The organism is Amycolatopsis lexingtonensis (genome assembly GCF_014873755.1).
Taxonomy (GTDB): Bacteria; Actinomycetota; Actinomycetes; order Mycobacteriales; family Pseudonocardiaceae; genus Amycolatopsis; species Amycolatopsis lexingtonensis.
Genome location: NZ_JADBEG010000001.1, coordinates 8,682,810 through 8,737,861 on the forward strand (window position 1 = coordinate 8,682,810; position 55,052 = coordinate 8,737,861).

At 71.6% G+C, this 55,052-nt stretch carries 58 protein-coding genes and 1 riboswitch (2 of these 59 cut by a window edge); of the genes, 28 read left to right on the top strand and 30 right to left on the bottom strand.

Annotated features, from left to right (window positions below):
• Together H4696_RS40500 and H4696_RS40505 are read right to left on the bottom strand one after the other, a co-directional pair.
• Positions 1-265 carry the start of a polynucleotide kinase-phosphatase gene (locus H4696_RS40500; RefSeq protein ID WP_086857438.1) on the bottom strand. Its footprint begins 2,225 nt before the window's first position, so 265 of the gene's 2,490 nt are visible here — the first part of the coding sequence; it begins with the start codon at positions 263-265; its stop codon lies off the left edge, out of view.
• A complete protein-coding gene (locus tag H4696_RS40505; protein WP_086857437.1) occupies positions 262-1,629 on the bottom strand; it encodes a 3' terminal RNA ribose 2'-O-methyltransferase Hen1 in 1,368 nt (455 codons plus the stop codon). The genes H4696_RS40500 and H4696_RS40505 overlap by 4 nt, the downstream gene beginning before the upstream one ends.
• Before the next feature lie 65 nt (positions 1,630-1,694).
• On the opposite strand from H4696_RS40505, the gene H4696_RS40510 reads away from it, so the two are divergent.
• The 4 genes from H4696_RS40510 to H4696_RS40525 all read left to right on the top strand — a co-directional run bounded on the left by H4696_RS40510 (position 1,695) and on the right by H4696_RS40525 (position 6,879).
• A complete protein-coding gene (locus H4696_RS40510) occupies positions 1,695-3,668 on the top strand; it encodes a thioredoxin domain-containing protein (protein WP_086857436.1) in 1,974 nt (657 codons plus the stop codon).
• Between the two features lie 87 nt (positions 3,669-3,755).
• Positions 3,756-4,313, top strand: coding sequence for a hypothetical protein (locus H4696_RS40515; protein WP_086857435.1), 558 nt, complete (start codon positions 3,756-3,758; stop codon positions 4,311-4,313).
• Positions 4,314-4,428: 115 nt separating this feature from the next.
• Positions 4,429-6,318: an acyl-CoA dehydrogenase family protein gene (locus tag H4696_RS40520; RefSeq protein ID WP_086857434.1), complete on the top strand. Its 1,890-nt coding sequence runs from the start codon at positions 4,429-4,431 to the stop codon at positions 6,316-6,318.
• Between the two features lie 102 nt (positions 6,319-6,420).
• Complete coding sequence (locus H4696_RS40525) at positions 6,421-6,879, top strand: hypothetical protein (protein WP_086857433.1); 459 nt, start codon at positions 6,421-6,423, stop codon at positions 6,877-6,879.
• A 48-nt stretch (positions 6,880-6,927) separates the two neighbouring features.
• Here H4696_RS40525 and H4696_RS40530 read toward each other — a convergent pair whose 3' ends face one another.
• Positions 6,928-7,731: a DUF2382 domain-containing protein gene (locus tag H4696_RS40530; RefSeq protein ID WP_086857432.1), complete on the bottom strand. Its 804-nt coding sequence runs from the start codon at positions 7,729-7,731 to the stop codon at positions 6,928-6,930.
• Between the two features lie 289 nt (positions 7,732-8,020).
• Between H4696_RS40530 and H4696_RS40535 the strand changes: the two genes are divergently transcribed.
• Positions 8,021-8,494, top strand: coding sequence for a carboxymuconolactone decarboxylase family protein (locus H4696_RS40535; protein ID WP_086857431.1), 474 nt, complete (start codon positions 8,021-8,023; stop codon positions 8,492-8,494).
• Between the two features lie 66 nt (positions 8,495-8,560).
• Here the strand turns inward: H4696_RS40535 and trhA are convergent, their stop codons facing one another.
• Entirely contained in the window at positions 8,561-9,202 is a 642-nt protein-coding gene (trhA, locus tag H4696_RS40540) for a PAQR family membrane homeostasis protein TrhA (RefSeq protein WP_086857456.1), read from the bottom strand.
• 112 nt (positions 9,203-9,314) lie between these two features.
• On the opposite strand from trhA, the gene H4696_RS40545 reads away from it, so the two are divergent.
• Complete coding sequence (locus H4696_RS40545; protein WP_169734878.1) at positions 9,315-10,091, top strand: isoprenyl transferase; 777 nt, start codon at positions 9,315-9,317, stop codon at positions 10,089-10,091.
• Between the two features lie 50 nt (positions 10,092-10,141).
• Here the strand turns inward: H4696_RS40545 and H4696_RS40550 are convergent, their stop codons facing one another.
• On the bottom strand, positions 10,142-10,390 hold the full coding sequence (locus H4696_RS40550) for a hypothetical protein (RefSeq protein ID WP_086857455.1): 249 nt from the start codon (positions 10,388-10,390) through the stop codon (positions 10,142-10,144).
• A gap of 724 nt (positions 10,391-11,114) precedes the next feature.
• Between H4696_RS40550 and H4696_RS40555 the strand changes: the two genes are divergently transcribed.
• Positions 11,115-12,407, top strand: a complete 1,293-nt coding sequence (locus H4696_RS40555; protein ID WP_086857429.1) for a PhoH family protein — start codon at positions 11,115-11,117, stop codon at positions 12,405-12,407.
• Between the two features lie 62 nt (positions 12,408-12,469).
• Here H4696_RS40555 and guaB1 read toward each other — a convergent pair whose 3' ends face one another.
• A complete protein-coding gene (guaB1, locus tag H4696_RS40560; protein ID WP_086857428.1) occupies positions 12,470-13,909 on the bottom strand; it encodes a GMP reductase in 1,440 nt (479 codons plus the stop codon).
• Positions 13,910-13,952: 43 nt separating this feature from the next.
• On the opposite strand from guaB1, the gene H4696_RS40565 reads away from it, so the two are divergent.
• Both H4696_RS40565 and H4696_RS40570 read left to right on the top strand, forming a co-directional pair.
• Entirely contained in the window at positions 13,953-14,420 is a 468-nt protein-coding gene (locus tag H4696_RS40565; RefSeq protein WP_086857427.1) for a DUF309 domain-containing protein, read from the top strand.
• Complete coding sequence (locus H4696_RS40570) at positions 14,414-14,929, top strand: hypothetical protein (protein WP_086857426.1); 516 nt, start codon at positions 14,414-14,416, stop codon at positions 14,927-14,929. The genes H4696_RS40565 and H4696_RS40570 overlap by 7 nt, the downstream gene beginning before the upstream one ends.
• A gap of 28 nt (positions 14,930-14,957) precedes the next feature.
• On the opposite strand, the gene H4696_RS40575 is transcribed toward H4696_RS40570, so the two are convergent.
• Complete coding sequence (locus tag H4696_RS40575) at positions 14,958-15,581, bottom strand: MBL fold metallo-hydrolase (protein ID WP_086857425.1); 624 nt, start codon at positions 15,579-15,581, stop codon at positions 14,958-14,960.
• Between the two features lie 97 nt (positions 15,582-15,678).
• Between H4696_RS40575 and H4696_RS40580 the strand changes: the two genes are divergently transcribed.
• Positions 15,679-16,887 (top strand): NADH:flavin oxidoreductase/NADH oxidase family protein, encoded by a 1,209-nt coding sequence (locus H4696_RS40580; protein ID WP_086857424.1) that lies wholly within the window; start codon positions 15,679-15,681, stop codon positions 16,885-16,887.
• Here the strand turns inward: H4696_RS40580 and H4696_RS40585 are convergent.
• Complete coding sequence (locus H4696_RS40585) at positions 16,859-17,461, bottom strand: Pr6Pr family membrane protein (RefSeq protein ID WP_086857423.1); 603 nt, start codon at positions 17,459-17,461, stop codon at positions 16,859-16,861. The genes H4696_RS40580 and H4696_RS40585 overlap by 29 nt on opposite strands.
• Positions 17,462-17,553: 92 nt before the next feature.
• Here H4696_RS40585 and H4696_RS40590 point away from each other — a divergent pair, with 92 nt between their 5' ends.
• The 3 genes from H4696_RS40590 to H4696_RS40600 all read left to right on the top strand — a co-directional run bounded on the left by H4696_RS40590 (position 17,554) and on the right by H4696_RS40600 (position 19,283).
• The gene (locus tag H4696_RS40590) at positions 17,554-18,375 is read left to right on the top strand and encodes an NBR1-Ig-like domain-containing protein (RefSeq protein ID WP_086857454.1); all 822 of its coding nucleotides are present in this window, start codon (positions 17,554-17,556) and stop codon (positions 18,373-18,375) included.
• 180 nt (positions 18,376-18,555) lie between these two features.
• Complete coding sequence (locus tag H4696_RS40595) at positions 18,556-18,903, top strand: hypothetical protein (RefSeq protein ID WP_086857422.1); 348 nt, start codon at positions 18,556-18,558, stop codon at positions 18,901-18,903.
• Entirely contained in the window at positions 18,900-19,283 is a 384-nt protein-coding gene (locus H4696_RS40600) for a hypothetical protein (protein WP_086857421.1), read from the top strand. Before H4696_RS40595 ends, H4696_RS40600 begins: the two co-directional genes overlap by 4 nt.
• A gap of 42 nt (positions 19,284-19,325) precedes the next feature.
• Here the strand turns inward: H4696_RS40600 and H4696_RS40605 are convergent, their stop codons facing one another.
• The 5 genes from H4696_RS40605 to H4696_RS40625 all read right to left on the bottom strand — a co-directional run bounded on the left by H4696_RS40605 (position 19,326) and on the right by H4696_RS40625 (position 25,509).
• Positions 19,326-19,766 (bottom strand): hypothetical protein, encoded by a 441-nt coding sequence (locus H4696_RS40605; protein ID WP_086857420.1) that lies wholly within the window; start codon positions 19,764-19,766, stop codon positions 19,326-19,328.
• A gap of 145 nt (positions 19,767-19,911) precedes the next feature.
• Positions 19,912-21,204 (bottom strand): S53 family peptidase, encoded by a 1,293-nt coding sequence (locus H4696_RS40610; protein WP_225955947.1) that lies wholly within the window; start codon positions 21,202-21,204, stop codon positions 19,912-19,914.
• 137 nt (positions 21,205-21,341) lie between these two features.
• Positions 21,342-22,874 carry an ATP-dependent DNA ligase gene (locus H4696_RS40615; RefSeq protein ID WP_086857418.1) on the bottom strand — a complete coding sequence of 511 codons (1,533 nt, stop codon included), beginning with the start codon at positions 22,872-22,874 and terminating at the stop codon, positions 21,342-21,344.
• A gap of 40 nt (positions 22,875-22,914) precedes the next feature.
• On the bottom strand, positions 22,915-24,594 hold the full coding sequence (locus tag H4696_RS40620) for a PstS family phosphate ABC transporter substrate-binding protein (RefSeq protein WP_086857417.1): 1,680 nt from the start codon (positions 24,592-24,594) through the stop codon (positions 22,915-22,917).
• A gap of 51 nt (positions 24,595-24,645) precedes the next feature.
• The gene (locus H4696_RS40625; protein ID WP_086857416.1) at positions 24,646-25,509 is read right to left on the bottom strand and encodes a helix-turn-helix domain-containing protein; all 864 of its coding nucleotides are present in this window, start codon (positions 25,507-25,509) and stop codon (positions 24,646-24,648) included.
• A 100-nt stretch (positions 25,510-25,609) separates the two neighbouring features.
• On the opposite strand from H4696_RS40625, the gene H4696_RS40630 reads away from it, so the two are divergent.
• Positions 25,610-26,635 carry an aldo/keto reductase gene (locus H4696_RS40630; protein ID WP_086857415.1) on the top strand — a complete coding sequence of 342 codons (1,026 nt, stop codon included), beginning with the start codon at positions 25,610-25,612 and terminating at the stop codon, positions 26,633-26,635.
• Positions 26,636-26,692: 57 nt separating this feature from the next.
• Here H4696_RS40630 and H4696_RS40635 read toward each other — a convergent pair whose 3' ends face one another.
• From H4696_RS40635 to H4696_RS40645, 3 genes are read right to left on the bottom strand one after another with little or no spacing between them, the layout of a single operon-like run.
• A complete protein-coding gene (locus H4696_RS40635) occupies positions 26,693-28,090 on the bottom strand; it encodes a class II fumarate hydratase (protein WP_086857414.1) in 1,398 nt (465 codons plus the stop codon).
• A gap of 27 nt (positions 28,091-28,117) precedes the next feature.
• A complete protein-coding gene (locus H4696_RS40640) occupies positions 28,118-28,255 on the bottom strand; it encodes a hypothetical protein (RefSeq protein WP_158104271.1) in 138 nt (45 codons plus the stop codon).
• A gap of 14 nt (positions 28,256-28,269) precedes the next feature.
• Positions 28,270-28,638 (bottom strand): hypothetical protein, encoded by a 369-nt coding sequence (locus tag H4696_RS40645; protein WP_143264974.1) that lies wholly within the window; start codon positions 28,636-28,638, stop codon positions 28,270-28,272.
• A 77-nt stretch (positions 28,639-28,715) separates the two neighbouring features.
• Here H4696_RS40645 and H4696_RS40650 point away from each other — a divergent pair, with 77 nt between their 5' ends.
• Positions 28,716-29,705, top strand: coding sequence for an NAD(P)/FAD-dependent oxidoreductase (locus H4696_RS40650; RefSeq protein ID WP_169734876.1), 990 nt, complete (start codon positions 28,716-28,718; stop codon positions 29,703-29,705).
• Between the two features lies 1 nt (position 29,706).
• Here the strand turns inward: H4696_RS40650 and H4696_RS40655 are convergent, their stop codons facing one another.
• The 6 genes from H4696_RS40655 to H4696_RS40680 all read right to left on the bottom strand — a co-directional run bounded on the left by H4696_RS40655 (position 29,707) and on the right by H4696_RS40680 (position 34,187).
• Positions 29,707-30,456 carry a S1 family peptidase gene (locus H4696_RS40655; protein WP_169734875.1) on the bottom strand — a complete coding sequence of 250 codons (750 nt, stop codon included), beginning with the start codon at positions 30,454-30,456 and terminating at the stop codon, positions 29,707-29,709.
• An 8-nt stretch (positions 30,457-30,464) separates the two neighbouring features.
• Positions 30,465-31,514: a class II fructose-bisphosphatase gene (gene glpX / locus H4696_RS40660; RefSeq protein WP_169734874.1), complete on the bottom strand. Its 1,050-nt coding sequence runs from the start codon at positions 31,512-31,514 to the stop codon at positions 30,465-30,467.
• Positions 31,515-31,598: 84 nt separating this feature from the next.
• Positions 31,599-31,826, bottom strand: coding sequence for an exodeoxyribonuclease VII small subunit (locus tag H4696_RS40665; protein WP_086857412.1), 228 nt, complete (start codon positions 31,824-31,826; stop codon positions 31,599-31,601).
• Positions 31,823-32,221 carry a hypothetical protein gene (locus H4696_RS40670; protein ID WP_086857411.1) on the bottom strand — a complete coding sequence of 133 codons (399 nt, stop codon included), beginning with the start codon at positions 32,219-32,221 and terminating at the stop codon, positions 31,823-31,825. The genes H4696_RS40665 and H4696_RS40670 overlap by 4 nt, the downstream gene beginning before the upstream one ends.
• Complete coding sequence (xseA, locus tag H4696_RS40675; RefSeq protein ID WP_086857410.1) at positions 32,218-33,453, bottom strand: exodeoxyribonuclease VII large subunit; 1,236 nt, start codon at positions 33,451-33,453, stop codon at positions 32,218-32,220. The genes H4696_RS40670 and xseA overlap by 4 nt, the downstream gene beginning before the upstream one ends.
• The gene (locus tag H4696_RS40680) at positions 33,450-34,187 is read right to left on the bottom strand and encodes a lipid droplet-associated protein (RefSeq protein WP_086857409.1); all 738 of its coding nucleotides are present in this window, start codon (positions 34,185-34,187) and stop codon (positions 33,450-33,452) included. Before H4696_RS40680 ends, xseA begins: the two co-directional genes overlap by 4 nt.
• Positions 34,188-34,338: 151 nt before the next feature.
• On the opposite strand from H4696_RS40680, the gene H4696_RS40685 reads away from it, so the two are divergent.
• The gene (locus H4696_RS40685) at positions 34,339-35,334 is read left to right on the top strand and encodes a 4-hydroxy-3-methylbut-2-enyl diphosphate reductase (RefSeq protein WP_169734873.1); all 996 of its coding nucleotides are present in this window, start codon (positions 34,339-34,341) and stop codon (positions 35,332-35,334) included.
• Between the two features lie 57 nt (positions 35,335-35,391).
• Here the strand turns inward: H4696_RS40685 and H4696_RS40690 are convergent, their stop codons facing one another.
• On the bottom strand, positions 35,392-36,267 hold the full coding sequence (locus H4696_RS40690; protein ID WP_169734872.1) for a DUF6542 domain-containing protein: 876 nt from the start codon (positions 36,265-36,267) through the stop codon (positions 35,392-35,394).
• A gap of 686 nt (positions 36,268-36,953) precedes the next feature.
• Complete coding sequence (locus H4696_RS40695; protein ID WP_086857408.1) at positions 36,954-37,868, bottom strand: DNA recombination protein RmuC; 915 nt, start codon at positions 37,866-37,868, stop codon at positions 36,954-36,956.
• A 222-nt stretch (positions 37,869-38,090) separates the two neighbouring features.
• On the opposite strand from H4696_RS40695, the gene H4696_RS40700 reads away from it, so the two are divergent.
• From H4696_RS40700 to H4696_RS40710, 3 genes are read left to right on the top strand one after another with little or no spacing between them, the layout of a single operon-like run.
• The gene (locus tag H4696_RS40700; protein WP_169734871.1) at positions 38,091-39,242 is read left to right on the top strand and encodes an exonuclease SbcCD subunit D; all 1,152 of its coding nucleotides are present in this window, start codon (positions 38,091-38,093) and stop codon (positions 39,240-39,242) included.
• Positions 39,239-42,190 carry an AAA family ATPase gene (locus H4696_RS40705; protein ID WP_086857406.1) on the top strand — a complete coding sequence of 984 codons (2,952 nt, stop codon included), beginning with the start codon at positions 39,239-39,241 and terminating at the stop codon, positions 42,188-42,190. Before H4696_RS40700 ends, H4696_RS40705 begins: the two co-directional genes overlap by 4 nt.
• 21 nt (positions 42,191-42,211) lie before the next feature.
• The gene (locus tag H4696_RS40710; protein WP_086857405.1) at positions 42,212-42,403 is read left to right on the top strand and encodes a DUF1737 domain-containing protein; all 192 of its coding nucleotides are present in this window, start codon (positions 42,212-42,214) and stop codon (positions 42,401-42,403) included.
• A gap of 6 nt (positions 42,404-42,409) precedes the next feature.
• On the opposite strand, the gene H4696_RS40715 is transcribed toward H4696_RS40710, so the two are convergent.
• Positions 42,410-43,822, bottom strand: a complete 1,413-nt coding sequence (locus H4696_RS40715) for an AlkA N-terminal domain-containing protein (RefSeq protein WP_086857449.1) — start codon at positions 43,820-43,822, stop codon at positions 42,410-42,412.
• 102 nt (positions 43,823-43,924) lie between these two features.
• Between H4696_RS40715 and ychF the strand changes: the two genes are divergently transcribed.
• From ychF to H4696_RS40735, 4 genes are all read left to right on the top strand, one after another.
• Positions 43,925-45,007: a redox-regulated ATPase YchF gene (ychF, locus tag H4696_RS40720; protein WP_013229781.1), complete on the top strand. Its 1,083-nt coding sequence runs from the start codon at positions 43,925-43,927 to the stop codon at positions 45,005-45,007.
• A gap of 65 nt (positions 45,008-45,072) precedes the next feature.
• Positions 45,073-45,666 (top strand): ArsR family transcriptional regulator, encoded by a 594-nt coding sequence (locus H4696_RS40725; protein ID WP_086857404.1) that lies wholly within the window; start codon positions 45,073-45,075, stop codon positions 45,664-45,666.
• Entirely contained in the window at positions 45,663-46,130 is a 468-nt protein-coding gene (locus H4696_RS40730; protein ID WP_086857403.1) for a hypothetical protein, read from the top strand. The genes H4696_RS40725 and H4696_RS40730 overlap by 4 nt, the downstream gene beginning before the upstream one ends.
• Complete coding sequence (locus H4696_RS40735; RefSeq protein WP_086857402.1) at positions 46,130-46,456, top strand: hypothetical protein; 327 nt, start codon at positions 46,130-46,132, stop codon at positions 46,454-46,456. The genes H4696_RS40730 and H4696_RS40735 overlap by 1 nt, the downstream gene beginning before the upstream one ends.
• A 211-nt stretch (positions 46,457-46,667) precedes the next feature.
• Here H4696_RS40735 and H4696_RS50960 read toward each other — a convergent pair whose 3' ends face one another.
• Both H4696_RS50960 and H4696_RS40740 read right to left on the bottom strand, forming a co-directional pair.
• Positions 46,668-46,796, bottom strand: coding sequence for a hypothetical protein (locus tag H4696_RS50960; protein ID WP_264086333.1), 129 nt, complete (start codon positions 46,794-46,796; stop codon positions 46,668-46,670).
• A gap of 74 nt (positions 46,797-46,870) precedes the next feature.
• Positions 46,871-47,155: a 4a-hydroxytetrahydrobiopterin dehydratase gene (locus tag H4696_RS40740; protein ID WP_086857401.1), complete on the bottom strand. Its 285-nt coding sequence runs from the start codon at positions 47,153-47,155 to the stop codon at positions 46,871-46,873.
• Between the two features lie 32 nt (positions 47,156-47,187).
• Positions 47,188-47,295: riboswitch (TPP riboswitch) on the top strand.
• Between the two features lie 21 nt (positions 47,296-47,316).
• On the opposite strand from H4696_RS40740, the gene H4696_RS40745 reads away from it, so the two are divergent.
• From H4696_RS40745 to H4696_RS40755, 3 genes are read left to right on the top strand one after another with little or no spacing between them, the layout of a single operon-like run.
• Complete coding sequence (locus H4696_RS40745) at positions 47,317-48,366, top strand: thiamine ABC transporter substrate-binding protein (protein ID WP_086857400.1); 1,050 nt, start codon at positions 47,317-47,319, stop codon at positions 48,364-48,366.
• Entirely contained in the window at positions 48,345-49,967 is a 1,623-nt protein-coding gene (locus H4696_RS40750; RefSeq protein ID WP_225955948.1) for an ABC transporter permease, read from the top strand. Before H4696_RS40745 ends, H4696_RS40750 begins: the two co-directional genes overlap by 22 nt.
• Positions 49,967-50,974 (top strand): ABC transporter ATP-binding protein, encoded by a 1,008-nt coding sequence (locus tag H4696_RS40755; protein WP_086857399.1) that lies wholly within the window; start codon positions 49,967-49,969, stop codon positions 50,972-50,974. Before H4696_RS40750 ends, H4696_RS40755 begins: the two co-directional genes overlap by 1 nt.
• Before the next feature lie 19 nt (positions 50,975-50,993).
• Here the strand turns inward: H4696_RS40755 and H4696_RS40760 are convergent, their stop codons facing one another.
• Genes H4696_RS40760 through H4696_RS40770 form a run of 3 tightly spaced genes read right to left on the bottom strand, consistent with a single transcriptional unit; the run spans position 50,994 to position 53,931 of the window.
• Positions 50,994-51,872, bottom strand: a complete 879-nt coding sequence (locus tag H4696_RS40760) for an ABC transporter permease (protein WP_086859240.1) — start codon at positions 51,870-51,872, stop codon at positions 50,994-50,996.
• Positions 51,869-52,843 carry an ABC transporter ATP-binding protein gene (locus H4696_RS40765; RefSeq protein WP_086859238.1) on the bottom strand — a complete coding sequence of 325 codons (975 nt, stop codon included), beginning with the start codon at positions 52,841-52,843 and terminating at the stop codon, positions 51,869-51,871. The genes H4696_RS40760 and H4696_RS40765 overlap by 4 nt, the downstream gene beginning before the upstream one ends.
• A complete protein-coding gene (locus tag H4696_RS40770) occupies positions 52,840-53,931 on the bottom strand; it encodes a LolA family protein (protein ID WP_086859235.1) in 1,092 nt (363 codons plus the stop codon). The genes H4696_RS40765 and H4696_RS40770 overlap by 4 nt, the downstream gene beginning before the upstream one ends.
• A gap of 147 nt (positions 53,932-54,078) precedes the next feature.
• Between H4696_RS40770 and H4696_RS40775 the strand changes: the two genes are divergently transcribed.
• Together H4696_RS40775 and H4696_RS40780 are read left to right on the top strand one after the other, a co-directional pair.
• Positions 54,079-54,795, top strand: a complete 717-nt coding sequence (locus tag H4696_RS40775) for a response regulator transcription factor (protein ID WP_169734963.1) — start codon at positions 54,079-54,081, stop codon at positions 54,793-54,795.
• Positions 54,792-55,052, top strand: the beginning of a protein-coding gene (locus tag H4696_RS40780) for a sensor histidine kinase (RefSeq protein ID WP_086859233.1). Its footprint extends 1,062 nt past the window's final position; only the first 261 of its 1,323 coding nucleotides appear in the window; its start codon is at positions 54,792-54,794; the stop codon falls past the right edge of the window. Before H4696_RS40775 ends, H4696_RS40780 begins: the two co-directional genes overlap by 4 nt.

Sequence of the window (55,052 nt, forward strand, 5' to 3'; positions counted from 1 at the left end):
TCGCCCGCGAAGCGCGCTGGACGTTCGTGGCGTCGATGACGGTCGTCCGCCCGGCCGCGAGCCGCTTCCCCGCGACGTAGTGCAGCGCGTCGAAGGCGTCGGGGGACGCGGACTGGTCGTTCTCGTCGTCGGCGACGAGCCCGCGGAAGAAGTCGCTGGAGAGCACCTGCGTCGGGGCGAAGTGCGTGCGCGCGAACGTCGACTTGCCGGAACCGGAAGCGCCGACGAGCACGACGAGCGCCATGTCGGGGACGGTCAGCTTCACGCGGCCACCTCCTCACTGGTCGAAAAGACCGCCATCTGGGTCGGCGGTCCCGATTCCTGGTCCACCGGTCCGATCGGCAGGTACCGGACGTCGTAGCCGCGCCGGGTCGCGACGCCGTCCGCCCAGGCGCGGAACTCGGCTCGCGTCCATTCGAACCGGTGGTCGGCGTGCCGGAAATGCCCCATCGGCAGGAACTCGAACAGCCGGTTGTACTCCGCGTTGGGCGTCGTGACGACCACCGTGCGCGGGGCCGCGACCCCGAACACCGCGTGCTCCAGGGCCGGCAGCCGGTCCGCGTCGACGTGTTCGACGACCTCCATCAGCACGGCGGCGTCGTACCCGGCCAGCGCCGGGTCGGCGTAGGTCAGCGCGGACTGCCGCAGCGTGACCCGGGTGTAGCCGCCCAGCCGCTTCTCCGCGATGGCGAGCGCGCTCGCGGAGACGTCGACGCCGACGATGTCGACGAAGGACCGCTCCTTCTCGAGCACGCGCAGCAGCGCGCCGGAGCCGCAGCCGAGGTCCAGCACGCGCCGGGCGCCCGCGGCCCGCAGCACGGCGAGCACGCTGCCGTGGCGCTGCGACGCGAGGCTCTCCGGCTTGTCCGGCAGCTCGGTGACCAGTGCCTCGGCCTCCGCGGGGACGTCGTCGGACTCGGCCAGCCGGGAAAGCGCGTAGTTCACGACCGGGCGGCGCCGCTCCAGGTAGCGGTTCGCGATGAGCTCCCGCTCGGGGTGCCCGGCCAGCCAGCCCTCGCCGGCGCGCAGCAGCTTGTCGGCCTCGTCTTGGCCGACCCAGTAGTGCTTGTCGCCGTCGAGCGCGGGCAGCAGCACGTAGAGGTGCCGCAGCGCGTCGGCGACGAGCTGGGTGCCGGTCAGCGTCAGGTCGACATAGCGGCTTTCGCCCCACTGCGGGAACTGCGGGTCGAGCGGGATCGGCGTGGCCGAAACACGCCAGCCGAGCGGCTCGAACAGCTTGTGCACGGCCTCGGGGCCGCCGCGCGCGGACAGCGACGGCACGCGGACCTCGAGGTCGAAGAGCTCGTCGACGAGCTCCGGGCGCGCGGCGCAGCGCCCCGCGAGCGCCGTCGTGAACGCGGCCCGCAGCGCGACCGCGAGGTACGAGCCGCCGGCGTAGGGCCGGTCGTTGACGTACTGGGTCAGCGACGTGCCGCCGCCGCGCACGAGCCCGACCGGGTCGATTTCCACGAACAGCGCGGCGGTGCACCGCTCCGGCCCGGCTTCCGGGTAGAAGACGTGCGCGGTGCCGGCCGAGAGCGCGACCGACTGCGCTTTCTCCGGGTGCTTGTGGAGGAGAAAGCCCAAGTCGGTGGCGGGGTTCCGGGTCGTGGTGATGGTCAGCAGCACCCGCACAGTGTGGCCGAGCCGCCGGTGCGTGCGCGCCCGCTTTTCCGGGGTGCGACCCTGAAGGCATGAACCGCCTCGCCAGCGCGACCAGCCCGTACCTGCTCCAGCACGCGGACAACCCGGTCGAGTGGTGGCAGTGGGGTCCGGACGCGCTGGCCGAGGCGCGGCGGCGGAACGTGCCGATCCTGCTTTCCGTCGGCTACGCCGCGTGCCACTGGTGCCACGTCATGGCGCACGAGTCGTTCGAGGACGCCGAAACCGCCGCGGTGATGAACGCGCACTTCGTCAACATCAAGGTCGACCGCGAGGAGCGGCCGGACATCGACGCGGTGTACATGGCCGCGACGCAGGCGATGACCGGGCAGGGCGGCTGGCCGATGACCTGCTTCCTGACCCCGGACGGCGAGCCGTTCCACTGCGGCACCTACTACCCGCCGTCGCCGCGGCCGGGCATGCCGTCGTTCCGGCAGCTGCTGGCCGCCGTCGCCGAGGCGTGGGGCGAGCGGCCGGACGAGCTGCTCGAGGGCGCGAAGCAGATCGTCGCGCACCTCGCCGAGCAGACCGGGCCGCTGCAGGAGTCCGTTGTGGACGAAGCGGTGCTCGACGCCGCGGTGACGAAGCTGGCGCAGGAGGCGGACCCGGTCAACGGCGGGTTCGGCCGCGCGCCGAAGTTCCCGCCGTCGATGGTGCTGGAGTTCCTGCTGCGCCACCACGAACGCACCGGGTCGACGGCCGCGCTGTCCCTTGTGGACAAAACGGCCGAGGCGATGGCCCGCGGTGGCCTGTACGACCAGCTTGCCGGCGGGTTCGCGCGCTACTCCGTGGACGCCGAATGGCTCGTGCCGCACTTCGAAAAGATGTTGTACGACAACGCGTTGCTGCTCGGCTTCTACGCGCACCTCTGGCGCCGGACCGGCTCGGCCACGGCGTCGCGGGTGACCACCGGGACCGCGGAGTTCCTCTTCGCCGGCCTGCGGACGCCGGAGGGCGGCTTCGCGTCGTCGCTGGACGCGGACACCGACGGCGTCGAAGGCCTGACCTACGTCTGGACGCCGTCGCAGCTGCGCGAGGTGCTCGGCGACGACGCCGAGGCGGCCGCCGAGCTGTTCGGCGTCACCGCCGAGGGGACCTTCGAGCACGGGACGTCCACGCTCCGGCTGTTCGGTGACCTCCCCGAGTCGATCCGGGTGCCCCTGCTGGCGGCGCGGGACCGGCGGCCGCAGCCGGGCCGCGACGACAAGGTGATCGCGTCCTGGAACGGCCTGGCGATCAAGGCCTTGGCCGAAGCGGGCGTGGCGCTGGATCGTCCACAGTGGATCGACGGCGCGGTCGAGGCGGCCGAGCTGCTGTTGCGGGTGCACGTCGTCGACGGGCGGTTGCGGCGCAGTTCGCGCGACGGCGTCGTCGGGGAGTCCGCCGGCGTGCTCGAGGACTACGCCTGCGTCGCCGACGGGTTCCTCGCCCTGCACCAGGCGACCGGCGCGGCGAAGTGGCTCACCGAGGCGACGCGGCTGCTCGACCTGGCGCTGGCGCACTTCGCGTCCCCGGACGTCCCCGGCGCGTACTTCGACACCGCCGACGACGCCGAGACGCTGGTCCAGCGCCCGGCCGACCCGGGCGACAACGCGAGCCCGGCCGGGGCGTCGGCGCTGGCCGGCGCGCTGCTGACGGCGTCCGCGCTGGCCGGGCACGCCGATTCGTCGCGGTACCGCGAGGCCGCGGAGCGGGCGCTTCGCCGCGTCGGCGTGCTGGCCGCGCGGGTGCCGCGGTTCGCCGGGCACTGGCTGTCGGTCGCCGAAGCGCTGCAGGCCGGCCCGGTGCAGGTCGCGGTGGTCGGCGCGGACCCGGCGTTGCGCCTGGCCGCGGCGCAGGGCGTGCACGGCGGCGGCATCGTGCTGGCCGGCGAGCCGGACGCGCCCGGCGTCCCCCTGCTGGCGGACCGTCCGCTGGTCGACGGCGGCGCGGCGGCCTACGTCTGCCGCGGGTACGTCTGCGACCGGCCGGTCACGTCGGCGGAGGCGTTGACGGCCCAGCTCTGATCGCCCTGGGTGAACGCGTCCCTGTTGCTCTTGTAGTCGGCGTAGCGTCAGTAGCGTTGTAATCATGTAATCGCGGAGGTGGCGAACATGGGACGAGGCTGGCGAGGGAGCCGGGGCTGGCAGCAGGCCGAGGTGCCGTCGGCGGACGACGCGGCGGCCTGGTTCGGCGGGCGCCTGCCCGACGGCTGGTTCACCGGCGCCCCGGAGGTGACGGTCGACCGCGAGGAGATCATCGTGGTCGGCGAGCTGCCGGCGCTGAGCGGAGAACACGCCGATGACGCGGCCCGCGCGGCGGCGGAGGAGGGCCGGATCAGCCGGTTCCGCGAGGAGACGCGCGACGAGCGCATCGAGATCGCGCGCCAGGCGGAGCACCGCTACCAGCGCAAGGTGGCGTGGGGCGCCCGCCTCGGCGGGACGAAGGCGCTGTTCACGACGCATTCGGCCCCGGTGATGACCCGCTTGCGGCAGCCGGAGCGCCTGGTGCTGGACACGCTGGTGGACGCGGGTGTCGCGCGGTCGCGGTCGGACGCGCTGGCGTGGGCGGTCCGCCTGGTGGGCGAGCACGCCGACGCCTGGCTGGGCGAGCTGCGCGAGGCGATGAGCAAGGTCGACGACCTGCGCTCGAAGGGCCCTGACCTGGCGTGAAGAAGTCCACGTTTAGGGGTCTCCCGCCGTTCTGAACCTGCGGCGCGGACGGGGCTGCGGCAGGCTTACTACCAACGAGTAGGAAGCCTGCCGTCAGCCCTTTCCGGAGGTAGCCGTGGACGTCCCCGAAGTGCCGTCGAAAGTGGACCCGGACTCGCTGACCGCCGTTCTCGACGGTCGCTGGGCCGAGCTGCGCCGCGGGGTGCGGGCGCAGATGGCCGGCACGGAATTCCGGGACCCCGTCGACCTCGGCACCGAGCCGCACCGCGCGCAGGTCCTCGACCAGCTGCGCGCGCTCGCCGCGACCGACCGGCCCGGCCTGGGCTTCGACCCCGCGTACGGCGGCGGTGGCGACGTAGGCGGTTCGGTGACGTCGTTCGAGATGCTCGGCTACGGAGACCTGTCCCTGATGGTCAAGGCCGGTGTCCAATGGGGACTGTTCGGCGGCGCCGTCCAGCTGCTCGGCACCGAGCGGCACCACGAGCGGTACCTGCGCTCGATCATGAACCTCGACCTGCTCGGCTGCTTCGCGATGACCGAGCACGGGCACGGTTCCGACGTCCAGCACCTGCGCACGACGGCGACCTACGAGGACGGCGAGTTCGTCGTCCGCACGCCGGATCACATGGCGCAGAAGGAATACATCGGCAACGCGGCCCGCGACGGCCGGATGGCGGTGGTGTTCGCGCAGCTGATCACCGGCGGCGAGTCGCGGGGCGTGCACGCGTTCATGGTGCCGATCCGGGACACCGTAGGGAAACCGCTGCCCGGAGTGTCCATCGAGGACTGCGGCCCGAAGGCCGGGCTCAACGGCGTCGACAATGGACGGCTGAGCTTCGACGACGTCCGCGTTCCGCGTGAGGCTTTGCTGAACCGCTTCGGCGACGTCGACGAGAACGGGACGTACTCGAGCCCGATCGAGAGCGACAGCCGCCGGTTCTTCACCATGCTGGGCACGCTGATCCGCGGCCGGGTGAGCGTCGGCGGCAGCGCGGGCAGCGCGACGAAACGCGCGCTGGCACTCGCGATCCGCTACGGCGAGCACCGCCGCCAGTTCGCGACCCCGGACGGCGACGAGGTCGTCATCCTCGACTACCTCGCGCACCAGCGGAAGCTGCTGCCGGCGCTGGCGAAGACGTACGCCCTGCACTTCGCGCAGGAAGAGCTGGTGTCGAAGCTGCACGACATCGACTCGTCGGCGCCCGAGGAGGAGCAGCGTGAGCTGGAGTCGCGCGCGGCCGGCATGAAGGCCCTCAACACCTGGCACGCGACCGCGACGATCCAGGCGGCGCGCGAGGCCTGCGGCGGCTCGGGCTACCTGGCGGAGAACCTGCTGCCCGGGCTGAAGGCCGACACCGACGTCTTCACGACGTTCGAGGGCGACAACACGGTGCTGCTGCAGCTGGTCGCGAAGGGGCTCTTGACCAGCTACAAGCAGGATTTCCAAGACCTCTCCCCGCTGGCGACCGCGCGGTTCTTCGCCGAGCAGGTGGTGAGCGCGGTCCTGGAACGCACGTCGGCGCGCAAGGCCGTCGAGGCGCTGACCGAGGGCTCCGACGCGGAGGTCTTCTTCCGCCGCGAGTGGCAGCTCCGGCTGTTCGAGGACCGCGAGGAACACGTCGTGGAAGGCGTGGCGAAACGCCTGCGCAAGGCGGCTTCGGACCCGTTCGGCGTGTTCAACTCGGCGCAGGACCACGTGCTGCGCGCCGGCCGCGTCCACGTCGAGCGCCTGGTTCTCTCGGCGTTCGTGGCGGCGATCGAGCGCTGCGAAGACCCGGACGCCCGCACGCTCCTGGAGCGCGTCTGCGACCTGTACGCGCTGTCGGCGATCGAAGAGGACCTGGCCTGGTTCCTGGGCCACGGCCGCCTGACGGCGTCGCGCGGGAAGGCCGTCACCGCGGCGGTGAACGGCCTGTGCGCCCAGCTGCGCCCGCACGCGCGGACCCTGGTGGACGCGTTCGCGATCCCGGAGCAGTTCCTGGCGGCGCCGATGCTCAAGTCCTGATCGGACGTTTTGGGCGGATCCTTCGGTGGGGTGGCGGAAACGGGGCCGTAGCGGCGATCTAGCCTTGCGCGTCCGCTTCCCGAACTCCCCGAAGGACCCGCGATGGGCGCACGCCGCGAAAGACGTCTGCTGGAAACCGCCGCACCGATGATGCAACCGGGCGAAACGCCCGAAGTGATCGCCATGGCCAAGGTCGGCTCGCTGCGGAAGGTGCTGGGTGAGCACTTCGCGCTCGGCATCGCGACCGCGGTCCTGAGCGGCGGGACGATGTTCTCGATCACGTCCCAGCGCGAGCTCTACCTGCTGCTGACCGACCGCCAGCTGCTGTTCTTCGAGGCCGACGTGCACACCGGCGGCCCCGGCAAGGCGCTCTTCGGCGTGCCGCGCACGCACGTCGCGATCACCGAGCCGAAGGGCGGCTTCCTGGTGAAGTTCGAGCTCCGCATCCACGGCTGGGACCAGGTCCTGACCCTGTCGATGCCGCCGTTCCCGCCGTCGATGCGGAAGAAGGGGCTGCGGCTGATCGCGGGCCTGCCCCGCCTCGAGCACGCGAATTCGTGACCGCGGCGGGTGGCCGGTATCGGGGACCGGCCACCCGCCGCGGGGTTTTCAGCGGCGGCGCTTGCCGTCGTCGTCGGTGACTTCGAACTGCTCCTTGCGGACCTTGCCGGAGACGGTCTCCTCGTCGGTGACCGACTCGGTCCGCAGCCGCACCCGTTCGACCGGCACGGCTTCCTTGCGCACCACGGGTTTCTCGGCGTGGAGGACGACGTCCTGCTCGTCCTCGCCGATCTCGACCTTCCCGTCGGCCTTCGTGATCGGCTCGCGTTCGATGCGCACTTCCTCGTGCCGCACCGGAACGGTGACCTGCTGCTCCTCGGTGACGACGTACTTGCGCAACCGGACGTGACCGGTCTCGACCTCTTCGGTCCCGACGTTCAGCCGTTCCTCGGACCGGATCATGCCCTCGTCGGCCTTGCCACGGCCGGCGTCCATACCCGGCTTGCCGCGGCCGCCGGCGTCCATGCCGTGCTTGCCCCGGCCGGTGCCGCCCATGGCCGGATCGCGGCCCTGCGACCGGTCGCCCATCCGGCCATCGGGTGAGGTCCGCGGCACGGGCAGGCCGTAGTGCTGGTAGAGCTGCGTGCTTTCCTCGGGCGAGAGGTGCCCGTCGGCGTCGATGCGCGGCGCGTCGGAGACGGCGTCCTTGTCGACCCGGACGTGCACGCCGTCCTTGTCGGTGTGCGCGCCGGAGAGCGGCACGAAGCTTTCCTTCGTGCCGAACAGACCGGTCTTGACGGTGATCCACTCCGGCTGGTGGGTGGCGTCGGCGAGGTAGACGTTGCCGACCTTGCCGAGCTTGTTGCCCGCCGGGTCGACCACGGCACTGTCGATGAGCTCTTGCGGCTGCATGGTCGTGGCTGCTCCTTTCGCGCGTTGGGTCCGTGGGCCAACGGTCTGCCCGCCCGGTGATCACGGCAACCGTCGTGATGTCCCCGTGGGTGACCCCCGAACGTGCTGGTTTGAAGCGCCGCCGGCGGGCCAGTCCGTGGTGCCGACCGAGGCTGAACCCGGCATTCCGCGCGTGATCGAAGCGGGCCGCGTGACGCAAAGGTGTGGATGTGACCGGCGCCACTCCGGTCGCTGTCACAACGCCGGGAGCCGGGTCGTCATGTCTGTGAACCGAACGAAGGGAACAACGATGGAAGCGCGGCTCAACATGTTCGAGAACCCGGTCACGGCGAAGTTCGTCAAGCGCCTGATCGCGGCGTCCCACCCGGTCGAGGAGTCCTCGCTGCCGAAGGCCACGCAGGAACTGGTGAAGATCCGGGCGAGCCAGATCAACGGCTGCGGCATGTGCCTCGACATGCACACGAAGGACGCGGCGGCCGCGGGCGAAACGGCGGTCCGCCTGGCAATGGTGGCGGCGTGGCGCGAAGCGGTGGTGTTCACCGAAGCCGAGCGCGCGGCCCTGGCCCTGACGGAGGAGGCCACCCGCCTGGCGGATGCGCACACCGGCGTCAGCGACGCGACGTGGTCGGAGGTCCGCAAGCACTTCGACGACGAGCAGATCGGCGCCCTGATTTCGCTGGTGGCGATGATCAACGCGTGGAACCGGCTGAACGTGATCGTCCAGAACCCGGCGGGCGAGTACCAGCCGGGAATGTTCGGCTGAAGGTGGTGGCCGAGGGGCTTCGTTCGCTGGGGGAGTGCGAGCGAGGCCCCTTTTGTCGGGGCGAGCCTAGGCGTACATGGCCAGCCAGATCGCGATGTAGTGCGAAATCGCCGCCAGCACCGTGCAAGCGTGGAAGTACTCGTGGTACCCGAACGTCTCCGGCCAGTGGTTCGGCCACTTGAACCCGTAGAACGCCGCCCCGAGCGTATAAAACAGCCCACCCACGCACAGCAGCACCAAAGCCGCCACCCCGGCGTGCGTCAACAGCTCCGGGAACACGAACACCGCGACCCACCCCAGCGCGATGTAGATCGGCACCCCGAGCCACCGCGGCGCGTGCGGCCACAGCATCTTCAGCGCCACACCGGCGATCGCGCCGCCCCACACGATCGACAGGATTACGTACCCCGTCGGCTTGGACATCGCCAGCAGCGTGAACGGTGTGTATGTGCCCGCGATGAACAGGAAGATCATCGAGTGGTCCGCGCGCTTCATCCACTTGTACGCGCGGGGGCTCCAAAAACGACGGTGGTACAGCGCGCTCACGCCGAACAGGCCGAGCACCGTCAATCCGTATACCGACGTCGCCAGTGCCGCCACCGGGGACACCGTGGACGCCGCCAGGCTGATCAGCGCCGCCGCCGCGGCGAGGGCGCCGAAGAAGGTCCAGAAGTGGATGTGGCCGCGCAGGCGCGGGCGGAGGTCCACGGCCGGCTCGGGCGGTTCGGTCGTCAGGCTCACCCTCCCAGGTTACGGGAGCGTAGGTTCTCCAGCAGTGCTCAGTCACGCGCCTCACACCGAGTGCGTAGGCTGCCTCGACGTGAGTGTTCGCTCGTTCTTGTCCGACGTCGTGTACAGCGCCTACGGCAGGCGCCTCATCCAGCAGGCCGCCGGGCGGCATCCCCGGCACATCGCCATCATGCTCGACGGCAACCGCCGTTGGGCCCGTGAAGCGGGCTTCACGGACGTCGCGGACGGCCACCGGGCCGGCGCGAAGAAGATCGCGGACTTCCTGAGCTGGTGCCAGGAGGCCGACGTCGAGGTCGTCACCATGTGGCTGCTCTCGACCGACAACCTCAACCGCGATCCGGACGAGCTCACGCCGCTGCTGAAGATCATCACCGACGTCACCGACGAGCTCGCCGCGCCCGGGACGCCGTGGCGGCTGCGGATCGTCGGGGCGCTCGACCTGCTACCCAGTGAAGTCGCCAAGCGACTCAGCGAAGCCGCCGCGCGGACCGAAGGCCGGACCGGGATCGAGGTCAACGTCGCGGTCGGTTACGGCGGGCGCCAGGAAATCGCGGACGCCGTGCGCAAGCTGCTGCTCCAGCACGCCGACGAAGGCACGTCGATCCACGAGCTGGCGAAAATCCTCGACGTCGACCACATCTCCGAGCACCTCTACACCTCGGGGCAGCCGGATCCGGACCTCATCATCCGCACTTCGGGAGAGCAGCGGCTTTCCGGATTCCTGCTCTGGCAATCCGCGCATTCGGAATTCTGGTTCACCGAAGCTTATTGGCCGGCATTTCGCCGGGTCGACTTCCTGCGTGCCATCCGCGACTACGCCTGGCGGCACCGGCGGTTCGGTTCCTGAGCACGCCGAAGGGCCCCGGAGCGGACTCCGGGGCCCTTCGAAAGCCTGACTCAGCCGTGGTGGTGCTCCAGCGAGTGCAGGATCAGCGCCGGGGTGGTGGCGATGCCCGTGTAGGCACCGGCGACCAGGGAGGCCGCACCGTAGCCCAGGGCGCCGCCGCCCTCGATGAACGTGGCGTAGGCGTCGCCGAACGTCGGGTCCGGCGTGCCCGTCGTGTCGCCCGTCGCGGCGAACGCGGTGCTGCCGATCATCATGAGACCCGCAGCCGTGGCGGCGACGAAACCAGCCTTCTTCAGCACTTCGCACACTCCTAGGTAGAACTGTTGGGATCCGGGGCACCGGGGGTCCGGTGGTGTGTCCCGCAGCCAGAAAATTACTCGCTTAACAGGCGTCTCGTACGGCTTGTACGCCCATTGTGTGAGCCTGTAGCAGGCGCTTTCACTCGGACCGGTTCTCTCTTGGTGGCGGGAAATGCGCGCCGCAACCGAACGTGGTAGAAGCCGGGAAAACGCTCTTGTGAATACAACGGGTCAGCAATTCCGCCAAGATCATTCCGACGTGGGTGTATCGATCGAGACGCCGGTGACTCACGGTAGCGGTCACTGGACGTCGATGTCGGACGACCGACAGTGAGGTGACGATCTGGCGAATCACCGTGTTGGCTCCCTGCGCGATCCGGCATTCGTGGGTACCTTCCGAAGAGAGGACACGCGTTCCGTGCGGGTCCTCGCGGGAGGCCCTGGTCGTGACGGTGATCGAGGGGGCGGCGCAGCCGCCCACGAGACGCACGAGGGGGCCGGCACCCGGCCCTCGTGGCCGCGCCACCTGACCCACCGGTCAGGAGGAGTGGTCCAGCCAGGGAGGTGCCCGGCCCAGCGAGTGCGGGCGTGAGGTGCACACGCCCTCGAGGGAGATGCCGTCGTGACTGCGCAGCGTTTGCCCCGTAAGGCCTCTGGCCACTCTTCGACCGGTGCCGTTCCTGGCCCGGAGAAAGCCTCGACCTCGCCCGAATCCCAGCAGCACATGTACGTGCTCGACACGTCGGTCCTCCTTTCGGACCCGTGGGCGGTCACCCGCTTCGCCGAGCATGCCGTCGTGCTTCCGCTGGTCGTGATCAGTGAACTGGAGGCCAAGCGCCACCACCCGGAGCTGGGCTGGTTCGCCAGGGAATCCCTGCGCATGCTCGACGACCTGCGCCGCCAGTACGGCCGGCTCGACGCGCCGCTCCCCATCGGGGACCACGGCGGCACGTTGCAGGTGGAGCTGAACCACTCGGACCCGTCGGTGCTCCCGTCCGGGTTCCGGACCGACTCCAACGACCACCGCATCCTCGCCTGCGCGCTCAACCTCGCGGCGGAGAACCAGGCGGTCACGCTGGTCACGAAGGACATCCCGCTGCGGGTCAAGGCCGGGGCCGTCGGTCTCGAGGCGGACGAGTACCGCGCGCAGGAAGTGACGCCGTCCGGCTGGACGGGCATGGCGGACGTCGACGTCGAACAGGACGTGCTGGACACGCTGTTCGGCGGCAGCACCGTCGACCCGGTCGAATACGGCATGGACGAGCTCGCCGAGCTGCCCTGCCACACCGGGCTGCGGCTGCTCGCGGGCACGTCCAGCGCGCTGGGGCGGATCACGGCGGACAAGCGCATCCGGCTGGTCCGCGGCGACCGCGAGGCGTTCGGCCTGCACGGCCGCAGCGCCGAGCAGCGCGTCGCGCTCGACCTGCTGCTCGACTCCGACGTCGGGATCGTGTCGCTGGGCGGCCGGGCCGGCACCGGCAAGTCGGCGCTCGCCCTCTGCGCCGGCCTCGAGGCGGTGATGGAACGCCGCCAGCACCGCAAGGTCGTGGTGTTCCGGCCGGTCTACGCGGTCGGCGGCCAGGACCTCGGCTACCTGCCCGGGTCCGAGAGCGAGAAGATGCAGCCGTGGGCGCAGGCGGTGTTCGACACCCTCGGCGCGCTGGTCAGCCAGGAGGTCCTCGACGAGGTCTTCGACCGCGGCATGCTCGAGGTGCTCCCGCTGACCCACATCCGCGGCCGCTCGCTGCACGACGCGTTCGTCATCGTCGACGAGGCGCAGTCACTGGAACGGAACGTCCTGCTGACGGTGCTCTCGCGGCTCGGCACGGCGTCCCGGGTGGTGCTCACGCACGACGTCGCCCAGCGCGACAACCTGCGCGTCGGCCGCCACGACGGCGTCTCGGCGGTGATCGAGAAGCTGAAGGGCCACCCGCTCTTCGCGCACGTCACGCTGACGCGCTCGGAGCGTTCACCCATCGCCGCCCTGGTCACCGAGATGCTGGAGGACCACGGCTGATCCCCAGTCCGTGAAGGCCTCCTTACCGGCATTTATGACCGGTAAGGAGGCCTTCACGGCTTTTACCAGCCCGAGGGGAGGGGGCGGCCTTCGGCGAAGCCGGCCGCCGACTGGACGCCCAGCAGTGCGCGCTCGTGGAACTCCTCCAAGGTGCGCGCGCCCGCGTAAGTGCACGAAGAGCGGACGCCGGAGCCGATCGAGTCCAGTAGGTCCTCGACGCCCGGGCGCTGCGGGTCGAGGGACATCCGCGACGACGAGATGCCCTCCTCGAACAGCGCCTTCCGCGCGCGGTCGAACGAGTTGTCCGTGCGCGTCCGCGCGCCCACCGCGCGCTTCGACGCCATGCCGAACGACTCCTTGTAAGGCCGGCCCTGCTCGTCGAACCGCAGGTCGCCGGGGGATTCGTAGGTTCCGGCGAACCACGAGCCGACCATCGCCGCGGACGCGCCCGCGGCCAGCGCCAGCGCGACGTCGCGGGGGTGGCGGACCCCGCCGTCGGCCCAGACGTGCTTGCCCAGCTCGCGCGCGGCGGCCGCGCAGTCGGCGACCGCGGAGAACTGCGGGCGGCCCACGCCGGTCATCATCCGGGTCGTGCACATCGCGCCCGGCCCGACGCCGACCTTGACGACGTCGGCGCCGGCCTGGATCAGGTCGCGCGTGCCCTCGGCGGTGACGACGTTCCCGGCGACCACCGGGACCTTCGGCGACACCGACCGGACGGCCTTCAGCGCGGCGATCATCTTCTCCTGGTGCCCGTGCGCGGTGTCGACGACCAGCACGTCGACGCCGGCGCCGAGCACTGCTTCGGCCTTCGCCGCGACGTCGCCGTTGACGCCGATCGCGGCGGCGACGCGCAGCTTGCCCGCGCTGTCGACCGCCGGGGTGTAGATGTCCGCGCGCAGCGCCCCGACGGCGGTCAGCACGCCCGCGAGGCGGCCTTCGGCGTCCAGGCCCAGCGCCAGGTGCGCGCCGTGGCTGTGCAGCTGCTCGAAGACCTCGCGCGCCGGCGTGGTCACCGGGACCGCGACGTGCGCGGGCTGCGCGACGTCGGCGAGCCGCGCGAAGCGGTCGACGCCCGCGCAGGCGGCTTCGTCGACGATGCCGACCGGGCGGCCTTCGCCGTCGACGACCACGACGGCGCCGTGGGCGCGCTTGTGGACCAGGTTGAGGGCGTCGGCGACCGCGTCACCGCCGGTGAGCACCAGCGGGGTGTCCCACACCGTGTGGCGGCTCTTGACCCAGCCGACGATCTCGGTGACGGCGTCGGTGTCGACGTCCTGGGGCAGCACCACCAGCCCACCGCGCCGGGCGACGGTCTCGGCCATCCGGCGGCCGGCGACCGCGGTCATGTTGGCGACGACGATCGGGATGGTCGCGCCGGTGCCGTCCGCGGTGGAGAGGTCGACGTCGAAGCGGGACTCCACGTCCGAACGGTTCGGCAGCAGGAACACGTCGTCGTAGGTCAGGTCGTGGGCGGGCCGGTGGCCGTCGAGGAAACGCACGAGTCACCAGACTACCTGCCGGGCCCGTGGCAGGATCGACGGCATGAGCCGCCGCGACCGGGACACCGAGGGACGGGCACGCAACGCACGGCCGCGCGACGGTCTCGGCCGGCCGCTGCCGTACGGCGCCGACGGCGTCGAGCGCCAGCCCGAAGGCATCGAGAGAACCCCGGCGCAAACGCTTGCGGAGGCGCAGCGGCTGCTCGACGACGGCAAGCCGTTCCACGCGCACGAGGTCTTCGAGGACGCGTGGAAGACGACCGACGGACCCGACCGTGAACTGTGGCGCGGCCTGGCCCAGCTCGCGGTGGGGCTGACGCACGCGGCCCGCGGCAACAACGTCGGCGCGGTGTCGCTCCTGGAGCGCGGGGCGGCCAACATCGAGCCGTTCCGGAGCGAGCCGCCGCACGGGATCGACGTCGCCGGGCTCCAGCAGTGGGCGCTCAAGCTGGCCGAAGAGGCGAAGCAGCGCGTCCGGGTGTCGCCGGGCGCGCCGAGGCTGACGTGCTGACGGCGGTCGGGGCCGCGGCCATCGCGGCCGTCGCGTCGCTGATCGGCGTGACGCTGGGGGCACTCGTCGAACCGGTGAAGCTCAACGCCGCCAGGCGCGCGAAGCTGCGGCAGGATCGCGCCGACCGCTGCGCCGGACTGATCGAGGCCGCGACCCGGGCGCGCAAGCACATCGTCGACATCAACGTGATCCACCGCCGCCGGGAACTGGACGAGGAGCTCGAAACCGACGCACAGCGCGAGATCGAGTTCGAAGACGCGTACTACACGGTTCGTACCGAAATGCGCTCGTTCTACGGGCTGCTCGTGATGAGCGGCCCGGACGAGCTGGTCGAGCAGGCGGACGAGCTCCGCCGGAAGGAGATGGAACTCCACCAGACCCGGTGGGAGCTCGACACCGACGGGAAGTTCGACCAGAGGTTCCTGCCGCCGCCGGTTCGGCAAGCCAGCTCCGCCTTCGACCGGGCGATCGAGGAGTTCGCCCTCGTCGCCCGGAAGCACACCTCCTGAGCCGCACTTTCACGTGAAAGTGCGGCTTTTAAGCCGCGTCCCAGCCGCTCGAGGCGGCCTTCTCCGCGCCGATCGTCGTGCCTTCGCCGTGGCCCGTGTGCACCTTCGTCGCCTCCGGGAGCGTGAACAGCTTCTCCCGGATGGACTTCACGATGGTCGGGTAGTCCGAATAGGACCGTCCGGTGGCGCCGGGGCCGCCGTGGAACAGGGTGTCGCCGGTGAACAGCACGCCCAGCTCTTCGGCGTACAGGCACACGGCGCCGGGCGCGTGTCCCGGCGTGTGGATGACCCGCAGCGCCGTGCCCGCGATCGTGATCGTCTGGCCGTCCTTCAGCTCGCCGTCGGGCGCGCGGTCCGGGTGCGTCTGGTCCCAGAGGACACGGTCGTCCGGGTGCAGCAGGATCGGCGCGCCGGTGGCCGCGGCGAGCTCCGGGGCCGCGTTGACGTGGTCGTTGTGCGCGTGGGTGCAGACGATCGCGGCCAGTTTCCGGTCACCGACGACGTTTTCGATCGCCTTGGCGTCGTGCGCCGCGTCGATGACGATCACCGTCGTGTCGTCGCCCACGATCCAGACGTTGTTGTCGACGTCCCAGCTGCCTCCGTCGAGCTGGAAGGTTCCGGACGTCACCAAGTTCTGCACGATCGCCGTCATGCGCCCGACCCTAACGGTCATTCGACGGGTAGATGACATACCGACGGTATGCTACTCTCGCGTCACCTTACTTCGAGTAAGTTCGAGAGGTGAAGCGATGACGCTCCTGGCCGAGCCGCTGAAACTGCGCTGCGGCGCCGTGCTGCCGAACCGCCTGGCCAAGTCGGCTCTGAGCGAGCAGCTCGGCGACCGGCGCAACGCGCCGACGCGGGAGCTGCACGAGCTGTATCGCACCTGGGCCCGCGGCGGCGCCGGGACGTTGATCACGGGCAACGTCATGGTCGACCCGGCCGCGCTCGGCGAGCCGCGCAACGTCACGGCGACCGCGGACCCGGCCGGCTTCCGCGCGTGGGCCCGCGCGGTCGAGGGCACCGACACGCGGTTGTGGGTGCAGCTCAACCACCCGGGACGGCAGAGCCCGCGGTACCTCTCGCGCGAGCCCGTGGCGCCGTCCGCCGTGCCCTTCGGCACCCGCGGCATCCGTACCGCCTTCGCCGCTCCGCGCGCGTTGACCGGCGAAGAGATCGAAGCGATCATCGAACGCTTCGCCGTCGCGGCGCGGACGTTCGCCGACGCGGGCTTCCACGGCGTCCAGATCCACGGCGCCCACGGCTACCTCGTGTCCCAGTTCCTTTCGCCGCTGACGAACCTGCGCACGGACGAGTGGGGCGGCGACGCGGTGCGCCGGCGCCGATTCCTGCTGGAAGTCGTGCGGCGCGTGCGGTCGGCGGTAGGGGACGACGTCCCGGTGGCGGTGAAGCTCAACAGCGCGGACTTCCAGCGCGGCGGCTTCACCGAGGAGGAGTCCCTGGAAGTCGTGCGCGATCTCGGCGAGACCGGCGTCGACCTGCTGGAAGTCTCCGGTGGGACGTACGAGAAGGCCGCGATGATGGGCTCCGGCCGAGCGAGCACGCAGGCGCGCGAAGCGTACTTCCTGGACTACGCGGCGAAGGCGCGTTCGGTGTCCGACGTGGCGTTGATGGTCACCGGCGGCTTCGCGACGCGGGACGGGATGGAAGAGGCGCTGCGCTCCGGCGCGCTGGACGTCATCGGGCTTGGCCGGCCGCTGATCGTCGACCCCGGGCTGCCCGCGCGGCTGCTCGACGGCGAGGACGCCCGCGCGGAGCGGCGCTGCCCGAAGACCGGCGTCCGGCTCGCCGACAGCCTCCTCGAGATCCAGTGGCACACCCGGCAGATGCACCGGATCGCGGCGGGCAAGCCGGTCGACCGCCGCGGCGCGCTGCCGACGCTGGTCCAGGCCGGGCTGACCGACGGGCTCAACGCATTCCGTCGGGTGCGGGGCTGAGCCGGCGGTCGTAGAAGCGCGCGCCCGCGGCGAGCGCGGTGAAGAACAGGCCGATGAAGACGCAGTTGAGCGTCACCTGGCCGTAGCCGAGCGCGCCGGCGTCGACGAACGGGTACGGGTAGAAGCCGGTGACCGCGCCGCGCGGCAGGGTGAACGCTAGCCAGGCCAGCGGGTAGAGCAGCGACCACCAGACCGTGCGCCAGGTCAGGACGCCGCGCGGAGCGGCGAGCAGCCAGCCGAGCACGAACAGGATCGGCGTCACCTTGTGCAGCATGGTGTCGGCGAAGAACGCCAAGCCGTGCAGCTCGTACAGGCCGGCGAGCGCGACCTGGTAGACGATGCCGGTCACGATGATGCCGACCAGCGCGTCGAGCAGGAGGACGGTGAACACGCGCCCGCGCGCCCGGTCCAGTGCGATCAGCGCCGAGGTGAGCGCGACCAGCAGGTTCGAGTCGATGGTGAAGAAGCAGAGCAGGTTCGCGGTGGGGGTGGCCACCACCTGGCTGACGAGCCCGGTCAGCGCGACCACGGCGGTGACCGCGAACCAGGCGCGGGTGAGCTTCTCGCTGCGCATTTCCGGAGCTTAGCTCCACAGTGGACGTCTCGATCGGGATCACTCGATCGAGGAGCGCCGGTCACCCGGTCCGCGTCCTATTGTCGGCGGCGATGGACGTCGAACGCACCCCCGGACGCCGCGGGCGGGTCGCGCAGGGACCCGTGGAGGACACCGGCCCGGTCGCGGAATTCGCGCGCCGGCTGTGGGAGCTGAAGCGCGCGGCGGGCGACCCGTCTTACGACCGGATGCGCGACGAGCTGGGCGCACTGGCCTCGAAGTCGGCGCTGTCGGCCGCGGCCCGCGGGAAGCACCTGCCCAGCTGGGAAACGACGTGGGAGTTCGTGCGCGTGCTCGCGGTAGGCGTGCTCGGGCAGGACGAGACGGCGGCCCGGCTCGACTGGCGCGGGTGCTGGGAGCGGGCTCGCGAGCCGGCGGAAGCCGTCGCGAAGGCGGCCGAGCCCGGTCCGTCCCGTGGCCGGTGGGCGGCCTACGGCCTCGCCGCGGCCGTCGCGATCGTGCTCGTCGTCGCGCTGGCGCTCCTGTTCGGTGGCGCGTTCTCGACCGAAGAGCCGGCCGCTGCCGGCGACGTGTCCGAGTTCGTCGCCGACGTGACCGTGCCCGACGGCACGCCGATCCCGGCGGGTAGCCGGTTCGTCAAGACGTGGGAGCTGCGCAACGCCGGATCGGTCGGATGGATCGGGCGGTACCTCGTCCGCTCGGGTTCGTTCGGCAGCCCCGGCGAGTGCCGGACGCCCTCGCGCGTCCCGATCCCGTACACCGCGCCCGGCGAGCACGTGCGGATCTCCGTCGACGTGCAGGCGCCGTCCGAGGCCGGGCACTGCCAGGTGTACTGGAAGATGGCCGACTCCGAAGGGCACCTGCTGCTGCCGGACGCCCGCGCGGTCTTCTTCTCGGTCCGGATCGTGCCCTGAATTTGGCTTTCCCGCCCCGCTGGCCAAATCGCTGACCTGCGAAGACGATCTTCGTTTGGCTCGCGCGCGGAGCTGGCCGGCCGATGTCTTCCCCGCCACCGCCGAGGGTCCCTAACGTCGTCGGTGTCCGGATCTCCTGGGCGAATCCATTTCATCTTTTCTTGCAGGGGAAGGAAATCCATGCGTCCGTATCTGAGGGTCGCGGCCGTCACGGGGGCCGCGCTCGTCGCGGGTCTGCTGCCGGCCGGCACGGCGTCGGCCTCCGCGCCGGCGGCAGGGACCGTGGCGAGTGATCCGATCATCACGTGCGAGTCCGGGTACCACGGCTGGATGCGCCGCGCCGGCAAGGACGCCATCTGCCTGTGGCCGGGGGAGCGCACCTGGAACATCCGCGTCTTCGAGTGCGCGGGTGACCTGACGCTCTACTTCGAGAACGGCAAGCACACCTACTGCGGCGGCTCGATGAAGTTCGGCATCGACATCGCCGAGACGTCGAACGTGGTCAAGACGAAGGTGGGGAACCGATGACGCGCACACTGGTGGTCCCGGTCGTGGCGCTGGCCGCGACACTGCTGGCGGCGCCCGCCGCGTCCGCCGCCTCCGCCGCGACGAAGGTGTGCGCCGGCGGTCAGCTGATGGGCGGGGCGACGAAGGTCGTCGAGGTGAGCGCCGGGCAGAAGATCGACATCACGGTGCACAACAGCGACTACCGCGGGATGCTCGTCCAGATCATCGAGGACGTCTTCGACAAGGGCCTGTGGAGCGGTGCGATCGCCCCGGGCAAGGAGCACACGGTGTCCCACGGCGTGCTCGGCGACCCGCCCGTCTACCACAAGATCCGCTTCGAGGTGACGTCCAACCTGTCCAACAACTACACCTACGCGATCAAGTCGGATCGCTGCTACTGACGCCGGACGCGCCCCGGTGCCGGGCACCGGGGCGCGCGTTCGTCAGGCGGCGGTGAGGGCGTCCCGGAGGGTGGTGAACGCCTCGTACTCGGCCTTCTGGTCGACGGGCAGCTGGTAGGCGGCGGCGAGGACCTTCGGCACGGACGGCAGGATGCTCAGCCGGAACGACCGGCCGTCCGTCGTCTTGATCACGAACCGGCCCTGCAGGTCGCGCTTCTTGACCGCGGCCCGGTTCGCGTCGGTGATCGTCAGCGGGGTGCCCGGCGTGACCGTGCCGCTCTTTTCTTCGAGCGGCACGATCACGAGGTCGGTCGAGCCCGGCCGGAAACCCACCGCGAAATTGCTGACGGTGGTGGTGCGGAAAAAGATGAAGTTCTTCTGCTTGATTTCCGCGGCGTACACCTTCGTGTAGCTCGTCCCGTCCGGGACGGCCGCGTCGAAAGCGGCGTGGATCGACGCTTTCAGCTGTTCTTTGCTTGCCACTTCTACTCCTCCATGACCGCTCGGGGACTGAGCGGGTCTTCCGAGGAGCAGCATCGTAGTGACAGCCGCACTCTTGATCTGTGGGGAAAAATCGCGTCATCGAGCGGTGTCGAACAAACCGAACGACGCTATTTCCGGTCAAAGATCAGCGGAGCGCTTTCGCCAGTGCGGGGACGAAGACCGACGCGTCGACCGTGCCCCAGCCGCTGGCGATGTCGAAGCCCTTGGCCGCGGTGAAGCCGGTGACGCCGTCCTGGCTGTTGTCGCCTTCGGTGACGTCGACGATGCCCGCCTGCGTGCCCGCCGGGCCCAGCTTCGTGTACAGCGCCGGGTTGATCTGGCCGAGCTTGCCGTGCTTGGCCTGCACCGCGAGCGCGAGCACGCCGGCGAACAGCGGCGCGGACTGCGACGTGCCGTGCACGCCTTCCATGCTGATGTCCGGGAACGACCGCATCTTGCTGCCGGTGATCTTCTTGACGCCGTCCTGCCAGGACGGCCGCGCGTACGCCTTCGACAGCCCGGCGCCCTCGGCGAACCCGTTGTCGGCGACGTTCACCAGGTCGTCCGCCTTGGTGCGCGCGCCGTTCGCGTCGAGGTGCAGCTGCGTGCCGCCGAGCGTCGTGACGCGCGGGTCGGACGCCGGCCAGCTCGCGACGCGGTACGGGTAGTTGCCCGGACCGTAGAGGTAGCCGCCGGTCGGCCCGTCGTCACCGGAGGAGGCGACCATCGTGATGCCGGCCTTGCTCGCGCGGTCCAGCGCCGGGTCGAGCGTCTTGATCGAGTCGAACGACGGGAAGTTCTCTTCCGTCGTGCCGAAGCTCATCGAGATCACGTCGACGAGCTTGTGCTCGGTCATGTAGTCGACCGCGTGCATCATCTCGGGCAGGCCGGTGAAGCCCTGCGTCTCGGCGACCGGCGTCGCCGCGACGACGATCTTCGCGTTCGGCGCCATGGCGTGCATCATCGTGACGTCGAGGTCGGTCTCGCCGCCCCAGCCCTGGCAGGTGGCGGTGTCGACGCCGGGGTCGGTGCACGCGGGCACCGGGCCGGACGGCTGGATCACCTCGACGTTCGCCGGCGGGAGGCCGTGGTTCTTCGAGTAGGTGTCCAGGACCTCCTTCACCTTGTCGTCGCCGAAGGACACCAGCGTCGCCACGGTGCTGCCCGCGCCGGTGATGCCGGCGTTCCACAGCTTCGTCGCGTTGTACGCGGTGCTCTCCTTCGGCAGCGACGCCATCGCCGCCTCGAGCTTCGCGACACGCTTCTGCACGGTGTCGGCGCCGACGAACGACCGCGCGGCCGCCGAGAAGTGGTGCTTCGACGGCTGGTGCCCGGCACCCGGCGTGCTCGGCACCGGCGTGGCGAGAGCCGGTGCCGCGAACGCGGTCACGAGCAGGGTCGTGCTCGCGAGCAAGCCGGACACAGCGCGCAATCTCATGCTTTTCTCCCGTGGCTGAAGGAAACTCCGTCAGCCACTCTGGCCAGAACCGGGAGAAGGCAACATCGACTTTCGTCTTTCCTTTTACGAGGAAAGCACCGCCGACACGCGAAATGTCGCGATCAAGACGTTCGTAGTCAGCTCCCTTCCGACCGGTCGCCGTGCAGGAGGCCGCGGACGGTGTCGATCGTGTCCGCGTCGGCCGGCTCCTTGTCCGGGCGGTAGCGCACGACCCGGGCGAACCGCAGCGCCAGGCCACCGGGGTAGCGGGTCGAAACCTGGGCGCTGTCCAGCTCGATCTCCACCACCACTTCGGGCCGCACGTACACCGTCCAGTCGTCGCGGTGGGTTTCGATCTCCTGGAACCTCGTCGTCTGCCACGCGAGCAGCTCGTCGGTCATGCCCTTGAACGTCTTGCCCACCATGATCGGCGGGCCGCCGTCCGGGTCTCGTGCGCCCAGGTGGAGGTTGGACAGCTTGCCCGTGCGCCTGCCGTGCCCCCACTCCGCCGCGAGCACCACCAGGTCGATCGTGTGCACCGGCTTGACCTTCAGCCACGCCCGCCCGCGCCGCCCGGCCGCGTACGGCGACGCGAGGTCCTTGACCATCACCCCTTCGTGCCCGGCTTCCATCGCCGCCTCCAGCACCTCGGCGGCGCGCGAAACACCCACCTCGCCGGGGATCACGTGCGCCCCGGCGACCTTGCGCAGCGCCGCGTTGCGCTCGGACAGCGGCGCGTCCAGCAGGTCGACGCCGTCGAGGTGCAGGCAGTCGAAGAAGTACGGCCGCAGCAGCAGCGCCTGGACCTGCTCCTCGCGCGTGCTGCCGAACCGGCTCATCGTGTCCTGGAACGGCCGCGGCCGCCCCGCGTCGGTCAGGGCGAGCGTTTCGCCGTCCAGCACCACGGATTCGCACGGCAGTGCCCGCACGAGTTCGACCAGCTCCTGGACGCTGCCGGTGATCTCGCGCAACGTCCGCGTCCAGACGTGCACCTCGTCGCCCTGCCGGTGCACCTGGATCCGCGCACCGTCCATCTTGTACTCGACGATCGCCTCGGCGTGCTCGGCGACGGCCTCCTCCAGCGATTCCGCCGGCGACGCCAGCATCGGCTTGACCGGCGTCCCGAGCGCGAGCCGGAACTCCGCCAGCGCGGCCTGCCCGCCGGTCATCGCCGCGACCCCGGTGACGCCCAGCTTCCCGGACAGCATGAACGCGCGCCGCACGTCCTCGGCCGGCACCTCGGCCGCCGCCGCGACGGCGTCGACCATCACGCCTTCCAGCGCACCCTGCCGCAGCTCGCCGGTGACCAGCCGGAACAGGAACTGCTGCTCCTCCTCGGTGAGCCGGACGAACAGCGCCCGCAGGACGTCCTGCCTGCGGGTCGACGAGCCCGTGCCCGCCGCAACGCCCGCGGCCTCCGTCAAGGCCGCGTCCACCTCCAGCACCGTGATCGCAGGCTCCGGCGCGGGCGACGCACCCAGCCCGGCCAGGGTGCGCCAGCCCGCACCCAGCCGGTCCTGCGCCGTCTGCCCGGTCAGGTACGCGATCACCGTGGCCAGCTCGGTGAACTCGGCGGCGCGCAGCACCGCGGCCAGGAGGGCGATCTTCGCCTTCCTGGACCTCGTCGCCGCCAGCTCGGCGGACACCCGGACCAACTCGCTCAGCAACACCCGGACATCATGACCCGCACCACCGACAATTTCCTGCCGATCAGATGTCTCCCCTGGTGCAGAGGGGGTCGAGCAGCCCGTCCTTGGTCACGCAGGGGGTGTACCCGGCGTCCTGCAGCTCGGCCCGCGCGGTCGGGCTCGCCAGGTAGTCCAGGAACCGCTTCAGCACGCTCTCGCCGTCCGGTACGCCCTTCGTGTACAGGTACTCCACGGTCCAGAACCGGTAGCCGGCGCCGATCGTCGTGACGTCCGGGTAGTGGCCGTCGAGCTGCACGACGCCGACCTGCTGGTCGCGGGCGGCCGCTGTCTTGGCCGCCGGGACGTCGGCGTACCCGATCGCGCCCGGCACGTTCGCGACCTCGGTGAGCACCTCGGCGGTCGTCCCGCGCTCGCAGCGGGTGGTCGCCGCGGCCGGATCGCGCTCCGGCTTGCGGCACGAGTCCGACGTCAGCCGGTCTTCCGCACCGCCGAGCACCTTCTGCTCGAACGTCTTGCGCGTGCCCGACTCCTGCCCGCGCCCGACGATCCCGATCGGCACCGACGGCCCCGGCCGCAGCTGGTCCCAGTTCCGCACCCGGCCGCTGAAGATGTCCTTGACCTGCTGGGTCGTCAGCTTGTCGACCCCGGCCGCGCGGTTGACGACCAGGCTGTAGACGACCACCGCGACCGCCTTCGCCGCCAGGTCGGGTCCGGCTTCCCCGGACCGGCCGTCCGACAGCACCGCCAGCCCGTTCTTGTTCGCGGCGTCGACGGGGGCGAGCGCGCGGACGCCGGTGACGCTGCCGGTCGCGCGGGTGGTGATGGCGGCGCCGTCGCACTGGCCGTGGTACTCGGCGGCGATGCTGTCGATGATCGGGACGAACGCGCTCGAGCCCTCGACCGACAGCTTCCCGGTGGCGCACTGCGCGGAGGTAGCCGGCCGGGACCACGAGACGAGCAGCGTGGCCAGCAGGGCGCCGGTCAGCAGCACCCCGACCGCCGTCGTGATGACCGGCCAGCCGAACCGGCGCTGCTTGCGGTCGTCCTTGATGCGGCCGGCGGCGAGCCGGGCGTGGTGGTCGATCTCCTTGCTGATCTCGCCGTCGTGCTCGTCGGACTCACGCAGGACGACGACCAGCTTGAACTTCTCCTTGCGCTTCAAGGAGAGCCGCGCGAACCGCACGCCGTGCCAGTCGGGCGCCTCGGGCGGTACTTCGGCCGCGGCGAGGCCGGCGAACCGTTTCGGCAGCCACGCGCGCACCCGGGCCAGCTTCACGGCTTCGACCGGCCGCTGCGGCGTCTCGCGCGTGAAGAACTCGAGGCCGTCGCGGACGTGCTGGCGCAGGCCGTCGTCGGTCGCGTCGGACACCCGCGCGTCCCAGACGATCCGGCTGCCGAAGGTGAACGACAGCGGGATCTCGAAGTCGCCCGGCGCGATGTCGAAGCTGCCGGTGTTGTGGATCCGGATGACGACGATGCTCATCCGGTCGAGCAGCCGCGCCACTTGTTCGAGCTGCGGGGCGGCCTGCGCGGAGCCGTTTTCGCCGTCGTGCAGGTCGATCGGGGACAGCCCGATCTTGGAGTTGTAGAGCACCCGGAACGTCATCCGGCGGCGGCGGATGAAGTAGCGGTCGACGAACGGCGCGGCGATCGCGACCAGCGCGGCGATGCCGAGGACGAGGCTGCCGGAGTCGGAGCTCAGGATCTCGGCGAGGGACTGCATGGTCGCGCCGACACCCACCGTGCTGCTCCTCTACCCCCGGATCCCCAGTTAGAGCAGCGTAGGCAGGCCTCAGCCGGCGTGGGGTGACGACGACCGAGTGTTCACCGGCCGTTCATCGGTGGCGATCCAGCTGGCCAGCAGGCCGAGCGCGCGTTCGGTCTCGGACCCCGGTTCGGCGTGGTAGACGACCATGCCCTGGTCGGGATCCTGGGGCAGCCGCAGCGTCTCGTAGCGCAACCGCAGCTCGCCGACGACGGGGTTCAGCAGGACCTTCCACCCCTGCGCCTTCTCCCGCACGGCGTGCTCGGCCCACAGCTTCCGGAACTGTTCGCTGGCCAGCGAAAGCTCGCCGATCAGCTGGGCGAACCGCGGGTCGCCGGGGTGCCGGCCGCTCTCCGCGCGCAGGTTCGCGACGAGCTCGCGGCAGACGGCGTCGTACTCCGGGTGCAAGTCCTTCGCGCGCTCGTCGGTGAAGATGAGCTTCGGCATGTTGCGCTCTTCGAGGTCGGCGAAGGCGAACGCGACGGCGCCGCCGAGCGCGTTCCAGGCCAGCACGTCCATGTACCGCCCGAAGACGAACGCGGGCGCCTGGATGGCGTCGAGCAGCTGCTGCAGTTCGGGCCGGATCCGCTGCGGCGCCCGCTCGTCCCGGCGTTTCGGCGCGGCGAGGTTGCGCAGGTAGGCCTCTTCACCGGGGTTGAGCCGCAGCGCGCGGGCCAGCGCGTCGAGGACCGCGTCCGAGACGTTCTTCGCGCGGCCCTGCTCCAGCCGCGTGTAGTAGTCGACGCTGATCCCGGACAGCTGCGCCAGCTCCTCGCGGCGCAGGCCCTTCACCCGCCGCTGCGTGATCCCGGGCGGCAGGCCCAGGTCGGCGGGGTCCAGTGCGGCGCGGCGCGCCTTCAGGAAGGCGCCCAGCTCGGCTGCGTCACTCATGCCTCCAGTATCCCCGGCTCGCGGTTCCCCGCCTGGTACTGCCGGACCCAGGTTGACCGTGACCTGGTCCGGTGCTTTTCCCGCCAGCAGGGTGGAGCCCATGGAACGACGAATTCTGGGCGGCACGGGGATCTCGGTCAGCGAGTACGCGTTCGGCGCGATGATGCTCGGTCAGTGGGGCAACCCGGACCACGAAGAGGGTGTCCGGATGCTGCACACCGCGCTCGACGCGGGCGTCAACTTCTGGGACACCGCGGACATGTACAGCCACGGCGAGAACGAGCAGATCGTCGGCAAGGCGCTCAAGGGCCGCCGCGACGAGGTCGTGCTGGCCACCAAGGGCTTCTTCCAGATGGGTGCCGACCCCAACCAGGGCGGGCTGTCCCGGCGCTGGCTGACCCGGGCCCTGGACGACAGCCTGCGGCGGCTCGACACCGACTACATCGACCTCTACCAGGTCCACCGGCCCGACCCCACGACCGACATCGAGGAAACGCTTTCGGTGCTCACGGACTTCGTGCGGGCGGGCAAGGTGCGCGCGATCGGCTCGTCGGACTTCCCGGCCGAGCAGATCGTGGAAGCCCAGTGGGTGGCGGAAAAGCGCGGCCTGGCGCGGTTCCGCGCCGAGCAGCCGCCGTACTCGATCTTCAACCGCGCGATCGAGGCCGCCGTGCTGCCGACCGCGCAGAAGTACGGGATGGGCGTGCTCACCTGGAGCCCGCTCGCCAGTGGCTGGCTGTCCGGCCGGTACACCAAACCGTCCGATGTGGACCTTTCGGAGGGGCGCAAGACCCTGCAGGTGCACAAGTTCGACCCGGCGCTGCCGGAGAACGCCGTCAAGTTCGAAGCGATCGCGAAGCTGAAGAAGATCGCCGACGACCTGGGCCGGCCGATGACGCACCTCGCGACGGCGTTCGTCCGGGCGCACCCGGGCGTGACGTCGGCGATCATCGGCCCGCGCACGCCGGCGCAGCTCGACGACCTGCTGGCGGGCGCGGACCTGGTGCTCGACGACGACGTGCTGGACCGGATCGACGAGATCGTCCCGCCGGGCACGGACTTGAACTCGGCCGAGAAGGACTACACCCCGCCGGCGCTGGCGGACAAGCGCCTGCGCCGGCGGTAGCGGGTCACGCCCGAAGCGCCACTTTCCCTATGAAAGATGCGGCGCCTCACGGGAATTTCACTTGCCGCCGCGGGCCATGCGGAGGACGTCGAGCGCTTCGTCGAGCTGGGCTTCGGTCAGCTTGCCGTCCTTGACGTACCCGCGCTCGAGGACGACCTCGCGGATCGTCTTCAGCTCCTTCAGGGCCTGCTTCGCGACCGCGGCGGCTTCTTCGTAGCCGATGTACTTGTTCAGCGGTGTCACGATCGACGGCGAACCTTCGGCGTACTGGCGGGCGCGGTCCACGTTGGCTTTCACGCCGTCGAAGACCTTGTCCGCCAGCAGCCGCGAGACGGCCGCGAGCAGGCGCGCCGACTCGAGGACGTTCCGCGCGATCACCGGCAGGTTGACGTTCAGCTGGAAGTTGCCCGCGGCGCCCGCGAAAGCGACGGCCGCGTCGTTGCCGATCACCTGCGCGACGACCTGCAGCGTCGCCTCCGGGATCACCGGGTTCACCTTGCCCGGCATGATCGACGAGCCCGGCTGCAGGTCCGGCAGCGCCAGCTCGGCCAGCCCGGTGCGTGGGCCGGAACCCAGCCAGCGCAGGTCGTTCGCGATCTTGTTGAGCGACACGGCGATCGTGCGCAGGTGCCCGGACGTCTCGACGACGCTGTCCTGCGTGGCCTGCGCCTCGAAGTGGTCGCGGGCCTCGGTCAGCGGCAGCCCGGTCACCGTCGCGAGTTCCGCGGCGACGCTGGCCCCGAAGCCGTCCGGCGCGTTGAGGCCGGACCCGACGGCGGTGCCGCCGATCGGCAGCTCGCCCAGCCGCGGCAGGCCCGACTTCAGCCGCTCGACGCCGAAGCGGACCTGCGACGCCCACGCGCCGGCCTCCTGGCCGAGCGTGATGGGCACGGCGTCCATGAGGTGCGTGCGCCCGGACTTGACGACGTCGGCCCACTCGGCGGCGCGGACCTCGATGGCGCCGGCGAGGTACTCGAGCGCCGGGATGACGTCCTTGAGCACGGCTTCGGTCGCGGCGACGTGGATGGTGGTCGGGAAGGTGTCGTTCGACGACTGCGACGCGTTGACGTGGTCGTTCGGGTGCACGTCCTTCCCGAGTGCGCGGGAGGCGAGCGTCGCGATGACCTCGTTGGCGTTCATGTTCGACGACGTGCCCGAGCCGGTCTGGAAGACGTCGATCGGGAAGTGCGCGTCGTGCGCGCCCTCGGCGACCTCGTCGGCGGCGGCCGCGATGGCGTTCGCGACGTCGGCGTCGAGCACGCCGAGCTTGAGGTTCACGCGGGCGGCGGCGGCCTTGAGCAGGCCGAGCGCGCGGATCTGGGCGCGCTCCAGGCCCCGGCCGGAGATGGGGAAGTTCTCGACGGCCCGCTGGGTCTGCGCGCGGTAGAGCGCGTCGGCAGGCACGCGGACCTCGCCCATGGTGTCGTGTTCGATCCGGTATTCCTGGTCAGCCATGACACCGATTCTGGACCTGTTCGCGAGTCACCGCGTGGTGGCGTTGCGCACCCTGCGCCGCTCGCCGACCGTCGCCGTCACAGCGACCGAGACGAGGAGGCCGCCCACGCCCAGCCACGCGAGCTGGGTGGCGACGAGCCCGCCGGGATCTTCGACGACCGGCACCCTGCTGCCGATTTTCAGCCCGGTGCCGACGCCCGGGTCGAGTGAGCCGGTGCTGCCGTGCGGGTTCCGCAGGTCGTACGTGTAGTCGAGGCCGGCCTTGAGGTGGTGCGGGACCTCCGCCGCCACCACGCGGCGTACGCCGGCAGCAAGCCGAGCAGCACGAGCAGCGCGCCCGTCCGGGCCAGCCAGCGGCCGAACACCAGCAGGAGCACGAAGGACACGGCCACGAAGAACACGAGACCTTCCGCTTCGGCCGACGGCAGCGCGAGCCGGACGGCCAGCGCGAACCAGCCGAGGAGCACGACGGCGGCGGCCGTCGCGCTCAGCAGCGTTCGCCGCACGCCCCACGGCGGGCGCCGGTCGTCGGGGCGGCGGTGTCGCACGTCGTCGAGTGAACTCCGATCCGGCTAGGATCGACTGTGTTCTCGATCACCGCCATCCACCACTGGCTGGAGCGAGCATGACTGAAGTCCCTGGGGATTCGTACGACCTCGTGATCATCGGCGCGGGCCCGACCGGCCTGTTCGCCGCCTACTACGCCGGGTTCCGCGGCCTCTCGATGGCGGTGGTCGATTCGCTGCCCGAGCCCGGCGGCCAGGTCACCGCGATGTACCCCGAGAAGATGATCTACGACGTCGGCGGGTTCGCCGAGGTCCGCGGGCGCGACCTCGTCGACGGGCTGGTCAAGCAGGCCGCGCCGTGGAAGCCGAAGTACCTCCTCGGGCGCAAGGCCGAGAAGCTGGAGACGGTCGGCGACGGCGTCGAGCTGACCTTGGACGGCGGCGAAACCCTGCGCGCGGGCGCCGTGCTGATCACCGCGGGCATCGGCGAGTTCACCCCGCGGCCGCTGCCCGCCGGCGACGGCTGGCTCGGGCGCGGCATGGTCCACTTCGTCCCGTCGCTGCAGGCGCACGCCGGGCAGCACGTCGTGGTCGTCGGCGGCGGGGACTCGGCGTTCGACTGGATCCTCGCGCTGCACCCGGTTGCCGCGAGCGTCACCCTCGTGCACCGCCGCGCCAAGTTCCGCGCCGCCGAGTCCATCGTCCGGCAGGCGCGCGAGCTCGGGACCCGGATCATCACCGACGCCGAGGTCACGCGGTTCGTCGAAGCTCCCGATGGGACGCTCGAAGCGGTCGACGTCTCGATCAAGGGCGCGGAAGACGAGCGGCTGCCGGCCAACGCCGTCGTCGCGGCGCTCGGGTTCACCGCCGACCTCGGGCCGATCGAGAGCTGGGGGCTGGAGATCGACCACCGCGCCATCGCCGTCGACTCGACCATGGCGACCGCGCGCGAACGCGTCTACGCCGCCGGCGACGTCGCCGCGTACCCCGGGAAGGTCAAGCTGATCGCGACCGGTTTCGGCGAGGCCGCGACGGCCGTCAACAACATCGCCGTCGCGCTCGACCCGGACGCCCACCTGTTCCCCGGGCATTCGAGCAACGCCGAGTAGGTCAGGCCTTCGTCTTCTCCGCGATCCACGGCGCGTAGGCGACCGCGGACGTGTAGATCGACGGCGCCGTCGCGCATTCCGGGCTGTCGTTGCCCGGCCGGCTGGTGACACCGGCGAGCGACCAGTGGTCGCCGTCGCGGACGATTTCTGGGCCGCCGGAATCGCCGAAGCACGCCCCGGACTTGCCACCCGGGTTGTCCGTGCACAGCTCGGCCGTGCCGTCGAACACCGACGTGCACTTCGCGCCTTCGACGATGTGCGTGTCGAGCTGCTGCAGCGTCTTCGGGATCTGGCCGCAGTTCGGCTTCGGGCACGTCTGGCCCCAGCCGAGGATGCGGGTCGCCGTGCCGGGCGCCGCCGCCGTCGCCAGCCCGATCGGCGCCGCCTTCACCGGCGCCGCCAGCCGCAGCAGCGCGATGTCGCCCGCCGGGCTCTGGGTGTCGAAGGCCGGGTTCACGACGATGCCGGCGAGCTTGGCGACCTCGCCGCCGTCACCGGAGTCGTTCGTGCCGGCCCGCACCGACACCGCGGACGGGGACTTGTCGAACGCGCAGTGCGCGGCGGTGACCACCCAGGTGGGGGCGATCAGCGCGCCGGCGCAGAACAGCTTCCCCGTCGAGGAGTGCAGCGACACCGCGAACGGGTACGGCTGGTCGGCGTCGCCGCCCCCGACGATGGCGGGGTCGGCCGACGCGGTGGCGGGGACCAGGGCGAACACCAGAACCAGCAGGACCAGCAGTCGCCTGGGCACGGATCTCCTTACGGCAGCGGGGGCACGACGTCGTCGTCGGGCGCGTCCAGGTGGCCGTCGAAGTTGACCGAGGAGTACGCCCGCAGCTTGGTCAGCCGGTGGTAACCGTCGATCATTCTGACGGTCCCGGACTTGGACCGCATCACGATGGACTGCGTCGTCGCCCCGCCCTCGCGGTAGTGGACGCCGCGCAGCAGGTCGCCGTCGGTGACGCCGGTGGCGCAGAAGAAGACGTTGTCGCCGCGCACGAGGTCGTCGTTCAGCAGCACGCGGTCCAGGTCGTGACCGGCGGCGATGGCCTTCTCGCGCTCGGCGTCGTCCTTCGGCCACAGCCGGCCCTGCAGCTCGCCGCCGAGGCACTTCATGGCGCAGGCCGCGATGATGCCCTCGGGGGTGCCGCCGATGCCGATCAGCATGTCGACGCCGGTGGTCGGGCGGGCCGCGGCGATCGCGCCCGCGACGTCGCCGTCGGAGATGAAGCGGATCCGCGCGCCTGCCTCGCGGACCTCCTTGATGATCTGCTCGTGGCGCGGGCGGTCCAGGATGCACACGGTGACGTCGCCGACGCTGCTGTTCTTCGCCTTGGCGACGCGGCGGATGTTCTCCGCGATCGGCGCGCCCAGCTCGACCTTGCCCGCCGCCTCCGGCCCGACGGCCAGCTTCTCCATGTAGAACACCGCGGACGGGTCGAACATCGCGCCGCGCTCGGCGACCGCGAGGACCGCGAGCGCGTTCGGCATGCCCTTGGCCATCAGCGTGGTGCCGTCGACCGGGTCCACCGCGACGTCGCAGGCCGGCCCGTCGCCGTTGCCGACCTCTTCGCCGTTGAACAGCATCGGGGCTTCGTCCTTCTCGCCCTCGCCGATCACCACGACGCCGCGCATCGACACGGTCGACACCAGTTGGCGCATCGCGTCGACGGCCGCGCCGTCCCCGCCGATCTTGTCGCCGCGGCCGACCCAGCGACCGGCGGCCATGGCGGCGGCTTCGGTCACCCGGACCAGCTCCATCGCGAGGTTGCGGTCGGGTGCTTCACGACGACGCGGCTCGGTGGACATCAGGCCTCCCGGATCGTGGAACTGGCGGGTCAACAGTCTGTCAGATCCCTGTCCGGTTTCCCGATGCCGAAGACATGGCAAACGTCACTGACTGTCGCCGGTCTCGTCCTCCACGGACGCCAGAGCAGCCTCGATGCGCTCACGCGCGCCTTCGAGATGGCGCTCACAGACCTTCGCGAGCTTCTCGCCCTTCTCCCACAACGCGAGCGACTGCTCGAGGGACAGGCCACCGGCTTCGAGCTCGCGGACGACCTCGACGAGGCGGTCGCGGGCCTGCTCGTAGCCGAGTTCCTCGCTGGCTGCTTCACTCACGCTCGGTGCTCTCCGACCTTCCGGGCTTCCACGCTGTTCGCGCACACTACCGCGCTGGCCATGGCGTGGTCGTACCCGACGAAGGCGAGGGCGAACTCCTGGCCGTCACCGTCCGCGATCGCCTCTTCGAGGTTCTCCTGCGCCCCGGCCACCCGCCGCCGGTGCCCGGCCCCCTCGGCGAACCACCAGCGCGAGCCGACCTGCATCGACGTCGCTTCGGACAGCCGGCGCAGCTGCGGGCCCAGGTCGCGGCGGCCGGCGCTGTGGCAGCCGGCGAGCAGCGCCGTCCAGCACTCGGCGGCGGCCTGGTCGGTGCGCACCGCCTGGTCCAGCAGCGGCCGCGCGCCCAGGCGCCGCGCCGCGTCCACCGTGAGCGGGAGGAACGTCGCTCTCACTCCTGTGCCCCTTCCGCCACCGCGCCGATCGCACCGTCGCCCACGCGCACGCGTAGCTGGGCGCCGGTCTCGACCTCGGAGACGGAGCGGAGTACCTGGAGGTTGCCTTCGGCGTCGACGAACTGCACGACCGCGTACCCGCGGGCCAGCGTCGCGGCCGGGCCGAGCGCGGTGAGCCGGGCCCGCGCGCTCGCGATCTCGGCCTGGTCCTTGGCGAGCAGGGTCAGCATGGCGCGGCGCGCGCGTTCGCGGTGGACCTCGACGTCGTCCTGGCGCCGCTGCACCGGGCCGAGCGGATCGGCCAGCGACGGGCGGCTGCGGATCTGGTTCAGCAGCCGCGTCTGTGTGTCGACCCAGCCGTGCAGCGCGCGGCGGCCGCGGTCGCGCATCTGCCGGACGCGTTCGGTCTCCTCGCGCAGGTCCGGCACGATCCGCTTGCCGGCGTCGGTCGGCGTGGAACACCGCAGGTCGGCGACGTAGTCGAGCAGCGGGGTGTCCGGTTCGTGCCCGATGGCGCTGACCACCGGCGTGCCCGCGGCCGACACCGCGCGGCAGAGCGCCTCGTCGGAGAAGGGCAGCAGGTCCTCGACGCTGCCGCCGCCACGGGCGATGACGATGACGTCGATGTCGGGGTCGGCGTCGAAGATCCGCAGCGCGCGCATGACCTGAGGCACCGCCTGCGAGCCCTGCACGGCCGTGTTGAGCACCTTGATCCGGACGTGCGGCCACCGCCCCTGCGCGTTGGCCAGGACGTCCCGCTCGGCCGCCGACGCGCGGCCGGTGATCAGCCCGACGCCCTTCGGCAGGAACGGGATCGGCCGCTTGCGCTGGGCCGAGAAGAGGCCTTCGGCGGTCAGGAGCTTCTTGAGGCGCTCGATCCGGGCCAGCAGCTCACCGATGCCGACCGCGCGGATCTGGTCGGCGCGCAGGCTGATGGTGCCGCGGCCGAAGAAGAACGACGGCTTCGCGTGCACCACCACGCTCGCGCCTTCGCGCAGCGGCGGCTCCATCTCGCGGATCAGCCAGTTCGGGCAGGTCACCGACATCGAGACGTCCGCCGACGGGTCGCGCAGGGTCAGGAACGCCGTCTGCGTGTTCGGGCGAGAGCTGACCTGTGTGACCTGGCCTTCGACCCAGACGGCGCCGAGGCGGTGGATCCAGTCGCCGATCTTGCGGGCGACCGTGCGCACCGGCCACGGCTTCTCGGCGGTGCTCGCTTCGGTTTCGGTCACTGGCCTTCCGCGCCGTCGCCGGGTTCTTCGGGCGCCTCGGCCCCGGCTCGCTCGGCCTTGCGCGCGTTGGCGATCCGCCGCGACAGCATCCCGGTGAACGACGAGCGGTCGGCGTGCGCGCGCTCGTACTCCAGGATCGTTTCGAGCTGCGGGATCGAGAGCTGGCGCAACCGGGCGCGCAGCTGCGGGAGGGTGAGCTGGTCGTAGCCGGTCAGCCCGGCCGGCCCGTCGTACCCGCCGGCGCTGGTCCGTGGGACCTCGCCCTTGGCCTTCTTGTCGATCTTGGGCGTGCCCGGCTGCGGCTTGTTGTCCTCCGAGGCGTCGTTTTCGCCGTCGGCGTGGTCCTGGGCGAGCGCGCGCTCCTCGTCAGCCCACGGATCACCCAGTTCCGCTTCGAGGTCGGAAAGTGACCCAGGGTGACCGTTCAGTTCCGAACGGGGTTCCGGCACGTCGGCGACCGGCGTCAGGTTCGGCCGCTGGGGCGTGACGTCGAGGTCCTCGTCGAAGGTCGCCCAGCTCGGCGTGTCCTCGACCGGGCGGAGGCTCGAGAGCGCGTTGTCGCCCTTGATCGCCAGCTCGGTGACGTGCTGCTGCACGCGCATGGAGGCCTGCAGCACCTGGCTGACCACGGTCACCGGGAGGCCGGCGAGCTGGCGGGGGAGGTCACGAACCCGCTCGGCGGTGGAGACGGCGAGGCCCGCGGCGACCCGGAGGGGGAGCGGGAATGGCTTCATACGTCTAGCCTGCCGCATGTCCGCCATCCTGCCCAACCGGACGGGTGGAACCGGCCGCGTTGCGTGACCCCGCGCACACCGCGGAAGGGGGACGAAGCTCACCCGAAAGGGACTTCGAGTTCGGCTCCGGCCTGCCCGTACCCTGGGTGCCATGAGTTCAGCGAGTCCCGGAATCGAGCCCGCGGGTACCCCGACGATCACCGGAACCGCCTCCGGCAAGCGGGTGCTGCTCGCCAAACCGCGTGGTTACTGCGCCGGCGTGGACCGGGCGGTGATCGCCGTCGAGAAGGCCCTCGAGGTCTACGGCGCCCCGGTGTACGTCCGCAAGGAGATCGTGCACAACAAGCACGTGGTCGAGACGCTGCGCGAGCGCGGCGCGATCTTCGTCGAAGAGACTTCCGAGGTGCCCGAGGGGGCGCTCGTGGTGTTCTCCGCCCACGGCGTTTCGCCGATGGTGCACCAGGAGGCCGCGGACCGGAACCTGCGCACGATCGACGCGACCTGCCCCCTGGTGACGAAGGTGCACAAGGAGGTCAACCGGTTCGCGAAGGACGACTACGACATCCTGCTGATCGGCCACGAGGGCCACGAAGAGGTCGAGGGCACGGCCGGCGAGGCGCCCGACAAGGTCCAGCTGGTCGACAAGGCCGAGGACGTCGACAAGGTCGAGGTGCGCGACCCGTCGAAGGTGATCTGGCTGTCCCAGACGACGCTGTCGGTCGACGAGACGATGGAGCGCGTAGACCAGCTCCGCGAGCGCTTCCCGGGTCTGGCGGACCCGCCGAGCGACGACATTTGCTACGCGACGACGAACCGCCAGGTCGCGGTCAAGGCCATGGCCGCCGAGTGCGACCTGGTGCTGGTGGTCGGGTCGACGAACTCGTCCAACTCGAAGCGCCTGGTCGAGGTGGCGTTGAAGGCCGGGGCTCGGGCGTCGTACCTGGTCGACTTCGCGCACGAGGTCGACGAGGCGTGGCTGTCCGGGGTGACGACGGTGGGCGTGACGTCCGGGGCGTCGGTGCCGGACGAGCTGGTCATGCAGCTGCTGGAGTGGCTGGCCGAGCGCGGCTACGGCGACGTCAACGAGGTGACGACGGCGAACGAGAAGATCACCTTCGCGCCGCCCAAGGAACTGCGCAAGGTCTGAGTTTTTTAGACGAAACGGCGGTTGCCTCCCGAAGGGGGCAACCGCCGTTTGCGCTGTTCAGCGCTCTTCGTCGTCCCAGGGACGGTTCCGCCGCGGCGGCGCACCCCGCCCCCCGGCCGGCCGGCGAGGCGGCGGAGCGTCACGACCATCTTCGGCGGGCGGCCGCGGACGGCGCCGCGGAGCATCACCGCGAGGCTCCCGACGGCGCGGGTCGGCGTCTTCGGGCCGCGGACGCCGGTTGGCCGGCGGCGGCTTCCGCGTCCCCCGGGTGCCGGGGTCGCGCTCGGCGGGCGGGCGCGGCGCACGGCGTTCACCCTCCGCGGGCGGCCTCGGCCGCCGCGGCGGTTCGCCGTCCCGGCCACGCCGAGGCGGCACAGGCGTCTGCCCGGTCCGGTTCGCCGGCCGCGGCCTGCTCGGACGGGCCTGCTCGTCGTCCTCGTCGGATCGCCGGTCGGCCTTGCCCTTCTTCGGGGCGTCCGGATCGCGCTCGCGGAAGATGCGGACGAAGCCGATCAGCAGCGTGATGCCGGTGGTGATGGCCATCATGGGGAAGCTGTTGATCAGCGGGCTGCCGATGTTCAGCGCCTTCGACAGCAGGTCGTCGCCCTGCGACCCCGAGGTCAGCAGGATCACGCCGGGCACGATGACGGCCAGCACGAGCGGCGGCATCACCATCGGCCCGAACAGCCCCCGCCGCCGCACCGCGCAGACCGCGATCACGGCCCCGGCGATGTAGCAGACGATGAAGACCACCGGGATGTTCGCCTGGGTCGGCTTGCCGAGGAGGGCGCCCACGACCGCCAGGCCGAGGCCGACCAGGACCGCCGCCCACCAGGGCAGTCCGCGCCTCGAACCGACGACAGGACGCTCATCCCACGGCACGGGGACGTCGTCGGCATCTGGATCGCTCTGGCGATCGCGAATCGCGGTCACAGGGCAACACCGTATCTCGTGGTTGTGAAGATCTTGCCAGCACCGCCGCCGACGTGGGCCTACAGCCACTCGAGGGCATGACGGTGACGGTGGGGACGACCTTCGCCACGAGTGCTTGGGCGACCGGCCGCGGAGGCGTGTGGTCCGGTTTCGAGCGGCGTACGTCGGGCTCGCGTGGGCACCGATCGTGCCTGGTCGAGCGGCGGCCGAGCAGGTTCGACGCTCCTCGTGGCCCCGGCGCGCAGGCCGACTGGTCCGGGTGCCGCGTTGCCCGGCCCGGACGGGCCCGCGGTGCTGCTCGCCGTGCCGCTCAGTTGCCGCAGTGCGTCGGCCGACCGGTTTGGACGCGGAGCTGCCGGATCGACCGGGCCCGCTCTGCCGCTCGCCGTGCGCTGGGTGGCCGCAGTACTCCAGCCGGCCGGCCTGGTGCCGACTTGCCGGGCTGAAGGGCTCGCGGTGCGCCTGGGTGACCGCGGGTTCGCCGGTCGGTGGCGGCTCGTGCCGCCGACCGTCGGCGCGGGGCCGTCAGGCCGCCGACCGTGGCCGCGAGGTCGCCGATGGCCCGCACAACCGGTGGCCGCAGGGCCGCCCAACCGAGGCAGCTGCCGATCGCCACCGGTCAGCAGCCGTCCGAAGTCCATGCCGCCGCCCAGCCGGGTACCGCCCCGGCCGCGTCGCGAGATCTCTCAACTGGCCGCCAGTTCATCCCCCTTCCGCACCGTCGGCACCGGCGCCGGACTCCCCGACGCCTCCGACAGCGGCGCCACCGTCGCCCGGAACGTCTCCAGCGCCTCCAGCTCCCGCCGCCGGGCCGACAGGAACCGCTGCAGGTGCGTGCTCGACAGGTTCAGCGCCTCCACCGCCCCGCCCGCCGCGCGGTGGGCGGCCGCCGCGCCCGTCCGGACCTGCTCGACGTCCGCTTCCAAGGTCCGGTCGCTCGCCGCGAACAGGGCAGCCGAGGCCAGGACGCCGAAGCCCGTCGGGCCGCACAGGAACACCCGGCGGTCGATCAGCCAGCGCAGCAGCTCCGGGTCGGTGTCCATCGCCGCGACCACCGCCGCGTCGGAAGGGACGAACATGATCGTGCCGTAGATCGCGTCGGCCCAGCGCTGATAACCCTTGCCCGCCAGCTCGGCCGCCCGGGAGCGGATCTGGCGGACGTGCGCGCGCAACGCGTCGATCCGCTCGTCCGGGTCGTCGGTCTCCACCGCCTCCGACCACGTTGCCATGCTCGCCTTCGCGTCGACCGGCACCGTGCGGCCGCCGCCCACGCGCAGCACCATGTCCGGTTTCGCCGCGCCGCCGCCCGCGAGGTCCGTCTGCAGGGTGAAGTGGAGGTCTTCGCGCAGCCCGAGCGCGCGGGCCGTCTCGACCAGGACCTGCTCGCCCAGCTCGCCGCGCCCGCTGATCGACGCGAACGCCACCTCGTAGCGCCGCAGCGCGAGCTGCTGCTGATCCGCCTTCGCGCGCTCGGCCGCCACCAGCCGGGCCGCCGCGTCCGCCCGGCGCATCCCGTCGTTGTACAGCCGCCACAGCACCGCGACGGCGACGAGCAGCAGGACCGCCAGCACGATCGCCGCGGTGGTCAGCACTGTCGCCACTTCGTCTCCTCCCTCCGGCCGGAATCGGACCGCGGGGACATCATGGCGGACCCCACCGACAAAAACCGCACCCGAACCGTCGCTCTGGGTAGCTGACCTGCGAACACATCGATTCCACGCAGGGCGTGTCCGATCCGGCACGCTCGTGTTAGTACACACGTTCGAGTGAGCAGGCGGCGAGCCTCCGGGTTTTCGTCGGAGCCGGGTCGTACCTTGGCCCTCGTGAGATTCCTGCACACGTCCGACTGGCACATCGGCCGCACGTTCCACGGCGCCGATCTGCTCGCGGAACAGGAAGCGGTGCTCGGGCACCTCGCCGGCCTCGTGGCCGGTGAGGCGATCGACGCCGTCCTGGTGGCAGGCGACATCTATGACCGCGCGGTGCCGTCCGCCGAGGCCGTCCGGGTGGCCACCGCGGCCGTCGCCCGGATCCGCGCCGCCGGCGCCCAGCTGATCGTCACGCCCGGCAACCACGACTCCGCGCCCCGCCTCGGCGCCTTCGCGGAGTTCGCCGCGGCGGGCGGTCTGCACCTGCGCACCACCGTCGGCGGCCTGGCCGAACCGGTGCTGCTCGAGGACGACCACGGGCCGGTCGCCGTCTACGGCATCCCTTACCTGGAACCGGAACCGGCCCGGCACGCGCTGGGCGTGCCGGAGGCGCGCGGCCACACCGGCGTGCTCACCGAGGCCATGCGCCGGATCCGCGCGGACCTCGCCACCCGGCCGGGCACGCGGTCGGTCGTGCTCGCGCACGCGTTCGTCACCGGCGGCGAGCCGACCGATTCCGAACGGACGATCGCGGTCGGCGGGGTCGAGCAGGTGCCCGGTTCGGTCTTCGACGGCGTCGACTACGTGGCTCTGGGCCACCTCCACGGCCCGCAGACGCTCGCCGAGCACCTCCGCTACTCCGGCAGCCCGCTGGCGTACTCGTTTTCCGAAGCGCGCCAACGGAAATCGGTCTGGCTGGTCGATCTGGACGCTGGCGGGCTGCGCGAGGTCCGCCGGCACGAGCTGCCGGTGCCGCGCGCACTGGCCACGATCAGCGGTGAGATCGAGGACCTCCTGGCGGACCCGGCGCACGAGGTCCACCTCGGCCACTTCCTGTCGATCACGGTCACCGATCGCGTCCGCCCGGTGGACGCGATGCGGCGCCTGCGCGAGCGGTTCCCGTACGCGGTCCACCTGGAATGGGAGCCCGCCGGCGGCCACGACGGCGCCCCGCTGCGCTACTCCGACGCCGTCCGGGGCCGGTCGGACATCGAGATCTCGCGCAGCTTCCTCGACGACTGCCGGGGCGCCCCGCCGACCGAGAGCGAAGAGCGGCTCCTGTTCAAGGCACTGGAAGCAGCCGACCGGGGGGCCCTCGCGAAATGAGGCTGCACAGGCTGGAGGTCGAAGCCTTCGGGCCGTACTGCGCACGCGAAGTGGTCGACTTCGACGTGCTCGGCGCCGACGGCCTCTTCCTCCTGCACGGCGAAACCGGGGCGGGCAAGACGACACTGCTCGACGCGATCGCGTTCGCGTTGTTCGGCGTGGTCCCCGGCGCCCGCAACGAAGCCAAGCGGCTGCGCTGCGACCTCGCCGACCCCGACCAGGTCACCGAGGTCGCGCTGGAGCTCACCGTGCAGGGGCACCGGCTGAAGATCGTGCGGAACCCGGAGTACCAGCGGCCGAAGCGGCGCGGCGAGGGCACGACCACCCAGCAGGCCCGGGTGTCGCTGAGCTGGATCGGCACCGCGCCCGCCGGGCTGGCCCCAGAGGGCCTGATCCGGATCGAGGAGGTCGCGCGCACCGTCGAGCGGCTGCTCGGGATGACCGCGGCCCAGTTCTTCCAGGTGGTGCTGCTGCCGCAGGGCGAGTTCGCCCGGTTCCTGCGGTCGGACACCGCCGAGCGCGAGAAGCTCCTCGAGCGGCTGTTCGGCACCGAGCGCTTCGCCGACGTCGAACGCTGGTTCGCCGACCTGCGGGCCGAGCGCGGGCGCGAGCTGGACAGCCGGCAGCGGGACGTGCGGGAGCTGCTGGCCAGGTACGCGCAGGAAGCCCAGCAGGACCCGCCGGAGACGGACGTCGCCGACTGGGTCGGGGCCGTGCTCGCCGCTTCGGAAGAGCGCGTCGGGCAGGTCACCGCCGAGGAGCTGCGGGCGCGGTCGGCCGCCCAGCGGGCGGACGCCTTCCTGCAGGAAGAACGCGCGGGCGCGGAGAAGATCCGCCGGGTCCGCACCGCGCACCTGCGGCTGCTCGAGATCACCGAGCAGGCGCCACAGCGGGCCGAGTGGGCGCGGGAGGTCGCGGCCGCTCGCCGCGCGGCCGGGGTCGCCGTCGAGGCGGACCTGCTCGACCGCCGGGCCGCCGAACTCGCCGAGGCCGAACAGGCGGAGCAGGCCCGTGGCGCGCACCTGCGGGAATTCGGCACGCGCGCGACCGGTGACCTGAAGGCGCGGGCGGCGACCGCGCGGGAAGAGGCCGGCGCGGTCGCCGAGCTGGTCGCCGAAGCCGAACAGCAGCAGCTCGACGTCATGCGGCGCGACGACCGGAAGCTGGCCGCCGTCACGGCCCAGCAGCAGGCCGAGCAGCTGACCGCCGAGCTGGCCGCGATCCCGGGCCAGCTGGCCAAGCTGCGCGCGGACGCGCTCGCGGCGGCCGAAGCCGAGGCGAAGCTCGACGGGGCCCGCGCCAAGGTCGAGGAACTGAGGGCCGTGGCGCGCGACGCGGCCGAACTGCCCGAAGCGCAAGCGAAAGTCGGGCGGGGCGAAGCGAAGCTGCGCGAGGTGGTCGACGCGCACCAGGAAGCCCGGCAACGGCGGCTCGACCTGCGAGAGCGGCGGCTCGACGGGATGGCGGCCGAGCTGGCCGCCGCGTTGCCGGACGGCGCGCCGTGCCCGGTGTGCGGGTCGGCCGAGCACCCGGCGAAGGCGAACCGCGACGTCGAGCTGGTCGACCCGGCGGAGGAGCGGGCCGCCGAAGAAGCCGAGCAAGCGGCGGACGCGGTGCGGCAGCGGGTCGTGGTCGCGCTGGAAGAGGCGAAGGCGCGGCTGGCAGGCCTGGTGGAACGGCTGGCCGGGCGCACGGCCGAGTCGATCACCGCGGAGCTGACGGAAGCGCGTTCGGCGGTCGTGGCGCTGACCGAGCAGGCGGCCGGGAAGGCGAAGCTGGGCCAGCAGGTCGTCCTCCTGGAGCGGGACCTCGAAGCGCGGACCGAACGCCGCCGTCAAGCCGAACAGGCGGCGACCGAAGCGACGACCGACGTCCGCGCCCTGGAAGAACGGCTGGCCGAGCGCGAACGCCGGCTGGTCGCCGGCCGCGGCGAGTTCGCGGACGTCGGGGCGCGCCGGGCGCACCTGCTCGGCCTGGCCGAAGCCCTCGAAGCGGTCGCCGAAGCCCGGATGGCGGTCACCGGCGCCCGGGAACGGGTGGCCGAGCAGCGCAAGCTGGTCGAGGCGGCGGTCCAGGCGAAGGGGTTCACGTCGCTGAAGAAGGCGCGAGCCGCGATGCTGCCGGACGAGCAGATCGAGAAGCTCGAACAGGGCATCGCCGAGGCCGAAGCGGCCGCGGCCGGGGCACGGGCGTTGCTGTCGGAGCCGGACCTGTTCGGGATCTCGCCGGACGACGTCGCGGACGTCGACCGCGCGGCCGACGCGGCCGAGCTGGCGCGGGCGCGCGCCGATTCGGCGTACGCGGCGCTGCGCGCGGCCACCGCGCAGCACGAGGAGCTGACCCGGCTGGCCGGGCTGCTGAAGAAGGCGCTCGCCGGGCTGGCGCCGGCCGAAGCGGCGTACGCCGAGCTACGGGCGCTGGCGGAGGTCGTCAACGGGCGCGGGCAGAACAGCCGCAAGATGTCGCTGCGGTCGTACGTGCTGGCGGCGCGGCTGGAGGAAGTGGCGGTCGCCGCCACGCACCGGCTGCGCACCATGAGCCAGGGGCGCTACTCCTTCGTGCACTCGGACGCGGCCGGGGCGCGCGGTACTCGCGGCGGCCTCGGCATCGACGTGCTGGACGACTACTCGGGCACCATCCGCCCGGCGAAGACGCTGTCCGGTGGCGAGTCGTTCCTCGCCTCGCTGGCCCTCGCGCTGGGGCTGGCCGACGTCGTCGCGGGCGAGACCGGCGGCGCGCTGCTCGACACGCTGTTCGTCGACGAGGGCTTCGGCACCCTGGACGCCGAGACGCTGGACGTCGTGATGAACATCCTCGACGAGCTGCGCGCGGGCGGCCGGGTGGTCGGGCTCGTGTCGCACGTCGAGGAGCTGCGGCAGCGCATCCCGACGCGGCTGCGCGTCCGCAAGTCCCGCACGGGCTCCACATTGGAGGTGCGCGCCGGCTGATCACTCGGACAAGATGAAGCCATGACGGACCAGCCGCCGAACGGCCTGCCCCGCTACCGCCTGCTCACCGGCCCCGACGACGCGAAGTTCTGCCACCGCGTCAGCGAGGCGCTCGAACTCGGCTACCGCCTGCACGGATCGCCGGCGGCGACGTTCGACGGGGACCAGGTGATCGTGGCCCAGGCGCTGCTGTGGCACGGCGAGCAGGGCTGACGCGCCTCAGCTGACGGCGAGTCCCGTCGCGGCCGCACGCTGGAGGTACCTCCCGGCGTAGGAACACCACGGGGTCCACTTCCGCGCGTGCTCCGGCAGCGACTCCGGGGCGATGCCGAGCGCCTCGGCGCCGTACCGGACCTCGGGGTCCTCGGCGAGCAGCACGTCCGGGGCGCCGAGAACGCGCATCAGCACGTAGTCCGCGGTGGCCGCGTCGATGCCCGGGCACGCCAGCAGCTCCGCGCGCAGGTCGGCGGCGTCCCGGCCGACGTGCACGTCGAGCCGTCCCTCGGCCAGCGCGGTGGCGGCCGGGTGGCCGGTGGCCGCGATCCGGGCCGTGGCCGGGAAGAGCCGCGTCACGCCCCACTCGCCGGGGACTTCCTCGCCGAGCGAGGCGGGCACCTGGTCGCCGAGCAGGGTGCGGAGCAGGAGTTCCTCGCCGTCCACCGCGCCCGGGACCCGGATCCCCGGCGCAGTCGCGACCAGCGGCGCCAGCGCCGGGTCGGCGCCGAGGACGCGGGTGACCGCCGCAGGGGCGGCGTCGAGGTCGAGCAGCCGGCGCACCCGGCTGACCGCGCTGCCGAGGTCACGCAGGTCGGTGAGCACCAGCTCGCAGCGCACGTGGTCCGCCTGCGGCGTCAGCCGGACGACTCCGGTGCCGTGGGCGAGCCGCAGGCTCCGGGCGTACGACTCCGAGGTGACGACCTCGACGCCCGGCACCGCGTGGCCGGCGAAGAAGCGAAGCAGCCCGTCGGCGTCGAACGGCGGCCTGAACGGCAGCCGCAGGCTGAGCCGTGTCCCGCTCACGTCGCCGTGACATCCTCGTCGTGAAGCCGCGAAGGCGCGAAGCTGCGAAGGCGTCGTCGCGAACACTTCGCGGATCGTCTCGTTGAACTGCCGCACGCTGGAGAAACCCGCGGCGAACGCGACATCGGTCAGCGGCAGCTCGGACAGCTCGATGAGCAACCGCGCCGAGTGCGCGCGGTGCGCCCGGGCCAGGGCGAGCGGACCGGCGCCGAGCTCGGCGGTCAGGACCCGGCCGAGCTGGCGTTCCGAGTAGCCGAGCCGGCGCGCGAGGCCGGGGACGCCTTCGCGCTCCACGGTCCCGTCCGAGATCAGGCGCATCGCCCGCGCCGCGAGGTCGGCGCGCACGTTCCAGTCCGGCGAGCCGGGCACGGCGTCGGGCAGGCAGCGGCGGCAGGCGCGGAAGCCGTTGGCCTGCGCGGCCGCCGACGTCGGGAAGAACCGGACGTTCTGCGCCTTGGGCGTCGACGCCGGGCACGACGGGCGGCAGTAGATGCCGGTGGTGCGGACGGCCATGATGAACTGGCCGTCGAAGCGCGAGTCGCGGGCGGTGACCACGCGGTAGCAGCGTTCGACGTCTCGCCAGAGCGCCGGCGGCTCGGTTGTCGTGACCATGGATTCGAGCATGCCAGCAGGTCAGCGCCGCGGCTGGCGGAAATCCGACGCGGCGTTGGGTGCGTGGGGCCCGACCGGGGGAGACACGTAGACTGCGGGGTCGTGAGCCTCACCCTCGGTATCGTCGGCCTGCCCAACGTCGGCAAGTCCACCCTGTTCAACGCGCTGACCCGCAACGACGTGCTCGCCGCGAACTACCCGTTCGCGACGATCGAGCCGAACGTCGGCGTGGTGCCGCTGCCGGACCCCCGGCTGGACAAGCTGGCCGAGCTGCACAAGTCGGAGAAGATCGTCCCGGCGGTTGTGTCCTTTGTGGACATCGCGGGCATCGTGAAGGGCGCCTCCGAGGGTGCCGGACTGGGCAACAAGTTCCTCGCGAACATCCGTGAGGCCAACGCGATCTGCCAGGTCATCCGGGTGTTCGACGACCCCGACGTGGTGCACGTCGACGGCCGCATCGACCCGTCGAGCGACATCGAGACGATCAACACCGAGCTGATCCTCGCCGACCTGCAAACCCTGGACAAGGCGCTGCCGCGGCTGGAGAAGGAAGCGCGGACGAAGAAGGAGAACAAGCCCGCGCTCGACAACGCGCAGAAGGCGAAGGAGATCCTCGACGCCGGGCGCACGCTCTTCCAGGCCCAGAAGGAAGTCGACTTCGACGCGCTGCGCGAGCTGAGCCTGCTGACGACGAAGCCGTTCCTGTACGTCTTCAACGCCGACGAGTCGGTGCTGACGGACGAGGCTCGCCGCGAGGAGCTGACCAAGCTGGTCGCCCCGGCGGACGCGGTGTTCCTCGACGCGAAGGTCGAGGCGGAGCTGCTGGAGCTGGACGACGAGGAGTCGGTCCGCGAGCTGCTGGAGTCGGTCGGCCAGCCGGAGCCGGGCCTGTACTCCCTGGCCCGCGCGGGCTTCCACACGCTCGGCCTGCAGACGTACCTGACGGCGGGCCCGAAGGAATCCCGCGCCTGGACGATCCCCCAGGGCGCAACGGCCCCGCAGGCGGCGGGCGTGATCCACACGGACTTCGAGCGCGGCTTCATCAAGGCGGAGATCGTCTCGTACGACGACCTGATGGCCGCGGGCTCGATGGCGGCCGCGAGGGCAGCGGGCAAGGTCCGCATGGAGGGCAAGGACTACATCATGGCCGACGGCGACGTGGTGGAGTTCCGCTTCAACGTCTGACGCACGCTTGGTGAGCAAGAACTACTGAGTGTTGCTTTCATTCGGCGCAGGGTATGCTGCGTCCAATGAAAGCTTCGCCGAGCCTGCTGCCCTTGCTGCGTTCGCGCATGCAGGGTGAGCTGCTGGCGCTGGTCCTGCTGCACCCGGAGCGCGAATACAGCATCACCGAGCTCGCCGAGGCCTGTGATGTCACGCCGACGGCCGTGCTGCGCGAGGTCGAACGGCTCGTGGGTGGCGGCATCCTGGAAGACCGGCGGGTCGGCCGGAGCCGGCTCGTCAAAGCACGCACGGACACCCCGCTCTACCGGCCGTTGAGCGAGGTCATCGCGGTCACCTTCGGGCCGCTGCCGCTGCTCGCCGAGGCTTTGTCGGGTCTGGCGGGTGTGCGCGAGGCCTACATCTACGGGTCCTGGGCCGCGCGCTACCGCGGCGAACCGGGCCCGCCGCCCGGGGACGTCGACGTGCTCGTCGTCGGTTCGCCTGACCCGGACGTGCTCTTCGACCTGGCCGAGGGTGTGTCGCGCAGGCTGGGCCGCGAGGTCAACGTCCACCGGATCTCGCCGGCCTCGTGGGCGGCGGGCAGCACGGATCCGTTCCTCGTCAGCGTGCGTGAGCGTCCGCTGGTCCCGTTGTCCCTCGACCAGGAGACTTCCCGATGACCCGGTGGAACCAAGGGCGCGCCACGATCGACGCGCTCATCGCGCGCGGTTCCCTCGAACACGTCCCGGCTTCACGGGAAGCCGCGGAAGGGGAGCTCGCCAGGGCTCGTACACACGTCGTTTCGGCGCGGCAGCTGCTGAACTCGGATCCGGAAGGCGCCTACACGCTGGCGTACGACGGCGCCCGCCGGGCTTTGGCGGCCATCCTGCAGAACCAGGGCCTGCGTGCGACGAGCCGCGGTGGCCACATCACCGTCTACGAAGCGGTTCTCGCGCAGCTCGATCCGCCGCTGGGGCAGCTTCTGCGTCCCTTCAACCGGATGCGGGTTCGGCGCAACGAGGTCGCCTACCGCTCTTCCGAGGCACCTTCGGTGACCGCTGAAGATGTGACAGCCGACGTCGCGAAGGTCGAGGACCTCATCGGGGTCGCGGAGAAGGCGATCCCGAACATGTCCCGCTACTGATGGGGAGCCGTCCGCTCACGCGGAACGAGCGCGAGACCCTGGAAGTCCTTCTCGCCGGGGACTTCCCCGGCGCAGCTGAACTGCGGGAGCAGGCCACCACCGCGAAAGTGACCGGCCGGTGCGGTTGCGGGTGCCCGACCATCGAGCTCGTGGTCGACGACGCCACTCCCGCGGCCGAGATCACCGATCGGGTGGCGGTCGAAGCCGACGTGCCGGGCGGCGGGCTCATCGTGTTCGTCGACGAAGGCCGCCTGTCCGGGCTCGAGTACTGGACGACGAGAGACGAGCCCCCGACGTCGTTCCCGCCTCCGGAACAGATCCATTGAGAACGCCGTCGCTCCGAGCGATCAGAGCGACGGCGTACCGGTGATCAGCCGAGCAGGCCCATCAAAGCGATGGCGATCAGCACCACCGCGGGGGCGAGGGCGTTGATCCAGGCGCGCTGCGCGGGGGTGAGGGCGGCGGTGCTGTTCATGGCGTTTCCTAGGGCCGAAACCGATACTTCCGCCCTGCTCAGCGCGCTGATCATGCCCTTTGTTAGCGGCTGTGATCGAACTCACCGGCATCCGGGTGACGGCGGCCCCGGGCGGTGTACCAGAGCACGCCGCCTGCTGCTGCCACCATCGTCGCGAATGCCGCCGTGCCGACCACGATCGCCTGGGTCATAACCGTCCCTCCTAGCAAAGTCGTTTACCGAGAGACGTCGAAACCCCGAAAAAGTGCACCCAGAGTAACCAGGATCACAGCGAGGAGAGCACCTCGTCGATCTGCGCGGCCAGCGCGAAGTCCTTCGACGTCAGGCCGCCCGCCGAATGGGTGCTGAGGCGGAACGTCAGGGTGCGCCAGCGGATGTCGATGTCCGGGTGGTGGTCGGCCGCTTCGGCCAGCACCGCCACGCGGTCCACCACCTCGATCGCCTGGGGGAACGAAGCGAGTTCCACCTCGCGGGAGATCACCGCGCCGGCCCGCGTCCAGTGCGCGCCCAGCCGTTCGTCGGCCTCGGAGTCGCTCAAGATTTCCGTCATGTCTCCATGGTCGTCCGTCCTGGACTACGCTGCACGGTTGCCACGGGAGTCCGGTCAGCCGGGCTGAGAGGCGGGTCACCCCGCGACCGTTCGCACCTGACCGGATCATGCCGGCGAAGGGAGGGCTTTCCTCCTCGTCCGGCGAAGTGCAGGAGGGGTAGATGAAACGCAGGGCTGTTCGCGCCGCGACGGCCGTCGCCGTTGTCAGCGTCGTCGCCGCGGGGTGCTCGCTGTCGGATGGCGATGGTGGCACGCAGCAGACGCCCACCGTCACCCTCGTGACGCACGATTCCTTCCTGGCGCCGCAGGAGGTGCTCGACGCCTTCCAGAAGCAGTCGGGCATCAAGATCTCCGTGCTCAAGCAGGGCGACGCCGGATCGCTGACCAACAAGCTCGTGCTCACCAAGGCCAACCCGATCGGCGACGTCGCGTTCGGCGTCGACTCGACCTTCGCCTCTCGCGCGCTCTCCGAAGGCGTCTTCGAGCCTTACACCAGCCCGGAGGCCGACCGCGGGCCGCAGCGGTACGCCGTCGATCCCGAGCACCGGCTGTCCGCCGTCGACGTCGGGGACGTCTGCGTCAACGTCGACACGAACTACTTCGCCGCCAAGGGGATCCCGGCGCCGTCGTCGTACGACGACCTGGCCGACCCGAAGTACAAGGACCTGCTGGTCGCCGAGGACCCGGCCACCGCGTCGCCGGGCCTGGCGTTCCTCCTCGGCACCATCGCGAAGTACGGCGAGGCCGGCTGGAAGGACTACTGGACGAAGCTGAAGGCCAACGGCGTCAAGGTGGTCAGCGGCTGGGAAGAGGCTTACACCAAGGACTTCTCCGGTTCCGCCGGCAAGGGGCCGCGGCCGATCGTCGTGTCGTACGCGTCTTCGCCGGCCGCCGAGGTCGGGGACGACGGGAAGCCGCGCACGAAGGCACTGCTCGACACCTGCTACCGGCAGGTCGAGTACGCCGGGGTGCTCGCCGGCGGCAAGCAGACCGAGAGCGCGCGCAAGGTCGTCGACTTCCTGCTGTCGCAGCAGTTCCAGGCGACGGTCGCGGCCAACATGTACGTCTACCCCGCGCGCCAGGGCGTCGACCTGCCCGCGGGCTGGGCGCAGGTCGCGCCGTTGCCGCAGAAGCCGCAGACGCTGACGGCGGACCAGGTGCAGGCCGGCCGGGAGAAGTGGATCGGCGAATGGCGCACGCTCGTGCAGTAACTCCGCCATCGACCGCCCGCGGTCTCGGCCTGGCGCTGCTCGGGCTGGCGCCGATCGGGTTCCTGGTGGTGTTCTTCGCCTGGCCGGTGCTGGCGATCGTCGGCCGCGGGTTCGCCGCGGGCGGGCTCGACGTCGTCCTCGGCGACGCGCGGACGTGGCAGCTGGCCGGGTTCACCGTGGCGAGCGCGGCGGCGTCGACGGTGGTCGCCGTCGTGGCCGGACTGCCGGTGGCGTTCCTGCTGGCCCGCGTGCGGCTGCCCGGCGTCGGCCTGGCGCGCACGCTGGTGCTGGTGCCGTTCGTGCTGCCGACGGTCGTCGTCGGGCTGGCGTTCCGCGCGCTCTGGCCGGACGGCGGCGTGCTGCCGATCGTGCTGGCCAACGCCTTCTTCAACGTCGCCGTCGTCGCGCGCACGGTCGCCGGGCTGTGGGCGCGGCTGGATTCGCGGACGGCCGACGCCGCCCGCGCGCTCGGGGCGTCCCCGTGGCGGGCCTTCCGCTCGGTGACGCTGCCCGCGCTGGCGCCGGCGGTCGCGTCCGCCGCGGCCGTGGTGTTCCTGTTCTGCGCCACCAGCTTCGGCGTCGTCCTGATCCTCGGCGGCGCGCGCTACCGGACGCTGGAAACCGAGATCTACCTGCGAACCGTCGACCTCCTGGACCTTTCGGGCGCGGCGGCGCTTTCCCTGATCCAGTTCGCGGCCGTGGTCGCCGCCCTGGTGGCCGGCGGGCTGGCCCGGCGGCGCAAGGAGGGGGCCAGGACCGGTTCCGGCGGAGCGCGGCGGCCGCGAGGCGGCGAGTGGTGGGGTGTCGGAGCCGCGGGTGTCGTCCTGGCCCTGCTGCTGACGCCGATCGTCGCGCTGCTCGCCGAGTCGGTGTCCACTGAGGACGGCTGGAGTATCGCGGGTTACCGCGCGCTGAGCGGCACCGGCGAAAAGGGCGCGCTGCAGGTGTCCGGCTGGGACGCCGCGGTGAATTCGCTGAAGGTGGCGATCGACGCGACGCTGCTCGCGATGGTGGTCGGCGTGCTCGCGTCCGTCGTGCTGGTGGCGTTGCGGCGATCGCCCGCGAAGTCCGCGCGCGGCCTCGGCGAGACGATGGACGCCGTCCTGATGCTGCCGCTGGGCGTGTCCGCGGTGACCGTCGGCTTCGGCTACCTGGTCACGCTCGACGCGCTGCCCGGCGACCTGCGGACGTCGCCCTACCTCGTCCCGTTGGCCCAGGCGCTGGTGATCACGCCGCTGATCGTGCGGATGGTGCTGCCGGTGCTGCGCTCGGTCGACGTCCGGCTGCGGCAGGCCGCGTCGACGCTCGGCGCGAGCCCGCTGCGGGTGTGGCGCGAGATCGACCTGCCGCTGGCGCTGCGGCCGCTGGTCGCCGCCGCCGGGTTCGGCTTCGTCGTGGCGCTCGGCGAGTTCGGCGCGACCAGCTTCCTCGCCCGGCCGACGGCGCCGACGTTGCCGGTCGCGATCGCGTCGCTGATGGGACGGCCGGGGGAGCTGAACAACCAGATGGCGTACGCCGCGTGCGCGCTGCTGATGCTCGTGACGGTGCTGGCGGTCGCGGTGATCGAGCGGCTCGGCCGCGGCCGGGTGGGGGAGTTCTGATGGCGCTGTCGGTGCGGGACCTGACCGTCCACTACGGATCGTTCGCCGCGGTGCGCGACGCCCGGCTGGACATCGCCGACGGCGAAGTGCTGGCGCTGCTCGGTCCGTCGGGGTCGGGGAAGTCGACGCTGCTGCGCGCGATCACCGGGCTCGAGCCGTCGGCGCGCGGCTCGGTGAGCTGGGACGGCGAGGACCTCGGCGCGGTGCCGGTGCACCGGCGCGGGTTCGGGCTGGTCTTCCAGGACGGCCAGCTCTTCGGCCACCGCGACGTCGCCGCGAACATCGCGTTCGGCCTGCGCATGCACGGCGTTCCCCGCGCGCAGTGGGCGCCGCGGGTCGCGGAACTGCTGGCGCTGGTCGGTCTGACCGGCTTCGAGAAGCGGCGGGTGACGGAGCTGTCCGGCGGTCAGGCCCAGCGGGTCGCGCTGGCCAGGGCGCTCGCGCCGAAGCCGCGGCTGCTGCTGCTCGACGAACCACTGTCCGGTTTGGACGCCGGGCTGCGCGAGCAGCTGGCCATCGACCTCGCGGACCTGTTGCGGCGCAGCAAGATCACGGCGCTGTTGGTGACGCACGACCAGGAAGAGGCCTTCACACTCGCCGACCGGGTGGCGGTGCTCGACGCCGGGGAGGTCCGGCAGGAGGGCGCGGTCCGGCGCGTCTGGCGCAACCCGGCCGACGACAGCGTGGCCCGTTTCCTCGGCGTGACGACGTTCGTGGACGGCGTCGCGGCGGGCGGCGTGGTGCGCACGGCGCTGGGTGACGTCGCACTGCCCGATGCGGACGACGGTCCGGTTCGGCTGGGGCTGCGGCCGCACGCGCTGCGGGTCGCGGCCGAAGGAGTGCCGGGCGAAGTGGTCGCCGCCGTGCACCGGCGCGAGCACGTACGGCTCGTGGTGCGCCTCGAAGAGTTCACTGTGGACGCGGTGGCCCCGGTGGCCGCGGACCTACGCGCCGGGGACGCGGTGCGGCTGGAGTTCGACCCGGACGGCATCGCACTGGTGGGCTGACGCCGTCCGGGGAAGAACCTCAGCCGTCGCGGGTCGAGAGGCGGGCGTAGGCCAGCGACAGCCCGATGACGATGTAGCACACCGCGCGGAGGGCGCCCTCGCCCAGCATTTGCGTGCCCATCGGGTCCTGCAGCACCTCCGCTGGTGCCATCGACCAGTTCCGCGTCAGCAGGAACGGGTGCAGCCAGTCCAAAGAGGACAGGAAGCCGAGGATGGTGAACACGATGTCCGCCGCCAGGACGGACGCCACCACCAGCATCGGGTGCTCGGTCCAGCTGGAGATCGCCAGCGCGACCGCGCCGACCGCCCACAGCTGCAGCACCACCCAGCCCGCCACCAGCAGGATCCTCGCCAGCGCGCCGCCGAGCGACAGCGTCGTCCCGGACAGCGTGAACAGCGAATCCGTGCCGTTGATGATCAGGCCCGTCACCACGCCGGTGACGCACATCGCGAGCACCGAGACCACCGACACGGTCGCGACGCCGAACGCCTTCACCGCCAGGAGCCGGCCGCGGCCGACCGGCGCGATCAGCCAGCCGCGCAGCGTGCCGTGCGCGGTCTCACCCGCGATCGCGTCCGCGCCCGCCATTGCCGAAGCCAGCGGCAGCAGCAGGGTCAGCGTCATCACGATCGCCGCGATCGGCAGGACGAACGCGTTGTTGACCGCGGACGCCAGCAGCGCGCCGCCGCCGTCGTCCGGACCGCCGCCGCTGCCCGCCTGCTCGTCCACCAGCGTCAGGCCGATGCCGATCACCACCGGGATCAGCGCCAGCAGCCCGAGCACGGCCAGCGTGCGCGGCCGCCGGAAGATCCAGCGCAGCTCCGCGGCCAGCAGCCGGGGCAGCGGCACCGTGTCGTGGCCCGTGCGGGCCGCCGGTGCCTCGAGTACCGCGGTCATTCCGCCCCCTCCGTGAGCCGGGCGAACAGGTCTTCCAGCCCGGTGCGGGCCCGCGTCGCCTCGTGGACCGCGACCCCCGCGCCCACCAGGACCTGCAGCACCCGCGGGGCTTCCGCCGCCGTGAGGTCGGCGCGGACCCCGTCCGGGGTGAGCCGGGCACCGATCCGATTCTCCCGCAGCACTTCCACCGCCTGTTCCGCGTCCGGCGTGCGGACCAGCAGGGCCGCGTTCCCGGACTCCAGCAGTTCCGCCAGCTCGCCCTGCGCGACGACGTTCCCGCTCTGCAGCACGGCGACGTGCGTGCAGGTCGCTTCGACCTCGGCCAGCAGGTGCGACGACACCAGCACGGTGACGCCCACGGCGTGCAGCTCGGCGACGATCCTGCGGATCTCCCTGGTACCCGCGGGGTCGAGGCCGTTGGTCGGCTCGTCGAGCACGACCATCTTGCGCGGCACGAGCAACGCCGAAGCGAGCCCGAGCCGTTGCTTCATGCCGAGCGAGTAACCCTTGTACCGCCGTCGCGCGGCGCCGGTCAGGCCGACGCGCTCCAGCGCGGAGTCCACTGCGGACGGGATTCCGGCCGAGCTCAGCCGGGGTTCCGCGGCGGCGAAGCGCAGCAGGTTGTCGCGCCCGGACAGGAACGGGTGGAAGCCCGGCCCCTCGACCAGCGCGCCGACGTCCGGCAGCGCGTGTGCGGCGGCGTCCGGCATCGAGCGGCCGAGCAGCTCGACCTCGCCCTCGGTCGGCCGGACCAGGCCGAGCAGCATCCGGATGGTGGTCGTCTTGCCCGAGCCGTTCGGCCCGAGCATCCCGACGACCGCCCCCTGCGGGATGTCGAGGTCGACGTGGTCCACCGCGACGGTGCTCCCGTACACCTTGCGCAACCCCCGCGTGCGCGCGGCGAGCGGGACCGCCGGGGCGGACGCCTCCGAAGAGACGTCCGCCCCGGACTCGACAGCCGTGCTGGTCACTTCTGGCCCAGCGCTTCGTACAGGACCTGCTCCGGCACCGCGCCGGCGGCGAAGCGGCCGTCGTCGGTCAGGACCGCGGTGCCCACCTTCGTCGTGACGAGGTAGCCGCTGCCCCAGGTGCCGTTCACCTTCTTGGCGAACCGCTCGAGCAGGGCCTTCGGGTCGGCGGGCGCACCCTTGCGGTCGCCCTGTGTCTTCGGCGCCGCGTTCAGCGCGTCCGCCGGGACCTTGCCGGTGACGACGGTGTCCCACCCGTCGCCGACGACCTTGGTGTCCTGCTTGGCCTGCTCGGCCAGGTCCTTGTGCTCCTGGTCGACCGTCGGCGTCTTCTCCTGCACCTTCGCGCCCTTCGGCGGGGTGAAGGTGAAGAGGTCGGCCGGCTGCTGGGTGAACTCGATCTCGCTGAAGGCGACCTCGAGCGCCGGCGTCGACGTGCCGTTGCTCAGCACCGACAGCCGCAGCGGCATCCGCGTCTGCGAGTCGACCGCGACGCGGATCTCGCGCAGCAGTGTCCGCTCGCTCGGCTTCGGCGTCAGGACCAGCTCGTAGGCGGGGCGGTCGGCGACGGTCGCGGTGCCGTCGACCGACACCGTGCTGCTCTCCCGGACCTTCGCCAGCAGCTCGGTGCTCGCGGCGATCGGGTCGGCCGTCTTCTCGCTGCCCGCGCCCTTCTGCTTGGCCACCTCGGCCGGGACGGTCACCTTGGTCGCGGTGTTCGTCTTGGAGCTGTAGTCCCAGACGGTCGTGCCGTCGTGGACCACGGTCTCCTGGCTGGCCCCCTGCGTGACGGCGAGCCGGCTCTTGCCGGCGCCGTCGCTGAAGATGTGCGCCGAGTCGATGTTCAGCGCCGACGCGCCCGGCACCGCGTTCCCCACCGCGGGCAGGCCCAGGTCGTTGCTCACCTTCACCGTGCCGTCGAACGCGCCCGGCTTCGCCTTGACCACCGACTGGACCAGGTCCTCGGCGCTCACCTGCGGCAGCGCCGGCTTGTCGTCCGCGCTGGCCGGCATCGCGACGAACGCGAGCCCGCCGGCGCCGAGCGCGGTGCCGACGATGGCGGCGGTGATGCCCTTCGTCTTCGGTTTCATGCGTCTCTCCCTGTGGTGTTCCCGGGCCGAGTGTGCCCGGTTCCCTGGCCACGACGCTTCCCTCTCGAGGCTGAGATACCCCTGAAGGTTCTCCCTCCCCGGCTGAGATCGTGCTGAGAGCCGCCGCACGACCTGCGCGAACCGGCCATGATGAACCTCGTGAAACCTCGGGTGCTGGTGGTCGACGACGAACCGGGCGTGCGGAAGGCGCTGCAGCGCGGGCTGCGCGCGGAGGACATGGACGTGGTCACGGCCGCGGACGGGCCCACCGGGCTGCAGCTGGCGAGCACGGGCTCCTTCGACGTCATCCTGCTCGACATCATGCTGCCGGGACTGTCCGGCTACCGCGTGCTGGAGCGGCTGCGCAAGGACGGCGTCACGACGCCGGTGCTGCTCGTCTCGGCCAAGGACGGCGAGATCGACCAGGCCGACGGGCTCGACCTGGGCGCCGACGGCTACCTCGTCAAGCCGTTCTCCTTCGTGGTGCTGGTCGCGCAGGTCCGCGCGACGCTGCGCCGGGCGGGCCCGGACGCGAGCCGCGGCACGCTGCGGCTGGGTGCGCTGGCCGTGGACCGCGGGCTGCGGCAGGTGCACTGGAACGGCGAGGAGGTCGGGCTGAGCCCGCGGGAGTTCGCGCTGCTCGAAGTCCTGGTCGGGCGGGCCGGCACGGTCGTCACGAAGGACGAGCTGCTGCGCGCGGTCTGGGGCGAGGAGCAGGCCGTGACGCGCAACCTCGTCGAGGTCTACGTCGGATACGTACGACGTAAGTTGGACGCCGTGGGTGCCGGCGCGTTGCTGCGGACAGTGCGCGGGCACGGTTACCTGGCCTCCGACGCGCAGCTCGACGAGGTCATCACCCCGTGATCGGCTGGTGGCGGGGCCGGTCCCTGCAAGTGCGGATCACCCTGCTGGCCGCGACGATCACCCTGGTCTGCCTGCTCGGGCTCGCGGCGCTGGCCGCGTCGAACCTGTCTCCGCTGCTCATCGGCTCGGTCGACCGGGAGCTCTCGAGCGCGCTCGGTCCGGCCGGCGCCGAAGTGGGTGCCGGACGGCCGCTGGCCGGCGCGGCGCCGGTGACGCTGCGCGTGCTCGACATCGCGGGCGCGCCGGTCGACGGCGGT

Coding starts and splice junctions, on each gene's coding strand:
- H4696_RS40595 (WP_086857422.1), top strand. CDS start 18,556: ATGCGTCCGTATCTGAGGGTCGCGGCCGTCACGGGGGCCGCGCTCGTC.
- H4696_RS40755 (WP_086857399.1), top strand. CDS start 49,967: ATGGCGCTGTCGGTGCGGGACCTGACCGTCCACTACGGATCGTTCGCC.
- H4696_RS40610 (WP_225955947.1), bottom strand. CDS start 21,204: ATGAGATTGCGCGCTGTGTCCGGCTTGCTCGCGAGCACGACCCTGCTC.
- H4696_RS40705 (WP_086857406.1), top strand. CDS start 39,239: ATGAGGCTGCACAGGCTGGAGGTCGAAGCCTTCGGGCCGTACTGCGCA.
- glpX (WP_169734874.1), bottom strand. CDS start 31,514: ATGTCCACCGAGCCGCGTCGTCGTGAAGCACCCGACCGCAACCTCGCG.
- H4696_RS40565 (WP_086857427.1), top strand. CDS start 13,953: ATGAGCCGCCGCGACCGGGACACCGAGGGACGGGCACGCAACGCACGG.
- H4696_RS40630 (WP_086857415.1), top strand. CDS start 25,610: ATGGAACGACGAATTCTGGGCGGCACGGGGATCTCGGTCAGCGAGTAC.
- H4696_RS50960 (WP_264086333.1), bottom strand. CDS start 46,796: ATGACCCAGGCGATCGTGGTCGGCACGGCGGCATTCGCGACGATGGTG.
- H4696_RS40710 (WP_086857405.1), top strand. CDS start 42,212: ATGACGGACCAGCCGCCGAACGGCCTGCCCCGCTACCGCCTGCTCACC.
- H4696_RS40685 (WP_169734873.1), top strand. CDS start 34,339: ATGAGTTCAGCGAGTCCCGGAATCGAGCCCGCGGGTACCCCGACGATC.
- H4696_RS40510 (WP_086857436.1), top strand. CDS start 1,695: ATGAACCGCCTCGCCAGCGCGACCAGCCCGTACCTGCTCCAGCACGCG.
- H4696_RS40515 (WP_086857435.1), top strand. CDS start 3,756: ATGGGACGAGGCTGGCGAGGGAGCCGGGGCTGGCAGCAGGCCGAGGTG.
- H4696_RS40735 (WP_086857402.1), top strand. CDS start 46,130: ATGGGGAGCCGTCCGCTCACGCGGAACGAGCGCGAGACCCTGGAAGTC.
- H4696_RS40715 (WP_086857449.1), bottom strand. CDS start 43,822: ATGGTCACGACAACCGAGCCGCCGGCGCTCTGGCGAGACGTCGAACGC.
- H4696_RS40555 (WP_086857429.1), top strand. CDS start 11,115: ATGTACGTGCTCGACACGTCGGTCCTCCTTTCGGACCCGTGGGCGGTC.
- H4696_RS40585 (WP_086857423.1), bottom strand. CDS start 17,461: ATGCGCAGCGAGAAGCTCACCCGCGCCTGGTTCGCGGTCACCGCCGTG.
- H4696_RS40730 (WP_086857403.1), top strand. CDS start 45,663: ATGACCCGGTGGAACCAAGGGCGCGCCACGATCGACGCGCTCATCGCG.
- H4696_RS40770 (WP_086859235.1), bottom strand. CDS start 53,931: ATGAAACCGAAGACGAAGGGCATCACCGCCGCCATCGTCGGCACCGCG.
- H4696_RS40740 (WP_086857401.1), bottom strand. CDS start 47,155: ATGACGGAAATCTTGAGCGACTCCGAGGCCGACGAACGGCTGGGCGCG.
- H4696_RS40725 (WP_086857404.1), top strand. CDS start 45,073: ATGAAAGCTTCGCCGAGCCTGCTGCCCTTGCTGCGTTCGCGCATGCAG.
- H4696_RS40625 (WP_086857416.1), bottom strand. CDS start 25,509: ATGAGTGACGCAGCCGAGCTGGGCGCCTTCCTGAAGGCGCGCCGCGCC.
- H4696_RS40530 (WP_086857432.1), bottom strand. CDS start 7,731: ATGCAGCCGCAAGAGCTCATCGACAGTGCCGTGGTCGACCCGGCGGGC.
- H4696_RS40650 (WP_169734876.1), top strand. CDS start 28,716: ATGACTGAAGTCCCTGGGGATTCGTACGACCTCGTGATCATCGGCGCG.
- H4696_RS40590 (WP_086857454.1), top strand. CDS start 17,554: ATGGACGTCGAACGCACCCCCGGACGCCGCGGGCGGGTCGCGCAGGGA.
- H4696_RS40580 (WP_086857424.1), top strand. CDS start 15,679: ATGACGCTCCTGGCCGAGCCGCTGAAACTGCGCTGCGGCGCCGTGCTG.
- H4696_RS40760 (WP_086859240.1), bottom strand. CDS start 51,872: ATGACCGCGGTACTCGAGGCACCGGCGGCCCGCACGGGCCACGACACG.
- H4696_RS40775 (WP_169734963.1), top strand. CDS start 54,079: ATGATGAACCTCGTGAAACCTCGGGTGCTGGTGGTCGACGACGAACCG.
- H4696_RS40525 (WP_086857433.1), top strand. CDS start 6,421: ATGGGCGCACGCCGCGAAAGACGTCTGCTGGAAACCGCCGCACCGATG.
- H4696_RS40635 (WP_086857414.1), bottom strand. CDS start 28,090: ATGGCTGACCAGGAATACCGGATCGAACACGACACCATGGGCGAGGTC.
- H4696_RS40750 (WP_225955948.1), top strand. CDS start 48,345: ATGGCGCACGCTCGTGCAGTAACTCCGCCATCGACCGCCCGCGGTCTC.
- H4696_RS40745 (WP_086857400.1), top strand. CDS start 47,317: ATGAAACGCAGGGCTGTTCGCGCCGCGACGGCCGTCGCCGTTGTCAGC.
- H4696_RS40600 (WP_086857421.1), top strand. CDS start 18,900: ATGACGCGCACACTGGTGGTCCCGGTCGTGGCGCTGGCCGCGACACTG.
- H4696_RS40535 (WP_086857431.1), top strand. CDS start 8,021: ATGGAAGCGCGGCTCAACATGTTCGAGAACCCGGTCACGGCGAAGTTC.
- H4696_RS40680 (WP_086857409.1), bottom strand. CDS start 34,187: ATGAAGCCATTCCCGCTCCCCCTCCGGGTCGCCGCGGGCCTCGCCGTC.
- H4696_RS40575 (WP_086857425.1), bottom strand. CDS start 15,581: ATGACGGCGATCGTGCAGAACTTGGTGACGTCCGGAACCTTCCAGCTC.